Annotated in this window: 54 protein-coding genes and 1 riboswitch (2 of these 55 only partly in view); of the genes, 11 read left to right on the top strand and 43 right to left on the bottom strand. The window is 72.6% G+C overall.

Translation table 11 applies throughout. The annotated features are described in order from the left end of the window. A protein-coding gene (locus AB0B58_RS06070) for an amino acid permease (RefSeq protein ID WP_360218269.1) crosses the window boundary here: on the top strand, positions 1 to 1,165 show its 3' portion. It extends 125 nt beyond the left edge of the window; 1,165 of the gene's 1,290 nt are visible here — the last part of the coding sequence; its start codon lies off the left edge, out of view; the stop codon is at positions 1,163 to 1,165. Here the strand turns inward: AB0B58_RS06070 and AB0B58_RS06065 are convergent. From AB0B58_RS06065 to AB0B58_RS06055, 3 genes are read right to left on the bottom strand one after another with little or no spacing between them, the layout of a single operon-like run. After that, the gene (locus tag AB0B58_RS06065; RefSeq protein ID WP_360218266.1) at positions 1,060 to 2,454 is read right to left on the bottom strand and encodes a PLP-dependent aminotransferase family protein; all 1,395 of its coding nucleotides are present in this window, start codon (positions 2,452 to 2,454) and stop codon (positions 1,060 to 1,062) included. The two genes, AB0B58_RS06070 and AB0B58_RS06065, sit on opposite strands and share 106 nt — an antisense overlap. A 4-nt stretch (positions 2,455 to 2,458) precedes the next feature. Next, complete coding sequence (locus AB0B58_RS06060) at positions 2,459 to 3,454, bottom strand: aldo/keto reductase (protein WP_360218263.1); 996 nt, start codon at positions 3,452 to 3,454, stop codon at positions 2,459 to 2,461. 10 nt (positions 3,455 to 3,464) lie between these two features. Next, entirely contained in the window at positions 3,465 to 3,911 is a 447-nt protein-coding gene (locus AB0B58_RS06055; RefSeq protein WP_360218260.1) for a MerR family transcriptional regulator, read from the bottom strand. 102 nt (positions 3,912 to 4,013) lie between these two features. Between AB0B58_RS06055 and AB0B58_RS06050 the strand changes: the two genes are divergently transcribed. Next, on the top strand, positions 4,014 to 4,766 hold the full coding sequence (locus AB0B58_RS06050; protein WP_360218257.1) for a class I SAM-dependent methyltransferase: 753 nt from the start codon (positions 4,014 to 4,016) through the stop codon (positions 4,764 to 4,766). Positions 4,767 to 4,797: 31 nt separating this feature from the next. Here the strand turns inward: AB0B58_RS06050 and AB0B58_RS06045 are convergent, their stop codons facing one another. Beyond that, a complete protein-coding gene (locus AB0B58_RS06045; RefSeq protein WP_360218254.1) occupies positions 4,798 to 6,009 on the bottom strand; it encodes a S8 family peptidase in 1,212 nt (403 codons plus the stop codon). A gap of 661 nt (positions 6,010 to 6,670) precedes the next feature. Here AB0B58_RS06045 and AB0B58_RS06040 point away from each other — a divergent pair. Then, positions 6,671 to 8,494: a long-chain fatty acid--CoA ligase gene (locus AB0B58_RS06040; protein ID WP_360218251.1), complete on the top strand. Its 1,824-nt coding sequence runs from the start codon at positions 6,671 to 6,673 to the stop codon at positions 8,492 to 8,494. Positions 8,495 to 8,604: 110 nt separating this feature from the next. Here AB0B58_RS06040 and AB0B58_RS06035 read toward each other — a convergent pair whose 3' ends face one another. Beyond that, entirely contained in the window at positions 8,605 to 10,059 is a 1,455-nt protein-coding gene (locus AB0B58_RS06035) for a PLP-dependent aminotransferase family protein (protein WP_360218248.1), read from the bottom strand. A 60-nt stretch (positions 10,060 to 10,119) separates the two neighbouring features. Here AB0B58_RS06035 and AB0B58_RS06030 point away from each other — a divergent pair, with 60 nt between their 5' ends. Both AB0B58_RS06030 and AB0B58_RS06025 read left to right on the top strand, forming a co-directional pair. Then, on the top strand, positions 10,120 to 10,800 hold the full coding sequence (locus AB0B58_RS06030) for a hypothetical protein (protein ID WP_360218245.1): 681 nt from the start codon (positions 10,120 to 10,122) through the stop codon (positions 10,798 to 10,800). A gap of 328 nt (positions 10,801 to 11,128) precedes the next feature. After that, entirely contained in the window at positions 11,129 to 11,557 is a 429-nt protein-coding gene (locus AB0B58_RS06025) for a hypothetical protein (protein ID WP_360218242.1), read from the top strand. A gap of 74 nt (positions 11,558 to 11,631) precedes the next feature. Here AB0B58_RS06025 and hisF read toward each other — a convergent pair whose 3' ends face one another. Further along, a complete protein-coding gene (hisF, locus tag AB0B58_RS06020; protein ID WP_360218239.1) occupies positions 11,632 to 12,408 on the bottom strand; it encodes an imidazole glycerol phosphate synthase subunit HisF in 777 nt (258 codons plus the stop codon). 316 nt (positions 12,409 to 12,724) lie between these two features. Further along, positions 12,725 to 13,000, bottom strand: coding sequence for a hypothetical protein (locus tag AB0B58_RS06015; protein ID WP_360218236.1), 276 nt, complete (start codon positions 12,998 to 13,000; stop codon positions 12,725 to 12,727). Positions 13,001 to 13,011: 11 nt separating this feature from the next. Here AB0B58_RS06015 and AB0B58_RS06010 point away from each other — a divergent pair, with 11 nt between their 5' ends. Next, a complete protein-coding gene (locus AB0B58_RS06010) occupies positions 13,012 to 13,446 on the top strand; it encodes a LysR substrate-binding domain-containing protein (RefSeq protein WP_360218233.1) in 435 nt (144 codons plus the stop codon). Between the two features lie 34 nt (positions 13,447 to 13,480). Next, entirely contained in the window at positions 13,481 to 13,639 is a 159-nt protein-coding gene (locus tag AB0B58_RS06005) for a hypothetical protein (RefSeq protein WP_360218230.1), read from the top strand. 12 nt (positions 13,640 to 13,651) lie between these two features. On the opposite strand, the gene AB0B58_RS06000 is transcribed toward AB0B58_RS06005, so the two are convergent. The 8 genes from AB0B58_RS06000 to hisD are packed head-to-tail and all read right to left on the bottom strand — an operon-like array spanning position 13,652 to position 18,941. Continuing rightward, positions 13,652 to 14,062 (bottom strand): Rid family hydrolase, encoded by a 411-nt coding sequence (locus AB0B58_RS06000; protein ID WP_360218227.1) that lies wholly within the window; start codon positions 14,060 to 14,062, stop codon positions 13,652 to 13,654. Continuing rightward, the gene (priA, locus tag AB0B58_RS05995) at positions 14,059 to 14,784 is read right to left on the bottom strand and encodes a bifunctional 1-(5-phosphoribosyl)-5-((5-phosphoribosylamino)methylideneamino)imidazole-4-carboxamide isomerase/phosphoribosylanthranilate isomerase PriA (protein WP_360218224.1); all 726 of its coding nucleotides are present in this window, start codon (positions 14,782 to 14,784) and stop codon (positions 14,059 to 14,061) included. The genes AB0B58_RS06000 and priA overlap by 4 nt, the downstream gene beginning before the upstream one ends. A gap of 58 nt (positions 14,785 to 14,842) precedes the next feature. Beyond that, on the bottom strand, positions 14,843 to 15,163 hold the full coding sequence (locus AB0B58_RS05990) for a hypothetical protein (RefSeq protein WP_360218221.1): 321 nt from the start codon (positions 15,161 to 15,163) through the stop codon (positions 14,843 to 14,845). Beyond that, positions 15,160 to 15,798 carry an imidazole glycerol phosphate synthase subunit HisH gene (gene hisH / locus AB0B58_RS05985; RefSeq protein ID WP_360218219.1) on the bottom strand — a complete coding sequence of 213 codons (639 nt, stop codon included), beginning with the start codon at positions 15,796 to 15,798 and terminating at the stop codon, positions 15,160 to 15,162. The genes AB0B58_RS05990 and hisH overlap by 4 nt, the downstream gene beginning before the upstream one ends. Further along, positions 15,798 to 15,965 (bottom strand): hypothetical protein, encoded by a 168-nt coding sequence (locus tag AB0B58_RS05980; protein WP_360218216.1) that lies wholly within the window; start codon positions 15,963 to 15,965, stop codon positions 15,798 to 15,800. The genes hisH and AB0B58_RS05980 overlap by 1 nt, the downstream gene beginning before the upstream one ends. After that, positions 15,962 to 16,573: an imidazoleglycerol-phosphate dehydratase HisB gene (gene hisB / locus AB0B58_RS05975; protein WP_184996498.1), complete on the bottom strand. Its 612-nt coding sequence runs from the start codon at positions 16,571 to 16,573 to the stop codon at positions 15,962 to 15,964. Before hisB ends, AB0B58_RS05980 begins: the two co-directional genes overlap by 4 nt. Then, positions 16,570 to 17,634, bottom strand: a complete 1,065-nt coding sequence (locus AB0B58_RS05970) for a histidinol-phosphate transaminase (protein ID WP_360218213.1) — start codon at positions 17,632 to 17,634, stop codon at positions 16,570 to 16,572. Before AB0B58_RS05970 ends, hisB begins: the two co-directional genes overlap by 4 nt. Further along, positions 17,631 to 18,941 carry a histidinol dehydrogenase gene (hisD, locus tag AB0B58_RS05965; protein ID WP_360218210.1) on the bottom strand — a complete coding sequence of 437 codons (1,311 nt, stop codon included), beginning with the start codon at positions 18,939 to 18,941 and terminating at the stop codon, positions 17,631 to 17,633. Before hisD ends, AB0B58_RS05970 begins: the two co-directional genes overlap by 4 nt. Before the next feature lie 148 nt (positions 18,942 to 19,089). On the opposite strand from hisD, the gene AB0B58_RS05960 reads away from it, so the two are divergent. Then, on the top strand, positions 19,090 to 19,800 hold the full coding sequence (locus AB0B58_RS05960) for an LON peptidase substrate-binding domain-containing protein (protein ID WP_360218207.1): 711 nt from the start codon (positions 19,090 to 19,092) through the stop codon (positions 19,798 to 19,800). Here the strand turns inward: AB0B58_RS05960 and AB0B58_RS05955 are convergent. The 27 genes from AB0B58_RS05955 to AB0B58_RS05825 all read right to left on the bottom strand — a co-directional run bounded on the left by AB0B58_RS05955 (position 19,715) and on the right by AB0B58_RS05825 (position 51,906). After that, positions 19,715 to 20,464 (bottom strand): DUF2567 domain-containing protein, encoded by a 750-nt coding sequence (locus AB0B58_RS05955; RefSeq protein WP_360218204.1) that lies wholly within the window; start codon positions 20,462 to 20,464, stop codon positions 19,715 to 19,717. The two genes, AB0B58_RS05960 and AB0B58_RS05955, sit on opposite strands and share 86 nt — an antisense overlap. Before the next feature lie 43 nt (positions 20,465 to 20,507). Further along, positions 20,508 to 24,044, bottom strand: coding sequence for a DNA polymerase III subunit alpha (dnaE, locus tag AB0B58_RS05950; protein ID WP_360218201.1), 3,537 nt, complete (start codon positions 24,042 to 24,044; stop codon positions 20,508 to 20,510). Positions 24,045 to 24,129: 85 nt separating this feature from the next. Continuing rightward, positions 24,130 to 25,617, bottom strand: coding sequence for an AAA family ATPase (locus tag AB0B58_RS05945; protein WP_360218198.1), 1,488 nt, complete (start codon positions 25,615 to 25,617; stop codon positions 24,130 to 24,132). 202 nt (positions 25,618 to 25,819) lie between these two features. Then, positions 25,820 to 26,848, bottom strand: coding sequence for a hypothetical protein (locus AB0B58_RS05940; RefSeq protein ID WP_360218195.1), 1,029 nt, complete (start codon positions 26,846 to 26,848; stop codon positions 25,820 to 25,822). Between the two features lie 27 nt (positions 26,849 to 26,875). Further along, on the bottom strand, positions 26,876 to 27,802 hold the full coding sequence (locus AB0B58_RS05935) for an RluA family pseudouridine synthase (protein WP_360218192.1): 927 nt from the start codon (positions 27,800 to 27,802) through the stop codon (positions 26,876 to 26,878). Next, on the bottom strand, positions 27,799 to 28,410 hold the full coding sequence (gene lspA / locus AB0B58_RS05930; RefSeq protein ID WP_360218726.1) for a signal peptidase II: 612 nt from the start codon (positions 28,408 to 28,410) through the stop codon (positions 27,799 to 27,801). Before lspA ends, AB0B58_RS05935 begins: the two co-directional genes overlap by 4 nt. After that, a complete protein-coding gene (locus AB0B58_RS05925) occupies positions 28,407 to 28,829 on the bottom strand; it encodes a TraR/DksA family transcriptional regulator (protein ID WP_360218189.1) in 423 nt (140 codons plus the stop codon). Before AB0B58_RS05925 ends, lspA begins: the two co-directional genes overlap by 4 nt. 286 nt (positions 28,830 to 29,115) lie before the next feature. Continuing rightward, on the bottom strand, positions 29,116 to 30,627 hold the full coding sequence (locus tag AB0B58_RS05920; protein WP_360218186.1) for a potassium/proton antiporter: 1,512 nt from the start codon (positions 30,625 to 30,627) through the stop codon (positions 29,116 to 29,118). A gap of 210 nt (positions 30,628 to 30,837) precedes the next feature. Next, on the bottom strand, positions 30,838 to 31,116 hold the full coding sequence (locus AB0B58_RS05915) for a DUF167 domain-containing protein (protein ID WP_360218723.1): 279 nt from the start codon (positions 31,114 to 31,116) through the stop codon (positions 30,838 to 30,840). A gap of 457 nt (positions 31,117 to 31,573) precedes the next feature. Further along, the gene (locus AB0B58_RS05910; protein ID WP_360218755.1) at positions 31,574 to 32,560 is read right to left on the bottom strand and encodes a hypothetical protein; all 987 of its coding nucleotides are present in this window, start codon (positions 32,558 to 32,560) and stop codon (positions 31,574 to 31,576) included. A gap of 44 nt (positions 32,561 to 32,604) precedes the next feature. After that, positions 32,605 to 33,426, bottom strand: coding sequence for a DivIVA domain-containing protein (locus tag AB0B58_RS05905; protein WP_184996509.1), 822 nt, complete (start codon positions 33,424 to 33,426; stop codon positions 32,605 to 32,607). Positions 33,427 to 33,484: 58 nt separating this feature from the next. Beyond that, complete coding sequence (locus AB0B58_RS05900; RefSeq protein ID WP_203762600.1) at positions 33,485 to 33,790, bottom strand: YggT family protein; 306 nt, start codon at positions 33,788 to 33,790, stop codon at positions 33,485 to 33,487. A gap of 23 nt (positions 33,791 to 33,813) precedes the next feature. After that, positions 33,814 to 34,509 (bottom strand): cell division protein SepF, encoded by a 696-nt coding sequence (locus AB0B58_RS05895; protein WP_360218181.1) that lies wholly within the window; start codon positions 34,507 to 34,509, stop codon positions 33,814 to 33,816. Between the two features lie 297 nt (positions 34,510 to 34,806). Further along, on the bottom strand, positions 34,807 to 35,535 hold the full coding sequence (locus tag AB0B58_RS05890; protein WP_360218178.1) for a YggS family pyridoxal phosphate-dependent enzyme: 729 nt from the start codon (positions 35,533 to 35,535) through the stop codon (positions 34,807 to 34,809). Positions 35,536 to 35,539: 4 nt separating this feature from the next. Further along, positions 35,540 to 36,670 carry a cell division protein FtsZ gene (ftsZ, locus tag AB0B58_RS05885; protein WP_360218175.1) on the bottom strand — a complete coding sequence of 377 codons (1,131 nt, stop codon included), beginning with the start codon at positions 36,668 to 36,670 and terminating at the stop codon, positions 35,540 to 35,542. Positions 36,671 to 36,952: 282 nt separating this feature from the next. Further along, entirely contained in the window at positions 36,953 to 37,720 is a 768-nt protein-coding gene (locus tag AB0B58_RS05880; RefSeq protein WP_360218172.1) for an FtsQ-type POTRA domain-containing protein, read from the bottom strand. A gap of 16 nt (positions 37,721 to 37,736) precedes the next feature. Beyond that, on the bottom strand, positions 37,737 to 39,155 hold the full coding sequence (murC, locus tag AB0B58_RS05875) for a UDP-N-acetylmuramate--L-alanine ligase (RefSeq protein WP_360218169.1): 1,419 nt from the start codon (positions 39,153 to 39,155) through the stop codon (positions 37,737 to 37,739). 31 nt (positions 39,156 to 39,186) lie between these two features. After that, entirely contained in the window at positions 39,187 to 40,296 is a 1,110-nt protein-coding gene (gene murG / locus AB0B58_RS05870) for an undecaprenyldiphospho-muramoylpentapeptide beta-N-acetylglucosaminyltransferase (RefSeq protein WP_360218720.1), read from the bottom strand. Between the two features lie 49 nt (positions 40,297 to 40,345). Continuing rightward, positions 40,346 to 41,791, bottom strand: a complete 1,446-nt coding sequence (locus AB0B58_RS05865) for a putative peptidoglycan glycosyltransferase FtsW (RefSeq protein ID WP_360218166.1) — start codon at positions 41,789 to 41,791, stop codon at positions 40,346 to 40,348. 64 nt (positions 41,792 to 41,855) lie between these two features. Beyond that, a complete protein-coding gene (gene mraY, locus AB0B58_RS05860; protein WP_360218163.1) occupies positions 41,856 to 42,959 on the bottom strand; it encodes a phospho-N-acetylmuramoyl-pentapeptide-transferase in 1,104 nt (367 codons plus the stop codon). Beyond that, positions 42,956 to 44,353 (bottom strand): UDP-N-acetylmuramoyl-tripeptide--D-alanyl-D-alanine ligase, encoded by a 1,398-nt coding sequence (gene murF, locus AB0B58_RS05855; RefSeq protein WP_360218160.1) that lies wholly within the window; start codon positions 44,351 to 44,353, stop codon positions 42,956 to 42,958. The genes mraY and murF overlap by 4 nt, the downstream gene beginning before the upstream one ends. After that, complete coding sequence (locus tag AB0B58_RS05850) at positions 44,350 to 45,864, bottom strand: UDP-N-acetylmuramoyl-L-alanyl-D-glutamate--2,6-diaminopimelate ligase (protein WP_360218157.1); 1,515 nt, start codon at positions 45,862 to 45,864, stop codon at positions 44,350 to 44,352. Before AB0B58_RS05850 ends, murF begins: the two co-directional genes overlap by 4 nt. A gap of 54 nt (positions 45,865 to 45,918) precedes the next feature. Further along, entirely contained in the window at positions 45,919 to 48,330 is a 2,412-nt protein-coding gene (locus tag AB0B58_RS05845; RefSeq protein WP_360218154.1) for a penicillin-binding protein 2, read from the bottom strand. 3 nt (positions 48,331 to 48,333) lie between these two features. Continuing rightward, complete coding sequence (locus tag AB0B58_RS05840; protein ID WP_360218151.1) at positions 48,334 to 48,927, bottom strand: hypothetical protein; 594 nt, start codon at positions 48,925 to 48,927, stop codon at positions 48,334 to 48,336. Next, positions 48,924 to 49,991, bottom strand: a complete 1,068-nt coding sequence (gene rsmH / locus AB0B58_RS05835) for a 16S rRNA (cytosine(1402)-N(4))-methyltransferase RsmH (RefSeq protein WP_360218148.1) — start codon at positions 49,989 to 49,991, stop codon at positions 48,924 to 48,926. Before rsmH ends, AB0B58_RS05840 begins: the two co-directional genes overlap by 4 nt. A 256-nt stretch (positions 49,992 to 50,247) precedes the next feature. Further along, positions 50,248 to 50,679 (bottom strand): division/cell wall cluster transcriptional repressor MraZ, encoded by a 432-nt coding sequence (gene mraZ, locus AB0B58_RS05830; protein ID WP_360218145.1) that lies wholly within the window; start codon positions 50,677 to 50,679, stop codon positions 50,248 to 50,250. 453 nt (positions 50,680 to 51,132) lie between these two features. Then, positions 51,133 to 51,906 carry an NlpC/P60 family protein gene (locus tag AB0B58_RS05825; protein WP_360218142.1) on the bottom strand — a complete coding sequence of 258 codons (774 nt, stop codon included), beginning with the start codon at positions 51,904 to 51,906 and terminating at the stop codon, positions 51,133 to 51,135. Positions 51,907 to 51,945: 39 nt separating this feature from the next. After that, positions 51,946 to 52,133, bottom strand: a riboswitch (cyclic di-AMP (ydaO/yuaA leader). A 451-nt stretch (positions 52,134 to 52,584) separates the two neighbouring features. Here AB0B58_RS05825 and AB0B58_RS05820 point away from each other — a divergent pair. The 3 genes from AB0B58_RS05820 (at position 52,585) to AB0B58_RS05810 (ending at position 55,609) form a co-directional block, all read left to right on the top strand. Further along, positions 52,585 to 53,805, top strand: a complete 1,221-nt coding sequence (locus AB0B58_RS05820; RefSeq protein ID WP_360218717.1) for a MurT ligase domain-containing protein — start codon at positions 52,585 to 52,587, stop codon at positions 53,803 to 53,805. Between the two features lie 264 nt (positions 53,806 to 54,069). Further along, positions 54,070 to 54,783, top strand: coding sequence for a glutamine amidotransferase (locus tag AB0B58_RS05815; RefSeq protein ID WP_360218139.1), 714 nt, complete (start codon positions 54,070 to 54,072; stop codon positions 54,781 to 54,783). Positions 54,784 to 54,850: 67 nt separating this feature from the next. Then, positions 54,851 to 55,609 carry a VTT domain-containing protein gene (locus AB0B58_RS05810; RefSeq protein WP_360218136.1) on the top strand — a complete coding sequence of 253 codons (759 nt, stop codon included), beginning with the start codon at positions 54,851 to 54,853 and terminating at the stop codon, positions 55,607 to 55,609. A gap of 94 nt (positions 55,610 to 55,703) precedes the next feature. Here AB0B58_RS05810 and leuS read toward each other — a convergent pair whose 3' ends face one another. Then, on the bottom strand, positions 55,704 to 56,685 hold the 3' portion of the coding sequence (gene leuS / locus AB0B58_RS05805; RefSeq protein WP_360218133.1) for a leucine--tRNA ligase. Its footprint extends 1,832 nt past the window's final position; only the last 982 of its 2,814 coding nucleotides appear in the window; its start codon lies beyond the right edge, outside the window; it ends in the stop codon at positions 55,704 to 55,706.

Below are 56,685 nucleotides of genomic sequence, written 5' to 3'. Positions count from 1 at the left end.
GGCCTGGCTCGCCCTCATCCTGCTCTCCGCGCCCCTGGCCTGGACCTTCGCCGCGCTCGGCGGGCGCTACCCGGACGGCGGCGGGGTGTCCACCTACGTGCGGCTGGCCTTCGGCGCGCGGGCCGCCGCGGCCGTCGGCTGGTGCTTCTACTTCGCCGTGCCGCTGGGCGCGCCGGCCGCCGCCGCGTTCGCGGGCGGCTACGTCGCCGACGTCATCGGCGGCGGCCGGGCCACCGTGATCGGCACGTTCGTCTTCGTCATGGCCGTCGTCTTCACCATGAACTGGTTCGGCCTGCGCGTCTCCGGCCGGGTCCAGCTCCACCTCACCGCGGCGCTGGCCGGCCTGCTGGTGGTCGCGGTGGTGGCCGCGCTGCCGCACGCCAGCCTGGCCAACCTGACCCCGTTCGCGCCGCACGGCTGGGCCGGCATCGGCGCCGCGGCCGCGATCCTGGTCTGGGGCTTCGCCGGCTGGGAGGCGGTGTCGTCGCTTTCCGGCGAGTACCGCGACCCGCGCCGCGACGTGCCCCGGGCCACCGCGGCGGCCGTGCTGATCGTCGGCGTGCTCTACCTCGCCGTCGCCGCGACCAGCGTGCTGGTGCTCGGCCCGGCGGCCGGCGCCAGCCCGGCGCCCCTGGCCGATCTGCTGGCCGTCGGGGTCGGCGGCCCGGTCCGCCCGCTCACCGCGGTCGTCGCCGTGCTCCTCACCATCGGCGCCGTGAACGCCTACCTGGCCGGGGCGTCGCGGCTCGGCGTGGCCCTGACCCGCGACGGCGCGCTGCCGGCCCGGATGGTCGGCACCCCGCGCCGGTCCCTCGCCTTCGTCACCCTCGCCGGGTGCGGTTCGGTGCTGCTACCGCTCGACCTGCGCACCGCGATGCTGCTGGTCACCGGCTGCTTCACCCTGGTGTACGTGCTCGGGACCGCGGCCGCGCTGAGGCTGCTGCCGCCCGGGTGGTCGCGGCGCGGCGCCGGCGTCGCGTTCGCCGCGGTGCTCGCCCTGCTGGTGCTCAACGGGCCACCCGCGCTGCTCAGCCTGGCGGTGGCGGCGGGCGCGGTGCTCTACGTGTCACGCAGGACGGCACCGAAGATCGCCAGTCCCTCGTCGAGCAGCGCCGGGTCGATCGCGCCGAACCCGAACACGAATCCGGTCAGGTCGCTGTTGTAGGCGCCGAGATCCTCGAGCGCCACGCCCCGGCGGGCCGCGGCGGCCACGACCTCGGCGGACCGGGCTCCCAGCGCCGTCACGTGCAGGCCGGCGGAGGACGGTACGACCTCGAGCCGATCGTGGGCGCCGAGCGCGGCGACGATGCGGGCGTGGCGCTCGGCGTACGCCTTGCCGGCCCGGCGCAGGTGGCGTGCCAGTTGACCCTCGTCGATGAAGCGCGCCAGCGCCGCCTGGATCGCCACCTGGCCGTACCCGTCGCCGAGCTGCCGGGCCGCGACCAGCGCCTCCCGCAGCGCGGCCGGGGCCAGCACGAAGCCGGTCCGCACGGACGGGAGCATGGTCTTGGAGAAGGTGCCGACGTACAGCACCCGACCGGCGGTGTCGAGGCTGTAGAGCGGCTCGAGCGGGCGCGCCGAGAAGCGGAACTCGCTGTCGTAGTCGTCCTCGACGACCGCCGCCTGCCGCCGCCGCGCCCAGTCCAGCAGGGCGTGCCGCCGGGCCAGGCTCATCGAGGCGCCGAGCGGAAACTGGTGCGACGGCGTCGCGTAGACCACCCGCGCGGCGCCGGGCAGGGCGTCGACCACCAGGCCGTTGCCGTCGACGGGTACGCCGACCACGCGCGCGCCCAGCGACTCGAACAGCCGCCGGGCCGGCGGGTATCCCGGCTCCTCGACGGCGACGACGTCGCCGGGGCGCAGCAGCACCCGGCCGATCAGGTCGAGCGCGTGCTGGCTGCCGTTGGTGACGAGCACGTCCGACTCCGCGGCCCGCACCGACCGGGAGTACCCGACGTAGCGGGCGATCGCCGCGCGCAGCGCCGGATGGCCGGACGGCTCGGCGTACCCGCCGGGGTCGTTGGCCCGCAGCCGCAGCTCCGCGGCGACGAGCCGCCGCCACGAGTCGAACGGGAACAGCCGCGCGTCCGGTATGCCGGTCCGGAAGTCGTATCGCGGTCGCGGCACGTCGGAGCTGGTCGGCAGCGGGGTGAAGGTCCAGCCGGCGCGCGGGCGCAGCGGATCGGCCGGTGCACGCCGCGGCGCCGGCTCGTCGCGAACGGGTGCGACGTACGTACCCGCACCGACCCGCGACACCAGGTACCCCTCGGCGACGAGCCGCTCGTACGCGGTAGCGACGCTGTTGCGCGCCAACCCGAGGTCGGCGGCCAGCGCGCGGGTGGCGGGCAGCCGATGCCCGACGGGCAGCCGCCCGTCGACGATGGCCGCGCGCAGGGCGCAGTACACCCGCACCGTCTTCTCTCCGGTGCCGTCGAGGCTGATGACCAGGTCCACGCCCCTATTCTCGGGTGTCGGACACCCAGTTCGGGTCGCCGTGGTCGGAGCGGGGGCCGGTCACCAGCCCGGCCAGGTCGTCGAGCAGCTTGCGCCGCCCGGCGTCAAGGGCCACGCCGAGGCTCGCCACGTTCTCGTCGACCCTCGCGGCGCGCCGCGTTCCGGGTATCGGCACGACCGGCAGGCCCAGCTCCTCGCCGCGGATCCGCAGCCAGGCGAGCGCTACCTGGGCCGGGGTGGCGCCGATCTCGGCGGCGACGCCCCGCACGGCCTCCACCACCACCTGGTTGCGGTCGAACGCCGCGCCGGTGAAGCGGGACAGCCCGGAACGCCAGTCCCCCGCGATCGTGGCCCGGTCCAGGGTCCCGGTGAGAAAGCCCCGGCCCAGCGGCGAGTAGGGCACGAAACCCACGCCCAGCTCGGCGGCGGCGGGCACCACGGCGCGCTCGACGTCGCGGCTCCAGAGCGACCACTCGCTCTGCACGGCGGCGATCGGATGGACCGCGTACGCCCGGCGCAGCTCCGCCGCGGTCACCTCGGAGAGCCCCAGGTGCCGGACCTTGCCCTGCCGGACCAGCTCCGCCATCGCGCCGACGGTCTCCTCGATCGGCACCGCGACCTCGCGCCGGTGCAGGTAGTAGAGGTCGATGACGTCGGTGCCGAGCCGCCCGAGGCTGGCGTCGCAGGCCTGCCGCACGTAGGCGGCGTCACCGCGCGTGGTCATGGTGGTCAGGTCGCCGTCGACCGCGGTGATGCCGAACTTCGTGGCGATGGTGACCTCGTCGCGGCGGTCGGCGAGCAGCCGGGCGATCAACCGCTCGTTGCCGCCGGCGCCGTACAGGTCGGCGGTGTCGATGAAGGTCACCCCGGCATCGACGGCGTGGTGCAGGGTGGCGAGCGACTCGGCGTCCCGCGCCGGGCCGTACACCTCGGCAAGACCCATCGCCCCATAGCCGAGCGCGCTCACGGTCAGGTCGTCGCCCAGTTCGATGGTGTGCACGGTGGCTCCTTCAGCAACGGCGGCGCTGCAGCGCCGCGGTGGCCTCGTCGACGGGCTCGCCGCCGCAGTCGAGGCCGCGGTCGATCAGGTCCTGGTAGTGCGCGATCTTCTCCTCGACCGTCAGCAGGTCCTCGGCGAGCCGGGCCTGCTGCCGCCGGATCGCGGCACGCTGCCGCTCGAGCAGCGACATCCGGCGCCCGTGCGAGGCGGCGCCCTCGGCAGACATCCGGACGAACGCCCGCACCTCGGCGACGGGCATGCCGCCGCGCCGCAGCGCCTGGACGAGCCGCAGGAAACCGAGCGCGGCGTCGTCGTAGCGCCGCCGGCCGTCGGGGCCGCGTTCGACGCGCGGCAGCAGGCCTTCCCTCTCGTACCAGCGCAGGGTGTCGACGCTCAGGCCGGTCCGCTCGGCGACGGCGCGGATGCCGGCGCTGCCGTGCTCGGTGGTGCTCGTCATGACAGCGACGCTAACCGCTGGAGTGGACTCCAGCGCAAGCGCTCAGGAACCGCCCGGGAAAGCGGTTGCCGCCCGCCTGACCGCTCTGTTGTCCTGATAGGCATGTCGATGTCCAACGATCCCGGGCTCTTCGGCCGGCGGCGGGCGGCGAGGCGCGCCGCCGGCGCGGCGCCGGCCGTCGACTTCCTGGCCGGCCTGGCCGGCGGCGGCCCGGTGCTGGAGCTGGCGATCGGCACGGGCCGGGTGGCGCTGCCGCTGGCCGCGCGCGGCCTCGCCGTCGAGGGCGTCGAGGGCTCACCCGAGATGGTCGAGAAGCTGCGCGCCAGGCCCGGCGGCGCGGACATCCCGGTGGTCGTCGGCGACATGGCCGACGTGGCCGTACGCGGCCCGTTCAAGCTGGCCTACCTGATCTTCAACACGCTGTTCAACCTGGTCGACGCCGACCGGCAGGCGGACTGCTTCCGCAACGTCGCGCGGGTGCTCGCCCCCGGCGGCGCGTTCGTCGTCGAGGCGTTCGTGCCGAACCTCGCCGACTTCGAGCGCGAGGAGCGCCAGGCCCAGGTGCTCTCGGTGACCGAGGATTCCGCGGCGCTGCGGCTGCACCGCTACGACCGGGCCGCGCAGACGTTCGTCCGGCAGACCCAGACGTTCTCGGCGGGCGGCGTGCGGCCGCGGCCGTTCGGCATGCGCTACCTCTGGCCGGAGCAGATCGACCGGCTCGCGGAGCAGGCCGGCCTGCGGCTCGAGGCCCGGTACGCGGACTGGCACCGCGGGGCCTTCGAGGCCACCAGCACCGACCACGTCTCGGTCTACCGGAGCCGGTCCGGCGACGGGGACGACCCGGCGCGCCCGTAGCGCGCCGGGTCGTCCCGGTGTCTCGCGAGGATCAGGGGCCGACGTAGAGGAGCCGGTTCGGCGAACCGGTGCCGGGGCTGGTGACCACACCGGACGTGGCCTTGGTGACCAGGGCGTCGCGCACCTGCGCCGGGGTGGAGGACGGGCTGGTCGAGAGCACCAGCGCCGCCGCGCCCGCCACGTGCGGGGACGCCATCGACGTACCGCTGATCGTGTTGGTGGCCGACGCCGACGAGTACCAGGCCGAGGTGATGGACGAGCCCGGCGCGAAGATGTCGAGGCAGGTGCCGTAGTTCGAGTACGACGCCTTGGCGTCGGTGCTGGTGGTGGCGCCGACGGTGATGGCGGAGGCGACCCGCGCCGGCGAGGAGTTGCAGGCGTTCGCGGTCGAGTTCCCCGCCGCGAGGGCGTACGTGACACCCGAGCTGATCGAGTTCGCGACCGCATTGTCGAGTGTGGAGCTGGCGCCGCCGCCGAGGCTCATGTTCGCCACCGCCGGCCGGACGGCGTTCTGGGTGACCCAGTTGACGCCGGCGATGACACCCGCGGTGGTGCCGCTGCCGGAGCAGTTGAGGACCCGGACACCGACGAGCCGGACCTGCTTCGCGACGCCGTACACGGTGCCGCCGACCGTGCCGGCGACGTGGGTGCCGTGTCCGTTGCAGTCCACGCCGCCCGAGCCGACCGCGTCGTACCCGAAGCGCGCCCGGCCACCGAAGTCGTTGTGGGTGTACCTGATGCCGGTGTCGATGATGTACGCCGTCACATTGCCTGCCGTGGCCGTGTAGGTGTACGTGGTGCTCAGCGGGCGGGCCCGCTGATCGATGCGGTCGATGCCCCACGTCGCGCCCGTCTGCGTGGTGAGCAGCGAGACGCGCTGGTTCTGCTCCACATAGGCCACGTGCTTGTCCGCGGCGAGCCGCTTGGCGGCGGCCTCGCTCATGTTCGCCTCGAAGCCGTTGAGTGCGGCGCCGAACACCCGCCGGACCTGCGCGCCGTAGCCGCGGGCCAGTTCGGCCGACCTGTCGCCGACGGCCGCGACGCGGCTCGTCCTCGTGCTCACGGCACCGTCCTTCAGCACCACGATGTAGCTGCCCGCGACCGCGTCGGCGGTGCCGGCGAGCCTGATCTGCCCGGTGGCCGGAGCCGCCGCCGCCGGTACGACCGTCGCGGCGGTCGTCGTCGCCACGACAAGCAGGGTGACGGCCAGGAACCGGCCGCTTCGGGGGGGTCGAATCGCCATGCTCTTCCTCTCTCGCGCCTGCCGGACACCGGTGTGTCCCGGGGGCTCGTGGCCCGCAGGGAAAGGGACGACCATCGGTCCGCTGAGTAAAGAGATTAGTGCCAATATGTTGACGATCCTCTATATCGAAATGGCCATATCGACGACTGTTAACAAGCCTGGCCTCCGCGGGTAGGGGTTCGGAGGCGGCGCCGCCCGGCGTGCCGCCGCGCCCGGCGCGCACCGGCAGGTGGCACCGCCGGCCCGCCGCGACCAGCGTGGCGGCAGGCGTTCGTCGCGGCGCCGGGGCGGGCCGGCCGGGTGCGCGGGTCACGAAAAACGCCGACGGCCCCGGCCCGGGCAGATGACCGGGAGCATCGACGCCGTTACGCCGCGCAGTGCACAAACGGCCGTATCGTCCGGGCGCTCCGCGGACCGGGCGCCCGGCGCGCCAGCGGGCTCGCGGAACCGCGGAGCGGGAGGTGGAGCCGCCGATGACCTCGCGGTCCCGCATTCCGGAACGGAGGCATCGACGCGGGTAGGATTGTTGCGCAGGTCACTCCGCAGGCGTTCGGAATTTGACCGGCGAGGTGCTCTGGCCCTCGCGGCTTCCTAGCAATACTCTTCGGTAACTCAGCTGCAACATGAATACACCCCCATAGACGCAAAGAGGCGGCGCCCGATGGCTCTCGAGGTTCCCTACCGGTCGATTCCGGACATGTTCCTGCAACGTGTGCAGGCGACCCCGAATCACCAGGCGTTCGCCGTACCGACCGCGGACGACACCGCGATCACCTGGCTCACGTGGTCCGAGGTCGGCGAGCGCGCCTGCGCGATCGCCGCGGGTCTCGCCGGGCTCGGTGTTGGTCTCGAGGACCGGGTCGCCATCATCAGTGGCACCCGGCTCGAGTGGGTCCTCGCGGACCTCGGCATCAACTGCGCAGGCGCGGCGACGACGACGGTATACCCGACAACCGAACCCGAGGACGCGGCCTACATCGTGGCCGACTCGGGGTCGAAGATCCTGGTGGCGGAGAACCCCGCACAGGCGATGAAGCTCTCCGGAGCCGACAACGCGGTCACGCACACCATCCTGATCGACGGCCCGGCCGACGCCGGCGCTTCGCCGCCGCAGCTCACCCTCGCCGACCTGGAGGAGCGCGGCCGGGCCGCGCTCGCGCAGGACCCGGAGCTGGTGAACCGCATCGTCGAGAGCGTCGGGCCCGACCACCTGGCGACGCTGATCTACACCTCCGGCACGACCGGCCGGCCCAAGGGCGTTCAGCTGCTGCACCGCGGCTGGACCTGGGAGGGCGTCGCGCAGCTCGGCACCGGGCTGTTCGCGTCGACCGACCTGCAGTACCTGTGGCTGCCGCTGTCACACTCGTTCGGCAAGACGCTGGTCTGCGGCATCATCCACGTAGGCGTGCCGACCTACGTCGACGGCCGGGTCGAAAAGCTCGTCGAGATGCTGTCGGTGGTCAAGCCGACGCTGATGTGCGCGGCGCCCCGCATCTTCGAGAAGGTCTACAACAAGACCGTCACGACCGCGCTCGCCGCCGGCGGCGCCAAGGCGAAGATCTTCACCTGGGCCGTCGGCGTCGGCAAGGAGAAGGTCGCGCTCGAGCAGGCCGGCAAGCCGGTCGGCGCCGTCCTGAAGGCCAAGTACGCCGTCGCCGAGAAGCTCGTCTTCAGCAAGCTGCAGGAGCGCCTCGGCGGCCGACTGCGCGTGCTGGTCTCCGGCTCCGCGCCGCTGAGCCCCGACATCGCCGAGTTCTTCGCGGCGGCGAACCTGCCGATCCGGGAGGGCTACGGCCTCACCGAGTCGAGCGCGGCCAACTTCGTCAACAAGATGGGCGGGCTCAAGCTCGGCACGGTCGGCCAGGCCCTCGCCGACCTCGAGTGCCGAATCGACAGCGACGGCGAGATCCTGCTGCGCGGCGCCCCGGTCATGCGCGGCTACCACAACCTGCCCAAGGAGACCGAGGAGGCGTTCACCGAGGAGGGCTTCCTGCGCACCGGCGACATCGGCGAGCTCGACGCCGACGGCTTCCTGCGGATCACAGACCGGAAGAAGGACCTGGTCAAGACGTCGGGCGGCAAGTACATCGCCCCCTCGGCGATCGAGGGCCAGTTCAAGGCGATCTGCCCGTACACCTCGCAGGCGGTCGTCGTCGGCCAGGCCCGCAACTTCGTGACCATGCTGATCTCGCTCGACGAGGACGCGATCAAGGGCTGGGCGGCCGGCGGGCCGCTGGACGGCCGCAGCTACTCGGAGATCGTGACGGCGCAGGAGACGCAGACGCTGGTCGCGGGCTACATCGAGGAGCTCAACGGCAAGCTGAACCGGTGGGAGACGGTCAAGAAGTTCGCCATCCTGCCGCGCGACCTGACCATCGAGGACGGCGAGATCACCCCCTCGATGAAGATCAAGCGCCGCAGCGTGGAGGCCAACTTCTCCGGCCAGATCGAGCAGATGTACGCGGGCAGCCTCGTGCAGATGTAGGCCCTGGAGTCCTGCGGGACGAGCGTCGCGATCTCCGATCGCGGCGCTCGTCTCTCGTTCCGGCCGGTTCGCGTCGCGCGACACGCCTCCGGCCGCGACGGCGGGGCCGGTCAGGCGATGACGGCGGGGGTGCGCCAGGCCGGCCGGGTCGCCCGGTCCAGGTCGTGGCGCACGGACGCGATCCGGCGGATGGCCTCGGTGAGGTCGTCGGCGGCGAGCGTGAACGGCAGGCGCATGAAGCGTTCGAGGGTGCCGTCGAGGCCGAAGCGCGGTCCGGGCGCGAGCCGCACGCCGACGTCCTCGGCCGCGCGGGCCAGGGCGCTGGAGATCGGGCCGTCCAGCTCCGCCCAGAGCGTCACGCCGCCGGCCGGCACGGTGAACCGCCACTCGGGCAGATGCTCCGCGAGCGCGGCGACGAGCGCGTCCCGGCGGAACGACAGCTGCGCGCGGCGGGCCGCGACGATCGTCTCCGCGTCGCGGAGCAGGTGCACGGCCACGAGCTGCTCGAGGACCGGGCTCGCCATGTCGACGCCGACCCGCAGGGCGGCCAGGCGCTGCACCAGCGGCGCCGAGGCGCGGACCCAGCCGATCCGCAGGCCGCCCCAGTACGCCTTGCTCATGCCGCCGATGGACACGACCCGCGAGTGCCGGTCGAAGAGCGCGACCGGCGGCGGCATCGGCGTGCCGTCCAGCGGCAGGTCCACGAAGGACTCGTCGACGACCAGCTCGGTGCCGGCCGAGTGCGCCGTGGCGGCGAGCCGCTCGCGCAGCTCGGCGGGCATCAGGTGCCCGGTCGGGTTCTGGAACTCGGGGATCACGTAGGCCAGCCGCGGGCGGGTCTGGCGCAGGGCGCCAAGCAGCATCTCGCCGTCCCAGCCGTCGGCGGCGTCGAGGCCGTGCGTGCTGATCCGGGCCCGCCGTGCGGAGAGTGCGGCCAGCGCGTTGGGATAGGTCGGGGACTCCACCAGCACCGAGGCGCCGGCCGGGACGCTCAACCGCAGCACCAGGTCGAGGGCCTGCTGCGTACCGCTGGTGATGAGGATCTGCTCCGGGCTGGTCGGCACGCCGCGGGCGGTGTAACCCGCCGCGACCGTCTCGCGCAGCTCCATGAGGCCGATCGGGTGATAGCCCGCGCTGCCGAGAAAGCGCGGCAGATCGTCGGCGGCGGCACGGGCCGCGGGCACGAGCTCGACCGGCGCGGCCGAGGCCGCCACCCCCATGTCGATCATGTCCATGTCGTCGTCCGGGGTCCACAGGCCAGAGGAGGCGACCCGGTGCCCGTTCGGCAGGGTGGTCCAGCTGCCGGCGCCGCGCCGGCTGGTGAGATGGCCGGTCTCCCGCAGCGACCGGTACGCGGCGGTGACGGTCGTCCGGCTGACCCCGAGCGACTCGGCGAGCTCGCGTTCGGCGGGCAGGCGCACGCCGAGCGGCAGCCGGCCGTCGGAGAGCAGGCCCCGGATCGCGCCGGCGAGGGCGGCGTAGTCGGGGCTGCGATGCCGCCCCGGGAGCGAATGCCACTGGCCCAGGAGGCGGGCCAATTGGCCCCCTCGAACGGACGTCGTCATGGCCACCTCCCCCTAATTGGCACTTTCAGCGCCACCCAATTGGCCTTCAGAGTGGCACCCATGAGCCGCATGAGCAACCTCGTCCCGGCCGGCGCCCGCCTGCCCCGCCGCGTGAGCCAGCTCCTCGCCGGCCTGATCCTGTACGGGATGAGCATGGCTTTCATGGTGGAGAGCAACCTCGGCCTGACGTCCTGGGACGTTTTCCACCAGGGTGTGTCGAAGGCCACTGGGCTGAGCTTCGGCTGGGTGGTGATCCTGGCGGGCGTCCCGATTCTGATGCTGTGGATCCCGCTGCGGCAGAAGCCCGGATTCGGCACGATCGCGAACCTGGTGGTGATCGGTCTCGTGGTCGACGCCGCCCTGATCCTGCTGGCCCCGGGCGAATCGATGGCGATGCGCGTCACGTACCTGGTGGTGGGCATCGCACTGAACGGCGTGGCGACGGGCATGTACATCGGCGCCCGCTTCGGGCCGGGACCGCGCGACGGCCTGATGACCGGGCTGGTGAACCGCTTTCCGCGGCTGTCCATCCGCCTGGTCCGCACCAGCATCGAGGTCCTGGTCCTCGCGGTCGGCTTCCTCCTCGGCGGCACGGTCGGCCTCGGCACCGTCGCGTACGCGCTGGCGATCGGGCCCCTGGTGCAGTTGTTCATGCCGGTCTTCGCGATCGCGGCCGCGGAGCCGGTGCAGGGAGCACCGGCGGCGAACGCGGCGGGGCTGGTTCCGGTCCCGTCGGCCTGATCCGCTCCCGCCCGTGGGCGGCGGGGCTGGTTCCGGTCCCGTCGGCCTGATCCGCTCCCGCCCGTGCGCGGCGTGGACCTCCACGCCGGGCGAACCGGGCCCGGGCCGCCACGCCCAACGCCGCGCTCAACCGATCCATCCAACCCGATCCACCCGGCCGGTCCGCCCGGACGACCCACTCGGCCGATCCGTCCAGAGGGGAGTTCCCTGCGGCATTCTCCGCGCGGCCCGCCGGGTGCGGGCGAATTGTCCGGGATGGGGACACAGCTTGGTGATCATCCGGACACATTTGCTTTCCGGTTCGGCGGCCGCACGGCATCATGTCGACATGGGGGCTGGCGATTGGCATTGGAACGATGCTTGGATCTTCGTGTCGACAGTCATCGCCGAGCGCCTCGAGCGTGACCGGGCGCTCCACGCGGCGCTGCCGGTCACCGGTGCGAGCCTGGCGGACGTGCTCGCGGCCGCCGACTTCCTGCACCACAGCGTGCCCACCCGGGCCGAGCTGGAGGACTCCGTCCGCCGGCTCTCCGGCGCGGGACTACTCACCGTCGACGACGACATCGTCGAGGTGGCCCCCGCCGGCGAGCAGCTCTGGCGCACCCGGCCGTTCAGCGGCCTGTCCTCGGCCGTGGTGACCCTGCAGGCCCAGCTGAACCGCGCGGCGACCCCGGGCGAGTCGGACTGGCGGCTCGACGAGCGGACCTACAACGCGGCGGTCCGCGAGTATTCGCTGCGCCTCGCCGACGGGCGCTGACCCGGCGGATCGGCTCCGCACGCGGGATCACCGAAGCCCGCCGCGCCGGGCACGGCCGCACCGGGCGCGTGCCGTCAGCGAACCGGGTTGCCCGCCCCGCGCAGGCTCTCCTTGACCTCGCCGATGGTCAGCTCTCCGAAGTGGAAAACGCTAGCGGCCAGCACGGCGTCTGCGCCGGCCGCGACCGCCGGCGGGAAGTGCTCCACCGCGCCGGCACCACCGCTCGCGATCACCGGGATGTCGACCACCGCGCGCACGGCGGCGATCAGCTCCAGGTCGAAGCCGGCCTTGGTGCCGTCGGCGTCCATCGAGTTGAGCAGGATCTCGCCGGCACCGAGCTCGGCCACCCGCCGCGCCCACTCGACGGCGTCCAGGCCGGCGCTGCGGCGGCCGCCGTGGGTGGTGACCTCCCAGCCGCTCGGGTGCTCCGGCGACGGCCCGGACGCGACCCGCCGGACATCGAGCGAGAGCACCAGCACCTGGTTGCCGAACCGGTCGGCGATCTCCGCGATCAGCTCGGGCCGGTGGATGGCCGCGGTGTTGACCCCGACCTTGTCGGCGCCCGCGCGCAGCAGCGTGTCGACGTTCTCCACCGAGCGCACCCCGCCGCCGACGGTCAGCGGGATGAACACCGTCTCGGCGGTGCGCCGGACCACGTCGAGCATGGTGCCGCGGTCATCCGAGGAGGCGGTGACGTCGAGGAAGGTCAGCTCGTCGGCGCCGGCGGCGTCGTAGGCGGCGGCCAGCTCGACCGGATCTCCCGCGTCGCGCAGATCGACGAAATTGACACCCTTGACCACCCGCCCCGCGTCAACGTCGAGACAGGGAATCACCCGCACCGCCACCGTCATGTCCCAACCCTAGCGAGCCGCACGCCGGCGGGTGCGCGCGTATCCACAGGCCGGAACCCGACCCCGCCGGCCGCTCCCCGGCCACGCCTCCCACGACCACCGACGCGCGCTGGCCGCCGCCCTGACCGGTCGCCTCCAACCGCGGGTCCCGCGCGCCCCAGCCAGGTCAAGCCACGCCCCCGCACCCGCTCAGCCACGACCGACCCGCCGAGCACGACCACCGACGTGCCTGCGCCGCTGCCGCCATGACCGGTCGCCCCCAACCGCGGGTCCCGCGCGCCCCCAGCCTGGTCTGGCCACGACCCCCTGCACCCGCTCAGCCACGACCGGACCCGCCGACCACGACCACCGATACGCCTGCGCCGCTGCCGCCCCGACCGGCCACCGCGGCGTGAGCCTCCCCTGGCGCGGGAGCCGGGTTCGCGTCGTCGGCGTGCGCCGTGGCCCGCCGGACCTCCGGCGTGCGGCCGGATCCGCCCGCTCCCAGCAGCACCCCGCCCACCACGAGCACTCCCCCGGCCAGGTCGGTGCCGTGCACCGCCTCGCCGAGGAAGGCCGCCGCCGACGCGATGCCGAACACCGGCACCAGCATCGAGAACGGGGGTGGCGCTGCGTTACCCGCCGGGCATCAGGCACGAGCAGATCGGCCTGGACGTGGCGGACCTGATCGTGCCGGCCGGCCACCGCTTCGCCGCCGCGAAGGAGGTGCGGCTGCCGCGGGCGCGCGACGAGCGCTGGATCGCGGCGAAGGCCGGTGACATCTGCCACGAGTGGCTGCTGCGGGTGTTGCCGGGGGTGCGGCCGGACTTTCACGTCGGCGAGTTCGAGACGCAGCTGACGCTGATCGCGGCGGGGCTCGGCATCGCGATGATCCCCCGGCTGGCGCGGCCACCGCTGCCGAAGGGCGTGTGCGTGGTGCCGGTGCGGCCGGCGCCGACCCGGCGGGTGGTGCTGGCGTGGCGCGAGGCCTCGACGGCCCGGCCGGCGGTGACCGCGGCGGTCGCGGCGTTGCGCGAGGCCTGGCAGCGCAACACCTAGCGAGTCGCCTCCCGGCACGGTCGTCCTCACCGAGGTGACGGATCCGGCGCAGCGCGCGGCGGTCCTGCGGGCGTTCCCGCGCGAGGTGCCCAACGGCGTGCCGTTCTTCGTCACGCTGGGCCTGGTGACCAGGGCCGACCCCGACGAGTTCGCCGCGGCGGCGGACCGCGTCGCGGTGTTCCGCATCGACTGAGGCCGCCCGGCGTCAGGCCGGGACGGTCCGGGGCCGCCCGCCGACGTACGCCTCGACCTCGACCTCCACCAGGTGCTCGGGATCGAGCAGCCCGGCCACCACGACCAGCGTCGTCACGGGCCGCACGTCGCCGAAGACCGAGCCGTGCGCACCCGCCACCGCGTCCGCGTGCGCCGCGTCAGTGATGTACATCCGGGTCCGGATGACGTCCGCGAGGCCCGCACCCGCGCCCGCGAGGGCGTCGAGCGCGATCCCGAACGCCGTCAGCGCCTGCGCGCGCGGGTCGCCGATCCCGGTCACGGCGCCGTCCATGGTCGCCGTGCAACCGGCCGTGAGCAACAGATCCCCGGCCCGGACGACGCGGGAGTAGCCGTACCGGTCCTCCCAGGGACCGCCGGAGGAGAAGCGCTCGACTCCGCTCATGCCTTCGCCAGCGCCGCGAGGGCCTCGGCCACCGTGAACGCGCCCGCGTAGAGCGCCTTGCCCGCGATCACGCCCTCCACGCCGAGGTGTTCCAGCGTCGCGAGGGCGCGCAGGTCGTCCAGCTTGGACACCCCGCCGCTGGCGATCACCGGCTTGTCCGTGCGGGCGCAGACCTCGCGCAGCAGGTCCAGGTTCGGGCCGCGCATCGTGCCGTCCTTGGTGATGTCCGTGACCACGTAGCGCGCGGCGCCGGCCTTGTCGAGGCGCTCCAGCACCTCGAACAGGTCGCCACCGTCGCGGGTCCAGCCGCGGGCCGCCAGGGTACGGCCGCGGACGTCGAGGCCGATCGCCACCCGGTCGCCGTACTCGCCGCAGATCCGGTCGCACCACTGCGGGTCCTCGAGGGCCGCCGTGCCGATGTTGATCCGGGCGGCGCCCGTGGCGAGCGCCGCGCGCAGCGACTCGTCGTCGCGGATCCCGCCGGAGAGTTCGACCTTCACGTCGAGGCGGCTCACCACCTCGGCGAGCAGCGCGGCGTTCGAACCCCGGCCGAACGCGGCGTCGAGGTCGACGAGGTGCACCCACTCCGCGCCGTCGTTCTGCCAGGCGAGGGCGGCCTCGAGCGGGTCGCCGTAGCCGGTCTCCGAGCCCGCGGCGCCCTGTACGAGGCGGACCGCCTGGCCGTCGGCGACATCAACCGCGGGCAGCAGCGTCAGGGTCACGAGAAACTCCGATCAGAAATCCAACGAGCGGAACAAACGGGCGGAATGAGCGAGGTGGTCAGGAGCGGCGGCCGAGGATGACGACGACCAGCGCGGGCAGGACGAGAACGATCATGGCGATCAGCACGAGGCGAAGCGCGAGCTCGGGCACGAGGAACCACACCGCCGCCGCCGCGAGCAGCGGCACGACGACGATGCCGGTGCGCTGGGCGCGGCTGCGCCGGTAGAGCCGGCCCGAACTCGGGCGCCGCCGGAGCTTCAACGAGCGGACCAGGGCGCGGCGCCGCTGCCGCCGGGCCGAGCGCCGGGCCCGCGCGGCCTTCTCCTTTTCGAGAACGACGAGCCGCTCGGCCCGCCGTTTCGCGCGTTCCTTGCTCACCGGGCGGCGTGCGAGGGCAGGCCCGCCACCCAGTTGTTCAGCAACGCGTAACCGGCGTCGGAGGACTTCTCCGGGTGGAACTGGGCCGCGGACAGCGGACCGTGTTCCACCACGGCGGCGAACGGCAGGTCGTGCGCGGCCGTCGTGACCCGGGCGCCGACGGCGTGCAGCGCGCCGATGTCGGAGGCCGCGTACGAGTGGACGAAGTAGAACCGCGCGTCCGCCGCCAGGCCGTCGAGCAGCACCGACCCGGCGGGCGCGGACACCGTGTTCCATCCCATGTGCGGGATGCGCCGCGCGGTCAGCCGCGTCACGGCCCCGGGCAGCAGGCCGAGCCCCCGGGTCTCGACGCCGTGCTCGACGCCGGACTCGAAGAGGATCTGCATGCCGACGCAGATGCCGAGCACCGGCCGGCCCGCCGCGACCCGCCCGGCGATGACGGGGCCGGCGCCAAGCTTGTCGATGCCGGCCATGCACGCCGCATAGGCACCCACGCCGGGCACGACCAGGCCGTCCGCGGCCGCCGCGGCCGCCAGGTCGTCGGTCACCGTCACGGCGGCCCCGGTGCGCGCGACCGCGCGCTCGGCCGACCGCAGGTTTCCGGAGCCGTAGTCCAGGATCACCACCTCGGGCATCAGCCGTCCCCCGGCATCATCCAGGCGATGCCGCCGGCAAGCGCCAGCAGGGCGAGCGCGGCGACCAGGCCGATGCTGAACTTCGAGGCGCCCTGCCGGGTCAGCGAGATCACGCCGCCGACCAGGATGCCGCACAGTCCGAGCAGCAGGATCGGCACGAGGCTCACAGCACGCCCTTCGTCGACGGGAGCGCGCCCGCGTTGCGCGGGTCGATCTCGACGGCCGCGCGCAGCGCCCGGGAGAACGCCTTGAACTGCGTCTCCACGACGTGGTGCGCGTCCGGCCGGCCGCCGTCGCGGGCCGCGCGCAGCACGCTGACGTGCAGCGTCACCTTGGCCGCGTGGCCGAACGACTCGAAGATGTGCCGGGTCATGCTGGTCGGGTACACGGGGCCGATGTACGGCGCCAGCTCGGGCTCGTCGTGCACCACGTAGGGCCGGCCGGACAGGTCGACGGCGGCCCGCACGAGCACCTCGTCCATGGGGATCGTCGCGGAGCCGTAACGCCGGATGCCGGCCTTGTCGCCGAGGGCCCGCGCGAACGCCTCGCCCAGCGCGATGGCCGTGTCCTCCATGGTGTGGTGCGCGTCGATCTCGAGGTCGCCCTCGGTGCGCACGGTCAGGTCGAAGCCGCCGTGCTTGGCGAGCTGGTTGAGCATGTGGTCGTAGAACCCCACGCCCGTCGACAGTTCGGCCTTGCCGGTGCCGTCGAGGTCGATCTCGACGAGCACCTTTGTCTCATTGGTGACGCGCTCGATGCGCGCGGTGCGAGTCACTGCAGGGCTCCCAGGAAGGCGTCGGTTTCGGATTCTGTTCCAGCGGTCACCCGCAGCCAGCCGGGCAGGCCGACGTCGCGGACGAGCACACCGCGGTCGAGCAGGCGCTGCCACGCGACGTGCTGGTCGCCGCCGACCTCGAAGAGCACGAAGTTGGCGTCGCTGTCGGCCACCCGCACGCCGCGGGAGCGCAGGGTGGTGACGATGCGGTCGCGCTGTTCCTTGATCGCGTCGACGGTCGAGAGCAGCGCCTCACGCTGGGCGAGCGCGGCCCGGGCCGCGGCCTGCGTCAGCGCCGACAGGTGGTAGGGCAGGCGGACGAGCTGCACGGCGTCGACCACGGCGGGGTCGGCGGCGAGATAGCCGAGCCGGCCGCCGGCGAAGCCGAACGCCTTGCTCATGGTGCGGGTGACGACGAGCCTCGGGTGCTGCGGCAGAGCCGCGAGCGCGCTCGGCGTGCCGGCCCGGGCGAACTCGGCGTAGGCCTCGTCGACCACGACCATGCCCGGCGCCGCCCGCAGCACCGCGTCGACCACCGCCGGGTCGAGCGCGGTGCCGGTCGGGTTGTTGGGCGAGCAGAGGAACACTAGGTCCGGCGCGTGCCGGGAGATCTGCTCCACCGCCGAGAAGGGCGTGAGGCCGAAGTCGGCGTCGCGCAGCGCACCGATCCAGCGCGTGCCGGTGCCGGCGGCGAGCAGCGGATGCATCGAATAGGACGGGCCGAAGCCCAGCGCGGAGCGCCCCGGGCCCCCGAACGCCTGCAGCAGCTGCTGCTGCACCTCGTTGGAGCCGTTGGCCGCCCACACGTTCGCCGCGGTCAGGCCGTGGCCCAGGTAGTCGGCGAGGTCGGTGCGCAGCGCCACCGCGTCCCGGTCGGGGTAGCGGTTGAGGTCGCGCAGCTCGGCCTGCACGGCCTTGCCGATCGCGTCGACCACGGCGTCGGGCACCGGGTACGAGTTCTCGTTGGTGTTCAGCCGCACGGCCACGTCGAGCTGGGGCGCGCCGTACGGCGACCGGCCGCGCAGGTCGGCGCGGACGGGCAGGTCGTCGATCGTGGTCACGAACCGAACCTCGCCGTCACGGCCTGGCCGTGCGCCGGCAGGTCCTCGGCGTTGGCCAGCGCCACCACGTGCGGCGCGACGTCGCGCAGCGCCGCCTCGTCGTACTCGATGACGTGGATGCCGCGCAGGAACGACTGCACCGACAGGCCGGACGAGTGCCGAGCGCAGCCGCCGGTCGGCAGCACGTGGTTGGAGCCGGCGGCGTAGTCGCCGAGCGAGACCGGCGAGTAGGCGCCGACGAAGATCGCGCCGGCGTTGCGCACCCGCATGGCCACGGCACGGGCGTCGCGGGTCTGGATCTCGAGGTGCTCGGCCGCGTATGCGTCGACGACCCGCAGGCCCTGCTCGAGGTCGTCGACCAGAACGACGCCGGACTGTGCGCCGCCGAGGGCCTCGCGCACCCGCGTCTCGTGCTTGGTGGCCGGCACCTGGACGGCCAACTCGGCGTCGACCGCGTCCGCCAGCGCCACCGAGTCGGTGACCAGCACGCTCGCCGCCAGCGGGTCGTGCTCGGCCTGGCTGATCAGGTCGGCCGCGACGTGCGCCGGGGAGGCGGAGTCGTCGGCGAGGACGGCGATCTCGGTGGGGCCGGCCTCGGCGTCGATGCCGACCGTGCCCTGCAGCAGGCGCTTGGCGGCCGTCACCCAGATGTTGCCGGGGCCGGTGATGACGTCGACCGGTTCGCAGCGGTCGGCCTCGTCCGCGCCGTCGGAGCCGTAGCCGAGCATGGCGATGGCCTGTGCGCCGCCGACCGCGTAGACCTCGTCGACGCCGAGCAGCGCGCAGGCGGCGAGCACCCGGGCGTCGGGCAGGCCGCCGTTCTCCTGCTGCGGCGGGCTGGCCACCACCAGCGACTCGACGCCGGCCACCTGGGCCGGCACCACGTTCATCACCACGGTGGACGGATAGACGGCGAGGCCGCCGGGGACGTAGAGGCCGACGCGGGCGACCGGCACGTGCCGCTCGGTGACGCTGCCGCCGGGCACCACCTGGGTGGTGACGTCGGTGCGCCGCTGGTCGCCGTGCACCTTGCGGGCCCGCTCGATGACGACGAGCAGGGCGGCCCGCACGTCCGGGTCGAGCTCGGCGGCGGCCGCGGCGATGGCCTCCGCCGGCACCCGCAGGCGCTCGACCGCGACACCGTCGAATCTCCGGGTCGCCTCCTGGATCGCCGAGAATCCATGCTCCCGGACCGCCGCCACGACGGGACGGATCTTCTCGACGGCCACGGAGACGTCGAGCTGGGCACGGGGCAGCAGGCCGCGGGGGTCCCGGCGGGAGCCGCGCAGGTCAATCCGGTTCAGCACGGGCCAAGTCTAGGCGGCACCGCCGACAGCCCCCCGATGCCGTTCCAGGCAATGGGAACGGAGGTTTCGCCGCTTTTGCGCGTACCGGATCCGAAGATCGCCGGGGCGGGAGGCGCGCGGACAGCGATCAGGCCGATACGCTCGCACCGTGGGCGCGATTATCCCGGTCTTCCCGCTGGGCACGGTGCTCTTCCCCGGCCTGGTGCTGCCCCTGCACATCTTCGAGGAGCGATATCGCACGCTGGTGCGCGACCTGGTCGCCAGCACCGACGACGAACCGCACGAGTTCGGCGTCGTGACGCTGCGGTACGGCTGGGAGGTCGCGGCGCCGGACGGCGACGCCGAACGGCCGGCGGACGAGACGCCGGTCACGGTCGACCAGCTCTACGACGTCGGCTGCACGGCCGAGCTGCGGCAGGTCACCGAGCTGCCCGACGGCCGCTTCGACATCGTCACGGTCGGCCGGCGGCGCTTCCGGGTGGTCGCGATCGCGGCGGAGACCCAGCCCTACGTGACCGCCGAGGTCGAGTGGCTGCCCGACGAGGAGGGCACCGGCCCGGCCGCGACGCTGCTCGCGCCGCGGGTGCTGGCCGCGTTCCGCACCTACCTGGATCTGCTGCGCCCCGACTCCGAGGTGCTCGACCAGGTTCCGGACGACCCGACCGTGCTGTCCCACCTGATCGCGGCGACCGCGCAGCTCACCACCGACGAACGGCACGAGCTGCTGGCGGCGCCCGACACCGCCGCCCGGCTGCGGGCCGAGCTGCGGCTACTCAACCGCGAGGCGGGTCTGCTGGCCAAGGTGCGGGCGGTGCCGGTACCGCTGTCGGATCTGGCTCGGCCGGTGAGTCCGAACTAGCGTCCGTCAGGTCGTGGCCGTAGCCCGGCTTCGCGCCGGGCAGGTCCAGGTCCGGATCGTTGGACCAGCCGGCCAGCAGGGTGGTGACGATCACCGCGGCGAACGCGACCACCAGCAGCGCGCCGTGCGCGTGCAGATCCGGAGGCCGGGCGTAGGTGTCGCCGGCGGCCGAGGTGTCCTGCCATTCGTTCCAGGCGCTCAGCCCGACCAGGCGGCCGACCTGCCAGGCGACGAGGGCGCAGGCGAGGCCGCCGAAGGTCACCCCGAGCACCAGGGCGGGACCGCGGTCACGGCGCAGCAGCAGCCAGATCAGCACGGCGGCGATCAGGCCGAAGCCGAAGCCGAGCAGGGTGAACCACGCGTCCGCCGCGATGTACTCCTCCGGCGAGGGGTCGTTGACCACGATGCCGTTCTGCCCCGCGTTGATCACCGGCACCGACGGCGCGATCCACGACCACAGCAGGCCCAGCGGCGCGCCGGCCACCGCCAGCCCCGCCGTCACCAGGGCCACCACGGACACCGTGCGTCGCAACGTCCGGCGCCGCCGGCTCGGCTGCTCCCAGTCCATCGCCTCCGGGGGCGGACCGAACGGGTAGGTCGGCTGCGCGTCGTACTGCGGCACCTGCCCGTAGTGCTGTGGGGCCGGCTCCTGACTGGGGTTCACGCCCCGATCCTGCCAGGTCCGCCCGCGTCGCCCGTACGGAGCATCAGAGCACCGCCGAAGGGCCGAGAATCGTCTTCAGGTCGGCGCGCAGCGCGGGCGTCGGCGCGACCCGCACGGCACCCAGCCGGAAGATCGTGGTGCGGCTGCCGTTCTGCAGGTGTACGTGCACCTCGGCGTCGCCGGGGTGGCTGACCAGGATCTCCTTGAGCTCGTCGACCAGCGGCGGCGTGCACCGGGTGATCGGCATGGTCAGGGTGATCGGCTTGCTGTCCGGGTTGTGGGTCACGTCGGGCATCGACATGTCCATCGCCATGATCCGCGGGGTGTCGTCGCGGCGGTCCACCCGGCCCTTGACGACGACGATGGCGTCCTCGGCGATGTACTGCCCGATCACCTCGTAGGTGTTCGGGAAGAAGAGCGCCTCGACGCCGCCGGCCAGGTCCTCGAGGGTGGCCGAGGCCCAGGCCCGGCCCTGCTTGGTGATGCGCCGCTGCACGCCGGTGAGGATGCCGGCGAGCGTGACGACCTGCCCGTCCGGCACCGAGCCGTCCTCGTTCAGCGCCGCGATCGTCGTGTCGGCCGCGTTGTGCAGCAGCTGCTCGAGGCCCGCGAGCGGGTGGTCGGAGACGTAGAGGCCGAGCATCTCCCGCTCGAACGCGAGCTTGTCGCGCTTGTCCCACTCGCTGTCGCCGATGGTCGGCATCGCGACCGTCGCCGCGCTGCCCGCGCCGGAGTCGTCGCCGAACGACGCGAACAGGTCGAACTGGCCGGCCGCCTCGTTCTTCTTCACGTCCGCGTACGCGTCGATCGCCTCGGCGTGCACGGCGAGCAGGCCCTTGCGGGTGTGCCCCATCGAGTCGAAGGCACCGGCCTTGATCAGGGATTCCACGGTCTTCTTGTTGCAGGCGACGGCATCGACCTTGGACAGGAAGTCGTAGAAGTCCTGATAGTCGCCCTTCTCCTTGCGGCACCGGGCGATCGCCTCGACGACGTTGTGCCCGACGTTGCGGACCGCGGCCAGGCCGAAGCGGATGTCCTTGCCGACCGGCGTGAACGGGCCGGCGGACTGGTTGACGTCCGGCGGCAGAACCTGGATGCCCATGCGCCGGCACTCGGCCAGGTACATCGCCATCTTGTCCTTGTCGTCGCCGACGCTGGTCAGCAGGCCCGCCATGTACTCGGCCGGGTAGTTCGCCTTGAGGTAGCCGGTCCAGTACGACACCAGGCCGTAGCCCGCCGTGTGCGCCTTGTTGAAGGCGTAGTCGGCGAACGGCACCAGGATGTCCCAGATGGCCTTGATCGCCTCGGGCGAGTAGCCGTTGGCCTTCATGCCGTCGCTGAACGGCACGAACTCCTTGTCCAGGACCTCTTTCTTCTTCTTACCCATGGCCCGGCGCAGCAGGTCGGCCTGGCCCAGCGAGTAGCCGGCCAGCTTCTGCGCGGCGCGCTGCACCTGCTCCTGGTAGACGATCAGGCCGTAGGTCGGGCCGAGGATCTCCTCCAGGGGCTTCTCCAGCTCCGGGTGGATGGGGATGATCTCCTGCTGCTTGTTCTTGCGCAGCGCGTAGTTGGTGTGCGAGTTCGCGCCCATCGGGCCGGGCCGGTACAGCGCCAGCACCGCGGAGATGTCCTCGAAGTTGTCGGGCTTCATCAGCCGCAGCAGCGAGCGCATCGGCCCGCCGTCGAGCTGGAACACGCCCAGGGTGTCGCCACGGGCGAGCAGGTCGTAGGTCGGCTTGTCGTCCAGCGCCAGCGCCAGCAGGTCGAGCTTGCGGCCGTGGTTGAGCTCGATGTTCTTGACCGCGTCGTCGATGATCGTCAGGTTCCGCAGGCCGAGGAAGTCCATCTTGAGCAGGCCGAGCGTCTCGCAGGTCGGGTAGTCGAACTGCGTGATGATCGCCCCGTCGGCGTCGCGGCGCATCAGCGGGATGTGGTCGATGATCGGCTCGGCGGACATGATGACGCCGGCCGCGTGCACGCCGGTCTGCCGGATCAGGCCCTCGATGCCCCGGGCCGTGTCGATGACCTTCTTGACGTCGGGATCGGTGTCGTACAGCGTGCGCATCTCGCCGGCCTCGCCGTAGCGCTTGTGGTCGGGGTCGAAGATGCCGGCGAGCGGGATGTCCTTGCCCATCACGGCCGGCGGCATGGCCTTGGTGATCCGGTCGCCCACCGCGTACGGGTAACCGAGCACCCGCGCCGAGTCTTTGATCGCAGCCTTCGCCTTGATCGTGCCGAAAGTCGCGATCTGCGCAACTTTGTCCTCGCCCCACCGCTCGGTGACGTAGCGGATGACCTCGCCGCGCCGGCGCTCGTCGAAGTCGATGTCGACGTCGGGCATCGAGACGCGCTCGGGGTTGAGGAACCGCTCGAAGATCAGCCCGTGCGGCAGCGGGTCCAGGTCGGTGATGCCCATCGCGTACGCGACCAGCGAGCCCGCCGCCGAGCCTCGGCCCGGCCCCACCGCGATGCCCTGCCGCTTGGACCACTGGATGAAGTCCGCGACCACGAGGAAGTAGGACGGGAAGCCCATCTGGTTGATGATCCCGAGCTCGTACTCCGCCTGCTTGACGTGCGTGTCCGGTACGCCGTCCGGGAAGCGCCGCTTGAGGCCCTCGAACGCCTCCTTGCGGAACCAGGACTCCTCGGTCTCACCCTCGGGGACCGGGAACCGGGGCATCAGGTTCTTGAACGTGAACATGCCCTCGGTGTCGACCTTCTCCGCCACCAGCAGGGTGTTGCGGCAGCCCTCCTGCCAGGCGTCGGAGGAGTCGACGGCGCGCATCTGGTCGGCCGACTTGACGAAGTAGCCGCTGCCGCCGAACTTGAACCGGTTGGGGTCGGCGATGTTGCTGCCGGTCTGCACGCAGAGCAGCACGTCGTGCGCCTCGGCCTGCGCCTCGTGCGTGTAGTGCGAGTCGTTGGTGACCAGCGGCGGGATGTTGAGCTTCCGGCCGATCTCCAGCAGGCCGTCGCGGACCTTGCGCTCGATGTCGAGCCCGTGGTCCATGATCTCCAGGAAGTAGTGCTCCTTGCCGAGGATGTCCTGGTAGGCCGCGGCGGACTTGAGCGCCTCGTCGAACTGGCCGAGCCGCAGCCGGGTCTGCACGGCGCCGGAGGGGCAGCCGGTGGTGCCCATGATGCCCTCGCCGTGCTCGGCGATGATGTCCATGTCCATCCGGGGCCACTTGCCGAGCTGGCCCTCGATGGAGGCACGCGAGTTGAGCCGGAACAGGTTCTTGAGGCCGACCGCGTTGCGGGCCCACATGGTCATGTGGGTGTAGCCGCCGGAGCCGGAGACGTCGTCGCTCTTCTGCTCGGGGCGGCCCCACTTGATCCGCTGCTTGGTCAGCCGCGACTCGGGGGCGACGTAGGCCTCGACGCCGATGACGGGGGTGATGCCGGCGGCGGTCGCCTGCCGGTAGAAGTCGTAGGCGCCGTGCATGTTGCCGTGGTCGGTGATCGCCACCGCCGGCATGCCGAGGCGCTTGGCCTCGGCGAACAGATCCTTCAGCCGGGCGGCGCCGTCGAGCATCGAATACTCGGTGTGCACGTGTAGATGCACGAACGAGTCAGACACCCAGGGCCCCCTTTTCCCGCTGGCGAATCCAGCCTTCGAGAGCCTAGTCCCGACCCGGGGTCGGCGGCACCGGGGACACCCCGGCCTATTCGGCGAACGGCTCGATCATCGCGGCGGCGGCGCGCATCCAGGCCTGACGGGTCTCCGGCTGCAACACGCTGTACTCGATCGACGACCCGACCTCGAGTGCCGGGTCGTAGGGCACTACCGCGACCGCCCGGGTACGGGTGGCGAAGTGCTTGGCCAGATCGTCGAGCAGCGGCAGCTTGCCCGGCGACGGGCATGAGATCAACGTCACCGCGTTGGAGACGAGGTCCTCCATGCCGGTCTCGTTGAGCACGTCAAGCATCCAGTCGGCGGTGAACGCCGCGTCCTCGCGCGGGACCGTCGTGACGACCAGCTGATCGGCGCTGCGCATGACCGTCTGCCAGTTGACGCTCTCGACGTTGTTGCCGGTGTCCACACAGATCACGTCGTGGGTGCGGCGCAGCAGGTCCATCACCCGGCGCACCGTGCTCTGGTCGAGCCGCTGGGCGAAGCGCGGGTTCTCCTCGCCGGCGAGCACGTCGTAGGAGCCGTCGGAGGCGTGCCGCAGGAAGTCGTCGAGGTGCGACATCAGCCCCTCGCCGTGCAGGTTCTCGATCTCGAGAAGCTCGCCGACCAGATGCCTTATCGTCCGGGCGTGGCGGGCGCTGCCGGCGCGCAGCCCCAGCGTGCCGCGCAGCTCGTTGTCATCCCAGGCCAGCACGCCGCGGCCGCGGACGCTGCCGATGGTCGCGGCGGCCAGCACGGTGGCGGTGGTCTTGTGCACGCCGCCCTTGGGGTTCGCGAACGCCATCACGCGCGGCTTGCCGAGCTTGCGGCGCAGCGTCGCGACCGCGCGGTCCTCCTGCTCCGGCCGGGCCTGACGCCACTCGATCCGGGCCGGGGCGGGCGAGGTCGGCGCCGGCGCGGTCGTGGCCGGCAGCCGGGGCGCGAGGGCCGGCGGCGGCAACACCGAGGCCGAGACGACCGAGGCGGCACCCCGGCTGATCGGCGGCGCGGGATCGGGCGAGACCCGGCCGATCGACGGCGGCACGGCGTTCCTCGCCGGGTTGAAGAAGCTGTGCGGCTCCTCGCCGGCCGCGGGCCGGGGCTGGAAGCCCTCGCCGATGCGGGACTGCCGGCGCGACTCGGCCAGCGGGTTGAGCGGGCGGGAATCGGGCTGGCGCGGCTCGGGCTGCCGCGGCTCGGGCGGCGGGCCGAGCGGTTCGGACTGGCCCAGCCGCTCACCCAGGCTGGCCCGGCCGGGGCGGCGGTCGAGCGGGTTGACCGGGCGGCGCTCCGGCACCGGCGGCTGGCGCTGCTCGTGGCCGCCGCGGGCCTGCTCGCTCTGCCGTGGATCGAGGGGGTTGAAGGGACGCCCGGAGGGACGCGGCGATGGTGGCCCCTGGCGGCGGGCCTCGGCCTCCGTGCCCTCAGCGTCGGAATGCTCCTCGGCCGCCCGGGAACCATGCCGGGCACGGTCGAGCAGCGCCCGCCAACGCGGGGCTGGTTCCGCAGGCCGGCCCCAGCCGGTCTCGGTCCCATCCACGGCTCGTCCTCCCAGCGATTGCTCGATGTGCGTGCCCGACTCTCCCACGGACCCCGTCGCCCTAGACAGGCTACGGAGGCCAACCCTATTCAGGCCACACCCAATGCCCGCAAGTGTGCGGCAGTCTTGATTGCCAGTCGGCGCCAAGCCCGTGCACGTACGCCCCAGCCCGTACCCGCGGCGGCACGTGCCGCCGGAGAATTCAACGCCTGGAGGCGCCCCGAGATGCTCCTGAAGCAGTGATCGGCACATCGGGGCCCGGGCCCCCGGGCCGTGCGGAGGGAACGGCAGCGCTCTCCTGAACTGCCGCGGCTGAAGGGCCGGACCCCGTTGCGGGGCCATCGGGTGAGGCAGATGTCACAGCCACCCCGGTGGATGAGGGTAGTGGCGCGGGGGTTGCCGGGGCAACAGTCCCGGACCGCGATGGCACGCTCTCCAGGGCCGGGTCGTCGTCGGGGACCAGGACCGTCTGCTCGGGCAGCACCGGGCGGAACTCGGTGCGGTCGAGGCTGCGTACCTCCGGCGCGGGATCCACCGCCCGCACCTCCGGGCGGCCCGCGAGCCCTTCGAGCATGGGCGGGGCGGCGCGCACCACGGCCGCGAAGACACAGGCGCAGTGCGCCCGGTACGCGGCCGCCTCCGACGCCGCGGTGCGCGCCGCGGTGTCGTACGCCCGGCGCAGCCGGATCTCGTTGGGGCCCTCGCCCTGCAACTCGGCGCCGAGCTTGCGGTAGTCGGCCTGCTCCTGGTCACGGGCCAAAGCGGCGTTGAGCATGCCGGCGACCACGTCCTGCGGCATCCGGTACACCGGGACCTTCACGACCTGGGTGCGCATCCCCTCGAGCGGGGCACGCGCATATACCTGGGCGACCGGTATGCCCTCGAGCACCGCCTGCAGCCGGTCCGGCGCGAGGTAGTCCCGCAGGCTCACCAGGGCCCAGGTCTCCCCCGCCGCCGGGGAACCGGACGAGGGCAGCAACGCGGCCAGCTCACCGCGGCTGGACCGCAGGTAGCCGGCGACCGACTGTCCCTCGACGACACCGACCCGGACGACGTCGCCGGTGGGGTCCGGCATCTCGGGCCCGCGGTCGGCCACCCACACCACGGTGACGAGCAGCGCGGCCGCCGCCCCCAGCGCCAGGCCGGTCATCACCCGCAGCCGCGCCGGTGACATGCCGATGCGCGGCAGGCCACGATTCAGCGGCGGCAGCATCCGGTCCCCGGGCCTCATGAGGTGATCCCCCTCGCAAGGTCGATGTCAGCTGGCGTCGCGGAGCACGTCCAGTGCGTACCCCAGGTCCTCAGGGTAGTCGCTGACAAAACGGACCTCGTCCTGCGTACGGGGATGCAGGAAGGCGAGTTCGCGCGCGTGCAGCCACTGGCGGTGCAGCCCGAGCCGGGCGGCCAGCGTCGGGTCGGCGCCGTAGGTGATGTCGCCGACGCACGGGTGCCGCATCGCGGAGAAGTGCACCCGGATCTGGTGGGTGCGGCCGGTCTCCAGCTTGACGTCGATGAGGCTCGCCGAGCGGAACGCCTCGAGCGTGTCGTAGTGGGTGACGCTCGGCTTGCCGTCGGACATCACCGCGAACCGGTAGTCGGCGGTGGGGTGCCGGTCGATCGGCGCGTCGATGGTGCCGCGCAGCGGGTCGAGGTGGCCCTGCACGATCGCGTGGTAGCGCTTGTCGACCTCGCGCTCCTTGAAGGCCCGCTTCAGCGCGCTGTATGCCAGCTCGCTCTTGGCGACCGCCATCAGCCCGGTGGTGCCGACGTCGAGACGGTGCACGACGCCCTGGCGCTCGGCGGCGCCGCTGGTCGCGACGTTCTGCCCCATCGCGGCGAGCCCGCCGATCACGGTCGGGCCGCTCCAGCCCGGGCTCGGGTGCGCGGCCACGCCGACCGGCTTGTCCACCACCACGATGTCGTCGTCGCTGTAGATGATCTTCATGCCGTGCACCGGCGCCGCCACCAGCGTCGGCGCGGTCACCGGCGCCGGCAGGGTGACCTCCAGCCACGCGCCGGCACTGACCTTGTCGGACTTCGGGCGTGGGATGCCGTCGACGAGCGCGTCGCCGGCCTCGACCAGGGTCGCGGCCGCCGTGCGGGACAGGCCGAAGAGCCGCGACACGGCCTGATCGAGACGCATCCCGTCGAGGCCGTCGGGTACGGGCAGGGAGCGCGCGGTCATGCGGTCTTCTCGGTTTTCTCGCTCTTGCCGGCCTTGGCGGTTCGCGCCACCCGCGAGCCGTCGCGCTGGCGGCCGGTCAGCTCCAGCAGCACGGCGAGGACCACGCCGACGGAGAGGCAGGCGTCCGCGACGTTGAACACCGCGAAGTACTCGGCGTAGGGACCGAACAGGCTGAACATGTCGACCACGTGCCCCTGGAACGGGCCCGGGGCCCGGAACAGCCGGTCGCCGAGGTTGCCGAGCGCGCCGCCGAGGACCAGGCCGAGGGCGACCGCCCACGGCACCGAGCGCAGCCTGACGGCCATCCAGGTGATCCAGCCGATCACGGCGAGCGTGACCAGCGGGAACACCCAGGTGTAGCCGCTGCCGAGGCTGAACGCCGCCCCGCTGTTGCGCAGCAGCGAGAGGTAGACCAGCCCGCCCAGGACCCGGACGGGCTCGCCCTCGGTCAGGCCGTTGGTGCTGAGCTCTTTCACGATCTGGTCGAGCCCGACGGCAACCAGGGCGGTGATGGCGAGCACGACCACGGCCCGGCCCGAGAAACCGGGGCGCGGCCCCGGCCCGGGCTCCGTGGCCGTGTCGCCGCCCGCGGCCTTGTCGGCGTTCAGCGTCGTTCCTCCAACTGCTTACAGGAAACACAGAGAGTCGCGACCGGGAACGCCGCCAGCCGCTCGACGGGGATGGCGTTGCCGCATCGCTCGCACCAACCGTAGTGGCCCTCGCCGAGGCGGTCGATGGCGCGCTCCACCTGTGTGACCCGCTCGAGCAGGTTGTTCGCGAGAGTGATCTCCTGCTCCCGCTCGAACGTCTTCGTCCCGGTATCGGCCTGATCGTCCCCGGCGGAGTCGGCGAGACGCTCGCGCTGGAGCTCGGTGATCTCGGTGAGCGACTGGTCGTACTCCGCCTGCAGTTCCTGGCGGCGCTCCTCGAGCGCGACACGGATCTTCTCGGTCTCCGCCGCGCTGCGCGCCTTACGCGGCGCAGCCTTCGCGGCCGACGCGGACCGGGTCTCGGTTGCCTTGGCCATCGTCGCTCCCCTGAGCCGCGCAGAACGCGGCGAATCGGCTGTCTTCCAGCGGTCATGAAGAGGCGGCCGCCCACCCGCCCCTGTCGATGCTCCGGTCGCGCCCCCACGCGACCTGTGCACCGCCCCACGTGCACAAACGGCGCGGCCAGCCATCGCCGCGCACTCCAGAGGGTGGCAAGGATACGGAACGTGAAGGGCAGCGACAACACGGCGCACCGGCCCGGGTGACCATTAACCGGGACGAACCCATCCGAACGCCTGCGTCGGATACCCGACCCTGGAGCGATCAGCGCTGCTCGTGGCCGTGCTCGCCGTGCCAGCGGGCCAGTCGGCCGCGCCGGCTCACCGCCCGCAGGCGCCGCTCGGCGACGTCCCGGGCGGCGGCCGTGGTGACGATCAGGAGATCGTCCCCGGTCCGCAGCCGGGTGTCCGGCCCCGGCACGAAGCCCGCGCCGTCCCGCACCACAAGCGTCACCACCGCGCCGACGGGCAGCCGCAGCTCGTCGATGTGCACCCCGGCCAGCCGCGACCCCGGCTCAATCTCGATCTGCAGCACGTCGGCGTGCATCCGTTCCAGCGGTGCGGCCTCCACGTGGATCTCCACCGCCTCGGCCGGCGCGATGATCCCGAGCCGGCGCGCCACCGGCGCGAGCGTGCCGGCCTGCAGCAGGGTAAAGATGATCACGAGCACGAAGACCGCGTCGAACAGGCCCTCGGCGCCGGGCGAGTCGAGGGAGAGCGGGATCGTCGCGAGCACGATCGGCACGGCACCGCGCAGCCCGGCCCAGGACAGAAAGGCCTGGCTGCGCCAGGCGAGCCGGCGGCCGCCGCGGGTGACAAGCGCCGAGATCCAGACGGAGAGCGGCCGGGCGAGCAACACCAGCGCGAAGCCTACGACCAGGGCCGGCACCAGCGCGCGGCCCAGCCGGTCGGGCGCGACGAGCAGCCCGAGCAGCACGAAGAGCCCGATCTGCGCGACCCACGCCAACCCGTCGGCGAAGCCGAGGATCGCCCGGCGGTGCGGCAGGCGGCTGTTGCCGAGCACGACGCCGGCCACGTAGACGGCGAGGAAACCGGACGCGTGCGCGGCCGCCCCGGCGGCGTACGCGAGGAAGGTGAGCGCGACCGCGGCGATCGGATAGAGCCCCGCGGCGGGCAGGGCGGCATGCCGCAGCAGCCAGCGCCCGACCACGCCGACGGTGAGCCCGATCGCGGTACCGGCGGCGAGCTCGTAGCCGACCAGCAACAGCTCGTACCACCACGGGTGGCTCGGGCCCCCGGCGACCGAGAGCAGCAGGACCAGCAGCACCACCGGGGCGTCGTTCATGCCGGACTCGGCCTCGAGCGTGGCGACCAGCCGCGGCGGCAGCCGCAGCACCCGCAGGGTCGCGAAGACCGCGGCGGCGTCGGTGGAGGAGAGCACGGCGCCGTAGAGCAGCGAGAGCCGCCAGTCGAGGCCGAGGACGAAGTGCACGACGACGCCGACGACGGCGACGCTCACGGCCACCCCGACGGTGGCCAGCACCGCGGAGAGCCCGAGCACCGGCCGCAGGGTGCTCCAGCGGGCGGTCAGCCCACCCTCGGCGATGATCATGATCAGGGCGCAGAAGCCGAGGGTACGGGTGAGGTCGGCGTCATCGAAGTGGATGCCGAACCCGGCCTCGCCGATGACCATGCCGATGAACAGGTAGACGAGCAGACTCGGCAGGCCGAGCCGCGTGGAGAGCCGCACGGCGGCCACCGCGACGAGCAGCACCGCGGCCCCGACGAGCAGGGCGAGATCGAGCCCGCCCGTCATGCGCCGGCCCCGGCCACGCGCCTGCCCCTCGCCATCCCCCGGCCCACAGCCATGCCCTGGCTCGCAGCCATCCCCCGGCCCGCAGCCATGCCCTGGCCCGCAGCCGCGCCCTGGCTCGCAGCCATCCCCCGGCCCACAGCCATGCCCTGGCTCGCCGTCATGCCCTGGTCCGCCGTCATGCCCTGGTCCGCGGTCATGTCCTGGTCCCGGTCATGCGATGCCGTCACGCAGCGCCGCCAGCCGTTCGCCGACATCGCCGGCGACGGTGAAGACCTTGTCCCGGCTGGTGGCGCCGAGTTTCAGCTCGACGTCCCCGGGCCGCAGCCCGAGCGCCGCGGCCAGGGCACGCCGCACCGCCTCGGTGGCCTTGCCGTCGACGGCGGGTGCACCGACCGCGATGATCAGCGCCGGCCCGTGCGGCCCCTCGTAGCGTCCGCCGACCCGGGTCCGCCCGGCACCGGGCCGGACCCGCACAGCGACGGAACTCACTCCCCCGGACGGGTCGTGGCCGGACCGTTGTTCGTCACCGGACCGGCCGCCGCCCGCCCGGGAGGCCCTTTCGGGGGTCACCGCGGGCTCGGCGTGGCCGGATTGTGCCGCGTTGGGCAGGATGGCCGGGTCGATTGAGGGGGCGCGCCGCTTGGCCATGCCCCATTGTGCCGATCTTCGATCCCACGCCTCACCGGGGTCGCCCCGCGACGCCCGGTGATCATAGGCGAACACGGACAGCTACCGCGTCGGTCGATCTGCGTGCGGTCCGAAGGGCTGCACCTTCGGGCAACGGCCCGCGGCGGCCACCCGGTCGCCTCGCGGCCCGAGCCCGCCGGAGCACGCATCGCCGCCCGGCCCGGCCGAAACATTGGTAAGGATCCGGACCGGAGCAGACCCGCGGTGCCGACCCGACCCGACCGCGAGCCCGGCCGCGAACGGCCGGCGGACCGAGCCGTCAGTACTGGGCGGCGGCCGCGACCAGGCGGTCCACGGGGCGGCACAGTCCGCACGGGCTGAAGCCCAGCTCGACCGCCTCCGCGACCGGCAGCCCCTCGGTCATGCGCCCGATCAGGTGCGGGCAGTCCGGCAGGTGATATCGCGGCCGGCCGTCCACCACCAGCACCTCGGCGTTCAGCCGGGCCACCTTGACCGCGTCCGCCGGGCGGACGGCCTGCGGCAGCGGTTCGTCGTCGGGGTCGTCCGGGTCCGGCTCGTCGAACTCCTCCGCCTGGTCGGAGTACCCCGGTCCGAAGTCGTCCGGCCCGGCGTTCGACGGCCCGGCACTCGACGGCTCGGCGTCGAACGACAGGTCGTGATCGGGCTGGGCGCCGGCGAAGGCCGGATCCCCGCCGGCGGGTGGGGCAGCACCGGCGAAGGCCGGTCCGTCCCCCGCCGCGGCGTTGTCCGCGGGCGCCGGCTCGCGGTGCCACGCGTCGCCTTCAGGTGCGTCGGCGCGGGCTCCGCCGATGACCGTGGCCGCCCGGTCGTAGTCGGGATCCTCCGCGCGCGAGGCCGCGCCGGCGGCCTGACCCGAGGAAGTCCGGCCGGCGGCGGCATCGTCGTCGTAGAGGTCCACCTCCGGGTGCACCTGCTGGGTCACGTCCGGGGCCGCGAGGTTCTCGTCCACGTCGCGGCGTCCGGTGGCGTAGGCGGTCTCGTCGTCCTGGAGGTCGCCGGAGTCCGGGAACGGCTCGTCGGCCGGCAGGTCCGCACGGCGGGCCGGGGCCGAGTGCGCGCGGGCCAGGTCGTCGGCCAGGTCATCGCCCAGGGCCGGCGCCGCGCGCCGCGCGGCCGAGGCCTGGCGGGCGCCGATCACCAGGGCCACCGCGGCCAGCAGGCTGGCCACGATGGAACTGATCAGCAGAGAGCTCGATCCACCGGCAAGGCCGAGGACGAGAAGCGTCACGGCGACGAGGATGAGCAGCAGACTAGCAACGATCATGGCTCATCCCCGCCGCAGTGGGAACCGTTCCGCAAAGCCGAGGCTCAGCGGCCGGTCTCGATGGAACCGGCGCGGCTGCCGCCGTACGAGCCGGCGAGGCCCGCGGCGGCGAGGCCGCCCGAGCCGCCGACCGACCGGTTGGCGTCGGCGCGTGACATCTCCGCCTCCAGCCCCTGCCCGCGGCCGTCGAGGTCGCGCAGCTGGCTCTCGAGGTACGCCTTAAGCCGGGTGCGGTACTCGCGCTCGAACTGCTTGAGCTCCTCGATGTGCTTCTGCAGCGCGGAGCGCTTGGCGTCCAGGCCGCCCATGGCCTCCTGGTGCCGCTGGCGCGCGTCGCGCTCGAGGGCGTCCGCCTTGGCGCGGGCCTCGCGGGTGACCTCCTCCGCCTTGGAACGGGCGTCGGAGAGAAGCTTGTCGGCCTCCCGGCGGGCGTCGGACACGTGGTCGTCGGCCGTGCGCTGGGCCATCATGAGGACGCGCAGTGCCTGCTGCTCGCCGTCGGCGCCGCCGGCGGCGCCCGCTCCAGCACCGACCGGGCCCTGTGCCCGGACCTGCTCGAGCTCGGCCTGCATCTGGCGGGCGGCCTGCTCAGCGGCAGACTTGTCGCGCTGCACCCGGTCGAGCTGGGCCTTCATGTCGTTGAGCTCCGCAGCCAGACGCGGGTCGGCGCTCGGACCGGCTGGTGCGCCACCCCGACCGCCGCGCTCCACCTGGGCGCGCAGCTCGTTGTTCTCCTCGATCAGACGGGCGAGTTCGCGCTCGACCTCGTCCAGGAAGGCGTCGACCTCCTCCTCGTCATACCCCCGCTTGCCGATAGGGGGTTTCTTGAAGGCGACGTTGTGCACGTCGGCCGGGGTCAGCGGCATCGAAACTCCTCGGGTCAGTTGCGGCCGCGTGGGGCGCAGTCGATCAGGGCGGACGCTGTCACGCGAACGCGATGATCAGACGCGCTAACACGAAGTTCAAAAGCACGAACAGGATAACCAGCAGGACCAGGGACGCCAGGTCCAAACTCACGGTACCAATTCGAAGCGGTGGGATCACACGCCTCAACGCCTTGAGGGGTGGATCAGTGACGCTCCACACCGATTCGAGTGCCGCCGACGCCCCCCGCCCTGGCTGCCACCGACGCCCGTACTGCAGCACCGCACCCAGGACGAACCGGGCCAACAAGGTCAGGAAGAACACGTAGAGAAGCAGATAGATGATCTGAAACACGATCGACAGCACGTCAGGCGGATCCCTCGTTAGGGTCAACTCTGGTTGAAGAAACCGCCCTCAGCGATCTTGGCCTTGTCCTCCGCTGTGACCTGGACGTTGGCCGGCGAGAGCAGGAATACCCGGTTGGTCACGCGCTCGATCGTACCGCGCAGGCCGAAGGCCAGCCCGGCCGCGAAGTCCACCAGTCTGCGGGCATCGCTCTCATCCATCTCGGTGAGATTGATGATCACCGGTACGCCGTCACGGAAGTGCTCGCCGATCGTGCGCGCCTCGCGGTACGTCGTCGGGTGCAGCGTGGTGATCTGGTAGCGCTGATCCTCCTCGACGATCCGCTGGTGCGCCTGCGTCTGCGCCTGCGGTGCGAGTGCGAGGTTGTCGCGGGTGGCGTAGCCGAGCGACCCGGACGTCTCGGCGACGGGCGCCGACGGCCGGGTGATCGAGCGGACGCTGGCCCGCTCCTGGCGCTCGGGACGCTCGTGGTCGTCACGCTCGAGGTCGAGGCGGGCGGCGGCACGCTCGAGGCGACCGCTTCGCTCCTGGCGGGCGCGCGGCAGCGCCGGCGCCTCATCGACGTCGTCCTCGTCGTCGGCGAACTCGTCGGCGTAGCGGTAGCCGGAGTCACGGTCGCGGTCACGCTCGCGGTAGCCGCCCTCGCGGTAGCGGTCGTCGTACTGGTCGTCCTCCTCAACGAGGCCGAGCCAAACCCCCGCCTTACGCAGCGCGCTCATGCCATCACCTCCGCTGACGCTCCGGCGATGACATGAGGCGGACGCTGAGCCGATGATTCGCTCGCAAGCTCGCTCATGTCACCACCAGACCCTGCTCGGCGCCGAACCGCTCGTCCATGCCCCCACCTCCGTCCGCTGTGCGGCCCGCGCCCCCTCGGCGTGCCGCGTCCCCCCTTGCACGGACCCCCGATCGTCGAACATCGACCGCGGCCCGCTGCGACGCTGCGTCGTCGGGCGCGTCGGCCGAGGCACGTCGCGCGTAAACAACACGTATGTAGTTTGCTGCCCGCCGCAAGGCTACCGCAGCGTGTTTCGCATCCCGAGTAAAGAAGTGCCGATCCGTACGTGTGTCGCGCCGTGCCGCACGGCCTGCTCCAGGTCGCCGCTCATGCCCGCCGAGACGACCGTCGCGTCCGGATACTCCGAGCGCAACCGCGCCGTCAGAACGGCCAGCTCGGTGAAGGCCCGCTCCGGCTCCCAGCCCAGCGGCGCCACCGCCATCACGCCGCCGAGCCGCAGGCCCCCCGCGTCGTTTACCGCGGCCGCCACCCGCCACAGATCGCGGTCGGCCTCCGCGGCTCCGGCGATCGCCCCGCCCCGGGCCGGATCCCCGTCGATGCTCACCTGCACGAGCACGTCGAGCGGGCGCTCCCGCAGCCGTACCGCGGCGGTGGACAGCGCCCCCGCCAGGCGCATCGAGTCAACCGACTCGACGACGTCGGCGTACGTGACGACCGACTTGGCCTTGTTGCGCTGCAACTGGCCGACGAAATGCCAGCGCAGCGCGACGTCCTCGGCCTGGACGGCCGCCGACTTCGCGGCCGCTTCCTGGTCCTTGTTCTCCCCGACGTCGGTGACGCCGAGCCCGGCGAGCAGCACCACGTCGCTCGCCGGGTAGGTCTTGGTCACCGCGACCAGGGCCACCGAGCCCGGGTCGCGGCCGGCCGCCGTGCAGGCACGCCCGATCCGCTGACGCACCTCGTCCAGCGAGGCCGCCAGTAGGTCGCGGCGTGCCTCCGGCGTCAAACCCTCAGGAGCCGTTCTTCAGGAAGTCCGGCACATCCACGTCGTCGAAGAGCACTCGGCGCGGCGGCGGGGCGCTCGCCGCGGGCGGCACCGGCGGGGAGACCGGCACCGGCGAGGTCGGCGCGACCGCGGGCGGGGACGCGGGCTGCGGCACCTTGCGCGCGGGCTCGACCGGCTTGTACGAGGGCGTGCCCCCGTCGAAGCCGGCGGCGATGACCGTGACCCGGACCTCGTCGCCCAGGGCGTCGTCGATGACGGCGCCGAAGATGATGTTGGCGTCGGGGTGGGCCGCGTCGGTGACCAGCTGCGCGGCGTCGTTGATCTCGAACAGGCCGAGGTCGGAACCGCCGGCGATGGAGAGCAGCACGCCGCGCGCGCCGTCCATGCTCTGCTCCAGCAGCGGGCTGGAGATGGCCTTCTCGGCGGCCTCGACGGCGCGGTTGTCGCCGCGCGCGCTGCCGATGCCCATGAGGGCGCTGCCCGCGCCGCTCATCACGCTCTTGACGTCGGCGAAGTCCAGATTGATCAGACCCGGCGTGGTGATCAGGTCGGTGATGCCCTGCACGCCGGAGAGCAGCACCTGGTCGGCCTGGCGGAACGCGTCCATCATGCTGATGCCGCGGTCGCCGAGCGCCAGCAGCCGGTCGTTCGGGATGACGATGAGCGTGTCGCACTGGTTGCGCAGCTCGTCGATGCCCGATTCGGCCTGCACCTGGCGGCGCTTGCCCTCGAACGAGAACGGCCGGGTGACCACGCCGATGGTCAGGGCGCCCAGCTTGCGGGCGATGTTCGCGACGACGGGCGCGCCACCGGTGCCGGTGCCACCGCCCTCGCCGCAGGTCACGAAGACCATGTCGGCGCCCTTGAGCACCTCTTCGATCTCGTCGCGGTGATCCTCGGCGGCGTTCTTGCCGACGTCCGGCTGCGCGCCGGCGCCGAGGCCCCGGGTCAGCTCGCGGCCGACGTCGAGCTTGACGTCGGCGTCGCTCATCAGCAGCGCCTGGGCATCGGTGTTGATCGCGATGAATTCGACTCCCTTGAGCCCAACCTCGATCATGCGGTTCACGGCGTTGACGCCGCCGCCACCGATGCCGACGACCTTGATGACCGCAAGGTAGTTGTGCGGAGGTGTCATCGGGCTCAGCCTTCCCTTCCAGGGTTTTCGGTGTCGAGGGCCCCAGCGGCCCGGCCAAGAACCGCCATCGACATCCGCTCCGTACAAGGGAGGGCGAGGAAACCCTCACCCTCTACTAGAGGCTTAGTGTTATGTCAACTACTCAACCTCTCGTGGGCAACGTAAGCGGACCTCAGGCGACAACCAAGGACCGACGCGGCGTGTCGGCGTCCGCTTACGAGGCGAGTATCCGACTGAGCCGTAACCTGTGACGGAATGCGCCGTTCGGTCCTTTTCGTCCGGTTAACGGATCGTGACCACGTCCGGGGCGCTGACATCGATCGTGTCGCCCTTGCGTTCGAGCAGCGCGGTGGCCACCCGGGCCTTGTTGTCGCTCTGGGTGTCGTCGCCCCAGATCACCGTCCGGCCCCTGCGGAGCCCGAGGCTGACCTGCGCCGGCTTCGGCACCGAGATGGAGACCAGCTGGTCGCGCAGCTCCGCGGTCAGCGCCGAGAGCACCGTCAGGGCAGAGCGGGTGTTGATGTCCTCCGGGCCCGGCGCGGTGAGCCGGGCCACCGGCAGCCCGGCCGGCCGGCTCGACACCGTCCGGTAGGCGACGCCCTCGGCGTCGATCAGCGTGAAACCCCCACGGGCGGGGACGGCCGCGACCGGCGTGCGCTCGACGACCTCGACCACGACCGTCGACGGCCAGCTCCGGGAGACGATCGCGCGGTCCACCGCGGGCAGGGCCTCGACCCGGCCGCGGATCCGGTCCAGGTCGACCCCGGCGAGCGGCTGGTTCATCCGTACGGCCGCGGCCTGCTCGACCTCCAGCGGCGCGAGCGAGTCCGTGCCGACGACGTCGATGGAGCGGACGCCGAGCACCGACGTCCCGTACACGGTCCAGGCGAGTGCGCCCACCACCAGCGCGACGCCCGCGCCGACCGCCCACGGCAGCGCCGCGCGGAGCCGGCGCCGGCGGGCCCGGGCCATGAACCGCCGCACGGAGGCCGGCACGGCGTCCGTGTCCGCCCGCACCAGCCGCCAGCTACGCCCGCCGCCTTCGCTCACGCCATGGCCTCCGCGGTCAGGCCTCGGCCAGTGCGGCCAGCAGTTCGTCGCCCATCAGCGAGATCGGCGGCGCGCCCATGGTGACCACGACGTCGCCGGGCCGGCTGCGCCGCACGACCTCGGCGGGCACGTCCTCCCACGACGGCACGAAGATCTTCTGCTCGGCGGGCAGGTCGACGGCCGCGGTCAGCGCCACGCCGCCCTCGCCGGGGCCGCGCTGCTCGCCGGGGCCGAAGACCTCCATGACGATCACCTCGTCGGCGATGGCCAGGCCCTCGGCGAGCTCCGCCTGCAGGTCCCGGGTCCGGTAGACCCGGTACGGCTGGAACACCACGACGAGCCGGCCGTCGCCGGCCACCTCGCGCAGCGTGCGCAGCGCCGCCTTCACCGAGGTCGGGTGGTACGCGTACTCGTCGTAGACCCGGATCCCCGCGACCGTGCCCTTGCGCTCGAAGCGGCGCCGGACGCCGGGGAACGACGCGAGCGCCTCGGTGATCTTCCGCAGCGGGAGCCCGAGGCGCAGCGCGGCCAGCACGGCCGCCGCGCTGTTGAGCCCCATGTGCCGCCCGGGCAGCGCCAGCGTGATCTCGCCGAGCGGCTTGCCGTCGAGCGTTGCCTGGTAGCGCACGCCCTGCACGGACGAGACGACGTCGGTGATCCGCAGGTCGGCGCCCTCGGACTCGCCGTAGGTGTACACGGTGCGGCCCGCGGCGCGCAGCCCCGCGATCAGCTCCTGAACGCCCTCGTCGTCGGCGCAGGTCACCACGAAGCCGTCCTCGTCGGTGAGCTCGGCGAACTCGAGGAAGCCCGCCTTGAGCCCGGTGAGGTCACCCCAGTTGTTGAGGTGGTCACCCTCGATGTTGGTGATGATCGCGACGTGCGGGCGGTAGATGAGGAACGACTTGTCGCTCTCGTCCGCCTCGGCCACGAAGTAGGTGCCGGAGCCGTGGTGGCCGTTCGAGCCGGCCGCGGAGATCTCGCCGCCGATCACGAACGACGGGTCCTCGCCCGCGTGCTGCAGGATCACCGTCATGATCGACGTCGTGGTCGTCTTGCCGTGCGTGCCGGCGACCGCGATCGTGCGGCGCCCGGTCATCGCGGCGGCGAGGGCCTCGGAGCGGTGCAGCACCCGCAGGCCGCGGCGGCGCGCCTCGACGATCTCGACGTGGTCCTGCGGGATGGCGGTCGAGTAGACGACGGTGTCGACGCCGTCCAGGTTCGACGCCTCGTGCGCCATGTGCACGGTGCCGCCCAGCGCGCGCAGCGCGGCCAGCGCCGGCCACTCCCGCAGCTCGCTGCCGGTGACCGGCACGCCACGGGTGAGCAGCAGCCGGGCCAGGCCGCCCATGCCCACCCCACCGATGCCGATGAGGTGGACGGTGCCCAGATCCTCGGCGGTCAACTCACCGGCCGGCGTCAGCTCAGCGGTGTTCACAGCGGCACTCCAGCGGTCGAGGGTGAAAGGGTCATCGGCCGGCCACCGCTTCGCACACGAAGTCGAGCAGCGCCTCGTCGCCGTCGCGCCGGCCGTACGCGCCGGCCGCGGCACCCATTGTGACCAGCCGCTGCCGGTCACGGGCCAGCGGCACGACGGTACGCTCGATCCACTCGGGCGTGAGCTCGGCATTGTCCACCAGCAGGCCGCCGCCGGCCTCGACGACGGGCAGCGCGTTGCGCTTCTGCTCCTGGTTGCTGTGCGGGTACGGGACGTAGATCGCGGGCATGCCGATCGCCGTCGTCTCGGCCACCGTGATCGCGCCGCCGCGGCACAGCATCAGGTCGGCGGCCGCGTAGCCGAGCTGCATGTCGGACAGGTACGGCACGACCACGTACGGCACCGGCAGGTCGCTGGGCACGTCGAACGGGTCGTTGCGCCCGCCCTGCACGTGCAGCACCTGTACGCCGGCGTGCGCCAGCTTCTTGGCCGCGCCGGCGACCGCGAGGTTGATCGTGCGGGCGCCCGAGGAACCGCCGGAGACGAAGAGCACCGGCAGGTCGGGACGCAGCCCGAAGTGGGCAAGGGCCTGCGGGCGCAGCGCCTGGCGGTCCATCCGGGCGATGGCCGTGCGCAGCGGCACGCCGACGACCCGGGCGTCGCGCAGCGACTCGGCCTGCTGCGGCTGGGTCGGGAAACCGACCGCGATGTTCTTGGTGAACTTCATGCCCATCCGGTTGGCCACCCCCGGCGGCACGTTGACCTCGTGGATGACGATCGGCAGCTCGCGCCGCCAGGCCGCCAGGTACGCCGGCACCGAGACGTACCCGCCGAAGCCGACCACGACGTCCGCCTCGACCTCGTCGATGATCTTTCCCGCGGCGTGCGCGGACTTGTACATCCGGTCCGGGGTACGCAGCAGGTTCAGGTTGATCGCCCGCGGCAGCTGGAACGCCGGTATGACCCGCAGGTCGTAACCGGCCGGCGGGATCAGCTCGTTCTCCATGCCCTTCGGGCTGCCCAGGGTGGTGATCCGCACCTCGGGGAAGTGGCGGCGCAGGGCGTCGGCGAAGGCGAGCAGCGGGTAGATGTGACCGCCGGTGCCTCCTCCGGCGAGCACGACCGACCGCAGCAGACCCATCACCGTCTCCTCTCCCATCCAACCACCCCGCCCGCCACCCTAGACTGGACTAAAGGCGGTCCCTCACGGATGCCCGGCCGCCCTTTTTCTGGGCGATCGGGCGCGATTGCCCAGGCCGCCGCGGCGGGGGGAGCGGCGGCAGCGGGGCCCAGACTAGCCGTACCCACCGAGCGGGCGGACGGGCGTGCAGGGCACGGGCGGCGTCGGGCTCCGCGCGGGCGAAGGAGGCGAGCATGCCGATGGCGGCGAGCGTGACGACGAGCGCGCTGCCGCCGGCGGAGATGAACGGCAGCGGCAGCCCGGTGATCGGCAGCAGGCCGACCACGCCGCCGATGTTGATGACCGCCTGCGCCACCAGCCACGTGGTGATCGCGGTGGCGGCCAGCCGCCGGAACGGGTCCTGTACCCGGCGCGCGATCCGGAAGCCGGTGTACGCCAGCACCGCGAACAGCGCCAGGATGACCACGCAGCCGACGACGCCCAGTTCCTCGGCGACGACGGCGTAGATGAAGTCGTTGTCCGCGGCGGGCAGCCAGTTCCACTTCAGGGCGCCCTTGCCGAGCCCGACGCCGAACCAGCCGCCCTCGTAGATCGCCGAGCGGCCCTGCAGCAGCTGGTAGCAGGGGCCGAGGGAGCACTTCTCCGGCGGCTTCAGGAAGGTCGTCAGGCGCAGCAGCCGGTAGTTCGCCTCGCCGTCGGAGCCGGATCCGGCGCCGCGGGACGCGGCGGCGATGAGCAGCCCGATGCCGGAGAAGCCGAGCACGCCCAGCGCCGCGAAGACCCGAAGCCGCACCCCGGCCGCCCAGAGCAGCCCGATGATCAGGGCGAGCAGCACCAGCATGGTGCCGAGGTCGTTGTAGCCGACCAGCACGAAGAGCAGGCCGACGATCGGGAACAGCGGCATGGCCAGCTCGCGCCAGTAGCCGAGGGCCGCGCCCTTGCGGGCGATGATGTCGGCGCCCCAGAGCACCACGCCGAGCTTCGCGAACTCCGACGGCTGCACGCCGACCGGGCCGACGTAGAGCCAGAGCAGGTCGGCGTGCACCGGGCCGAGCCGCGGCTTGTCGACCAGGTCGACCGCCTTGAGCGCCATCAGCAGGTCGAGGACGGCGAGCAGCACGACCGCCAGGCCGAGCACGTACTTGCCGAGGAAACGCAGGGTGCCGGACGGCAGGCGCTGGCAGACCCAGAAGCCGAACAGCCCGAGGACGGCGAAGAGCAGCTGGTTGCGGATCGCCGAGAAGGCGTTGCCGTCCTCCGCGTACGCCTTGACGCTGGTCGCCGAGAAGACCATGGTCAGGCCGATCAGGAGCAGCAGGCCGGAGCTCGCGATCAGCAGGTAGTACGACGACAGCGGCCGGGCCAGCAGCCCGTGCACCGCCGGCAGCAGCTGCTGGCTGAGCGATCTCGGCCGGGCCGCGGGCGGGGTCGGCTGCGCGGTCGCGGCCGGCGACACGGTGACCGTGGGCCGGGCGTCAGGCTTCTCCTCCCCCATGTGCACCATCATGGTGGCGTGACACGCCCACCCCGGGATGCGGGGCTGGCGTGTCGCGAGAGATCTATCCCATCACCGCGAGGAAGTCGCTGTAGAACAGGCCGAGGCCGATGGCGGTGCAGATGCCGGCGACGATCCAGAACCGGACCACGATGTTGACCTCGCTCCAGCCCGCCAGCTCGAAGTGGTGCTGCAGCGGCGACATCCGGAAGACCCGCTTGCCGGTGGTCTTGAACGAGATGATCTGGATGACCACGGACATCGTGATGATGACGAACAGGCCGCCGATGATGATCGACAGCAGCGTCGTGCGGGTCGCCATGGCGAGGCCGCCGATCAGGCCGCCGAGGCCCAGCGCGCCGGTGTCACCCATGAAGATCCGGGCCGGCGAGGTGTTCCACCAGAGGAAGCCGACGCAGGCGCCGGCCGCCGCGGCCGCGATCAGCGCGACCTCCAGCGGATCCCGCACCTCGTAGCAGTAGTTGGCGGTGCGGGCGTAGGTGTCGTCACCGCACCAGTGCCGGTACTGCCAGAACCCGATCAGCGAGTACGCGCCGAGCACCAGGATCGACGCCCCGGTCGCCAGCCCGTCGAGGCCGTCGGTCAGGTTCACGCCGTTCGACATCGACATGATGACGAAGACGAAGACCAGCACCGAGCCGACCTTGCCGACGTCGAGGAAGCTGATGTCGCGGATGAACGAGATGTGCTCGCTCGCCACGGTCTGCCCGTTGGTGCTCGGCACGTACAGGGCCGCGATGCCCAGGCCGCCGCCGACCAGCAGCTGGCCGAGCAGCTTGCCCTTCGCGCTCAGACCGCTGGAGTTGCGCTTGCGTACCTTGAGGAAGTCGTCGAGGAAGCCGACCGCGCCGCAGAAGACGAAGAGCCCGAGCAGCACCAGCGCCGTCATCGTGGGCTGGACCTGGGCGATCTGCTCCGTCGGCAGCGTGGTCAGGGCGATGTGCCCGGCCACGTACGCCAGGACGGTCGCGACGATGAACGCCACACCGCCCATCGTGGGCGTGCCCTTCTTGCCCTGGTGGGTGGCCGGCCCGACCGCCCGGATCGGCTGCCCGGCCTTCAGCGCGGTGAACACGCGGATGGCGACCGGGGTGCCGAACAGCGAGATGATGAACGCGACCGCGGCCGCGACGATGACTGCCCTCACGGGCCTACCTCCTCGGCGGCCGCATCCGCGCGGAGCGCGTCGGCCACCTCCCACGTCCGGTACCGCGAACCCTTGACCAGCACCACGTCGCCCGGCTGCAGGTCGCCGCGCAGCACCGCGACGGCCTCGGCCTGATCGGCCGCGAGAACAGCCTCGCCCTTCCAGGCGGGCACCGTTGCCGCGCCGTCGAGGATCGGGGCGGCGTTGCCGGCGACCGCGATCAGCCGGTCGACGCCGAGAACGGCGGCGAGCCGGCCCACCTCCTGGTGGCCGGAGGTGTCGTGCTCGCCGAGCTCGGCCATGTAGCCGAGCACGGCGGTGGTGCGCCGCCCCTGCCCCAGCGCCGCGAGCGCGTGCAGCGCCGCGGCGGTCGAGGACGGATTGGCGTTGTAGGAGTCGTCGATGACCGTCACCCCGTCGGTCCGGTCGAAGACGTCCATCCGGCGGCCGGAGACGATGCCGACCTCGCCGAGCGCGGCGGCGACGGCGGCGGGCGCCATCCCGGCCTCGAGCGCGACGGCCGCGGCGGCGAGGGTGTTGCCGACCTGGTGGCGTCCGGTCACCGCCAGCCGGACCGGCCCCGACCCGGCGGGCGTCACCAGCGTGTACGCCGCCCGTCCGCGGGCGTCCAGCGTCACGTCGACGGCCCGCACGGTGGCCTCGGCCGCCTCGCCGACCCGCACCACCCGGGCGGTCGTGCGCGTGGCCATCGCGGCGACCAGCGGGTCGTCGGCGTTGAGCACCGCCACGCCGTCCTCGCCGAGCGCCTCGACCAGCTCGCCCTTGGCCCGCGCGGTGCCCTCGACCGAACCGAACTCGCCGATGTGCGCCGCGCCGACGTTGAGCACCACGCCGATCCGCGGCCCGGCCATGTCGGTGAGGTAGCGGATGTGCCCGATACCGCGGGCGCCCATCTCGAGCACCAGGAACCGGGTCGCCGTGTTCGCCTTCAGCACCGTGTACGGGAAGCCGAGCTCGTTGTTGAGCGATCCGGCCGGCGCCACGGTCTCGCCGAGGCGGCCGAGCAACTGCCCGATGTAGTCCTTGGTCGTGGTCTTGCCGGACGAGCCGGTGAGCCCGACGATGGTCAGCCCCGGCAGCCGGGACACGACGACGCTCGCCAGCGCGGCCAGCGCCCGCAGCGGGTCGTCGACGACGATGCCGGGCAGGCCGGTGTCCCGGGTGCCGAGCACCCCGACGGCGCCGGCCTCGACCGCGGCGCCGGCGAAGTCGTGCCCGTCCACCTTCTCGCCCGCGAACGCCACGAAGAGCCCGCCGGGCAGCAGCGCCCGGGTGTCGTACTCGACCGGTCCGGTGACGGTCGCGGCCGGGTCGGCGTTGACGAGACGCCCACCCGTGATCGCGGCGATCTCGTCCAGCGTCATGCGGATCAAGCGGCACCGCCCGGGCGCGCGGCCAGCGCGGCGGTCAGCTCGATCCGGTCGTCGAACGGCAGCACCTGGCCGTCCACCTCCTGGCCACGCTCGTGTCCCTTGCCCAGCACGGCGACGACGTCGCCGGGGCCGGCCAGCCGGACCGCCTCGTCGATGGCGGCACGGCGGCCCGCCACCTCGATGATCTTCGCCGGTGCTCCGGCCGTCTCGGCGCCCTGCCGGACGGCCGCTCGGATCTCGGCCGGGTCCTCGGTGCGCGGGTTGTCGTCGGTGACGACGACCAGGTCGCAGCCGCGGGCGGCGGCCGCGCCCATCAGCGGTCGCTTGCCGCGATCGCGGTCACCGCCCGCGCCGATGACGCAGACCAGGTGACCGCCGCGGGCGGTGGCCAGCTCGCGCAGGGCGGCGAGGGCGGCGACGATCGCGTCCGGCTTGTGCGCGTAGTCGACGACGCCGAACACCTCGCCCGGCGAGTCGACCCGCTCGAGCCGGCCGGGCACGCCCTTGCAGGCGGCGATGCCGTCGGCCGCGACCTGCGGGTCGATGCCGGCCGCGACAAGCGAGGCCAGGGCGAGCAGCGCGTTGGCGACGTTGTGCCGGCCGGGCAGCGCCACGCCCGCCCGCACGGCGCCCGCGGGTCCGTGCGCGGTGAAGCGCTGTCCGAAGGCGTCGCCGGCGACGTCGCCCGCGGACCAGGTCGCCGTCCGGTCGCCGGCGGCGGAGTAGGTGACGGTGGCGGGCTTGCGCAGCGGCTCGAGCGCCGGCTCGTCGGCGTTGAGCACCTCGAAGCGGCAGCGGCCGTCGAACAGCTTCGCCTTCGCCGCGAAGTAGTCGTCGGCGTCGGCGTGGAAGTCGAGGTGGTCCAGGCCGAAGTTGGTGTAGCCGCCGACGGCGAAGCGGACCCCGCCGACGCGGCCCATGGCCAGCGCGTGGCTGGAAACCTCCATCACGACCGCGGTGACGCCGCGCTCGAGCGCGGCGGCCAGGATCGCGTGCAGGTCGGTGGCCTCGGGCGTGGTCCGCACGCTCTGCACGACCAGGTCGCCGAGGCGGGTCTCGACCGTGCCGATCAGGCCGGTGGTCAGCCCGGCCGCCCGCAGCCCCGACTCGACCAGGTAGGCCGTCGAGGTCTTGCCCGCCGTGCCGGTGAGACCGATGACGGTGAGCCGCTCCGTGGGGTCGCCGTAGATCCGCGACGCGGCCACGCCGAGCACCTCGCGGGGATCATCGACGACGATCGCCGGCAGCCCGGCCGCGGCCGCGGCGTCGCGTCCGGCGGGGTCGGTCAGCACGGCGACCGCGCCCGCCTCGGCGGCGCCCGCGACGAACTCGGCGCCGTGGCGCCGGGCGCCCGGCAGCGCGGCGTAGAGATCGCCGGGGCGTACCTCGTTGCTCGCGTGGGTCACGCCGGTGACCTCGACGTCCGCGCCGGTCAGCCGACCGCCGATCAGGGCGGCGAGGTCGGCCAGCCCGCGGGGGCGGACGGTCTGGGGACGGGGAATGCCGGGCACGGCGTCAGACCCTACCCGGTGCCCCGGATCCGCCTGCGAACGCCATGGGCGCCGCTACTCCGCCTTCAGCTTGAAGGTCGGCGGCTCCGTGCCCGACGGCGGCACCCGCAGGTGCCGCAGCGCGGAGGCCATCATCTCGCTGAACGCCGGTGCGGCGACGTCGCCGCCGGTGCCGTCGGCCACGTCGGCGAAGACACCGATCACGAAGCGCGGATTGTCGGCCGGCGCCATGCCGATGAACGAGCCCGCGTTGTGCTTGGTGTACTGCCCCTCGACCAGCATCTTTCCGGTTCCGGTCTTGCCGGAGACCCGGTAGCCCGCGACCGCGGCCCGGCCGCCGGTGCCGCCCTTGGAATCGACGACGGACTCCATCATCGTGCGCAGCTGGCTCGCGACCTCGGGGCTGAGCACCTCGCGGGTCACGGGCGCCGGCGCAGGGGTGACCGAGCCGTCCTTGCCCGAGATGGTGGCCTTGATGAGCCGCGGCTGGATGTAGGTGCCGTCGTTCGCGATCGCCGCGTAGCCGGCCGCCATCTGGACCAGCGTGGCGTCGACGCTCATGCCGATCGGCACCGAGCCCCACGCCGAGCCGCTCCACTCGTCCGGGGTGAGCAGCCGGCCGCTCGCCTCGCCCGGCATACCCTCGTTCGTGGTCTCGCCGAGGCCGAACCGGCGCTGGTAGTCGTACAGCCTCTCCTTGCCGAGCTTCTGGGCGATGCGGATCGTGCCGATGTTCGACGAGTACGCGAGAACGCCGGGGATGGTCAGCTTGGTGCCGGCCGCGAACCTGTGCGTGTCCGTGAACGGCTTGCCGCCCAGCACGAGCCCCGGGCCGACCGTGACGGTGGAGTCGGGCGTGATGACGCCCTCCTGGAGGGCCGCGCCGATGGTGAAGGCCTTGTGCGTCGAACCCGGGTCGGCGATGACGCTGCTGGCGACGTCCTCGCGCTCGGTCGGCTTGAAGTCGAACGGCTTCGCCGCGTTGTACGCCGGGTAGCTGGCCTGCGCCAGCACCTCGCCGGTCCGCACGTCTATGACGACGGCGGCGCCGATGGTGGCGCTCACCCGCTCCATCTGCCGGCTCAGGATGCGCTGCACTTCGAACTGCAGGTCGCGCTCGATGGTCAGCTGGATCGACGAGCCCGGCGCGGCCGGCCGGTACGAGCTGTAGCCGCCCGGGATCTCCTTGGCCAGCATTCCCTTCTTGACGTCCGGGTTGCCGCGCTCGAAGACCCGCTTGCCGTCGGTGCCGCGCAGCAGGTCGTCGTAGCGGGCCTCGATGCCCTCCAGACCGAAGTGGTCCTCGCCGGTGAAGCCGATCAGGTTCGCGGCCAGGTCGGCACCGGGCACGTCGCGGCGCTCGTCGCGGTCGGAGCCGATGCCCGGAAGCTTCATCAGGGCGATCCGGTCCGCCACCGCGATGTCGACACCGCGGGCGAGGTACTCGAAGCGGGACGCGCCGCCGCCGGGGCGCTTCTTCTTCGCCATCAGCTCGACCAGCCGCGACGACGGGACGCCGAGCAGCGGTGACAGCTTCGCCGCCGCCCCGGGCGCGTCCTTGACCAGTTCGGGGTCGGCGTAGATGTAGCGCGCCTCGACGCTGTGCGCGAGCACCGCGCCCGAACGGTCCAGGATGCTGCCGCGCGGCGCGGGCAGCGTCACGTCGGTGAGCCGGCTCTGCCGCTGCTCCAGCAGGCTCTGCGCGGACGCGGGGGTGTCGACGACCTGGAGCACGACCAGCCGTACCCCGATCGTCGCGAACAGGGCGAGCGCCAACACGGTGCCCAGCCGCAGCCGCCGGGTGCTGTTGGCCAGCTTCGGCGGCTCGGCCGGTACCGCGGGCACGGGCCGACGCGAGCGGGGCCGGGTCGGCGGCGCGGCCTTGGCGGGCCGACCGGCGGTGCCGCGTCGCGGTCCCGGCGGCGCGGCGACCTTACGCTCGCGGCCGGTCCGGGCCCCCGATTCGGTACGGGTGGCGGCCGCGCCCTTGCGCGGGTTCGCCGTCGAGCGGGCGCGGGTGGCACCGGCCGTGGTCCGGCGGGGCCGGCGCGGGGTGTCGTCGTCCCACTCGTCGTCCTCGGGCGGGGCCGCGCGGGTCGTTCCGCGGGCGGCGCGGCCCTTGGGCTCGCGCTCGCGGTCCCGCTCCTCCCGGCCGCGGCGCTGCGGTGGCGGCGGCGGCTCCTCGGGCTCGCGGCGGCGGGCGCGGGCCGGCCGCCCGCCGTCGAGCACCTGCAGCGCCGGGCGGAACGGGTCGGTGTCCCGGCCGGCACGCGGCGAACGGGTGCGCTGGTCGCCCTCGCGCACGGTCCGGCCGCGGGGCGTGTACGCCCGCGCGTCGCCGATGCCGCCGAAGCCGCGGGTCCGGTCGTCGTCGCGCCCGGACTCCTCGGCCGGCGGCAGGTCACGCGAAGCGCCGCGCCGGGGCTCCCGGCCCCGGCGCGGCGTCTCGTCGGCGCGCGGCGACATGCTCTACCTTCCGGTCGCCGAGGTGGCGGCGGAGTCCTGCGCGGTCACGGCCACATCGCCGGTCGCCGGCCGCGGCACGCCGACGATCACACCGTCCGGCAGCCGGATGTACGCCGGGTTCTCGGCCTTGACCAGGCCCAGCCGGCGGGCGGCCGCGTCCAGGCTGCCCGGGCTGTTGTTGGCGGCGATCTCGTTCTCCAGCTCCTGCTGCTGGGTGTCCAGCTTCTTCTGCTGCTGCTGCAGCGTGTCGATGCGGAAGGAGTTCTCCGCGGTCTTGGTGTTGATCAGCAGGATGCCGATCACCCCGGCCACGACGACCGCGACCACGAGCGCGATGAACGGCGCCCGGGGCGCGTTGATCGGCGCCGGCGGGGCGACCCGCAGCCGGGGCGCGGCGGCGTTGTCGGTCTGCTGCTCGGCCGTCAGTTTCAGGGCGGCACTTCCCTGGGTGGCACCGACGGCCGGGTGCTGACGCGCCCCCCGGCCGCCACCGCCCGTCGTGGTGCCGCTCGTCGCGGCGGCCGGCTTGCGCCGGTCCTTGCCAACCTGCTCCGCGGTCCGGCCCCCCGACCGCGGCGCAGTCCTGCGCTCGCTCAATGCCCCTCCCCCTCCTGGAGTGCCCCCGGGCGTGACCGCCCTTGTCCCCCGTGCGCAGACATCCGGGGCCGTTCGCGGGCGGCACCCGATGCCTGTTCGTGCTTATCGATCCGTTCTACCGCGCGCAGCTTCACCGAGGCCGCCCGCGGGTTCTCCGCCACTTCCGCCTCGCTCGGCGGTTCCGACCCGCGGGTCAGCAGCCGCACCGAAGGACCCGTGCCGGGCAGCTCGACCGGCAGTTCGATCGGCCCGGTACTGCGTGCCCTCGCGGCGAAGGCGCGCTTGACGATCCGGTCCTCCAAGGACTGATACGACATCACTACGAGGCGCCCCTTCGGCGCCAGCAGGTCGAGCGCAGCCGGCACGGCGGACTCGACCGCCGTGAGTTCCGCATTTACCTCGATCCGCAGCGCCTGAAACGTTCTCTTCGCCGGATTGCCACCCGTACGCCGGCCGGCGGCCGGGATGGCGTCCTTGACCAGCTCCGCCAGGTGCGCCGAGGAGACGATCCGCGCCTTCGCCCGCTCCCGGACGATCGCCGAGACGACGCGGGGCGCGAACTTCTCCTCGCCGTACACCCGCAGGATGCGGACGAGCTCGCCCGGCTCGTAGCCGTTGACGACCTCTTCCGCGGTGATGCCCCGCGACTGGTCCATCCGCATGTCCAGCGGCGCGTCCCGCGAATAGGCGAAGCCCCGGTCCGGCTCGTCGAGCTGCAGCGAGGAGACGCCGAGATCGAACAGCCCACTGTGGAACGCCGGGCGGCCGAGCCCCGCGAGCACGTCCGGCAGCTCGTCGTAGACCGCGTGCACGAAGTGCACCCGGTCGCCGAAACGGGCCAGCCGGTGCCGGGAGTGCGTGAGCGCCTCGGTGTCCCGGTCGAGTCCGATGAGGACCACGTCCGGGTGCCGCTCCAGCACGGCCTCGGCGTGCCCGCCCAGCCCCAGCGTGAAGTCGACGTGCACCGCGCCCGGCAGGGCCAGGGCGGGGGCGAGCAGCTCGAGGCAGCGCTCGAGCAGCACCGGCACGTGCGTGCCGCGAAGCTCCCCCATGACGACCCCCATAGCCCGCTCTTTCCGCGCTCACCCGGCCCTACCCCAGTGCCGGCCGCCCCCGACCGGGGCGTTCGGCGCCGATGTGCCCGGTCGTCCGTCCGTACCGCCAGATCCCCATCCGCTCGTGCCCGTTGCCTTCGGGCGCGCCCGACCGGACACACGCCTGGCGCCGGGGAAGAGGCGCCAGGAGCGGGAGCGGCTGGAGATCTCGCAGTACGGCGGCGGCGACGTCCGGACCGTGTCGGCGGCCCACAGGTGCCACGCCTCACAGTCCGCCGGGCAGCACCCCCTCCTCGATGTCGGCGAACTCGTCCTCGCTCGCCGAGAGGTACTGCTCCCAGGACTGCTTGTCCCAGATCTCCACCCGGGTGCTCGCGCCGATCACGACCAGCTCGCGGTCGAGCGCCGCATACCCCCGCAGGTGGGCCGGGATGGTGACCCGGCCCTGTTTGTCGGGGATCTCGTCGTGCGCGCTGGCGAAGAACACCCGGCTGTAGGCCCGCGCCGCCTTGTTGGTGACCGGCGCCTCGCGCAACTGGCCCGCGATGCGCTGGAACTCAGGCATCGGGAAGACGTAAAGGCAACGCTCCTGCCCCTTGGTGATCACGACACCTCCCGCCAGCTCGTCGCGGAACTTCGCCGGAAGGATCAGCCGTCCCTTGTCGTCGAGGCGCGGGGTGTGCGTGCCGAGAAACATCGGCCCAACCCCCCTGCCCCGGGCGGTTTCGCGGACCGCCTGTCGTCTGGGCCGGCAACCCCTTCGGAGTCAGCTCCTCAGGCCCTGCCACTGCGCTCCACTCTACTCCACTTCCCTCCACCCGCAACCAGAATGACGCGGCCTGCGAGTCAGATTCGCGGATGAATGCGCACGTCAGAGCCGGTGGAGCCGAAGTGGAGGGGTTCACGGTCCGCGCCATGGTCCACTTTCCGACATGCCGCCCACCCGGGCACGAAAGTCCCCCGAAATCGGGCGTTCGGGAGCGGGACGCCGCCCCCCGGCACCCGGGCGGGGAGCAAAGTGGAGGAGAAAGTGGAGCGCATACGACAGTGGGGCGCGACCCGAACCGGGTCGCGCCCCACTGAACTGTCGTACTGCTCTTACTAGTGCCGCACCGTACTTACTGGTGCCGCACCGCTACGGATGACTCCGTCAGGCGGCGGCGAGGCGCCGGACGACGTAGTTGTTGCTCCAGATCTTGTGCTTGCCCACCCGGGCGCCCGAGTGCGGCGAGTCCCACATGTAGCCGTTGCCCGCGTAGATGCCGGCGTGCGTGCCGTACGAGCCCGACCGGACCACGATGAGGTCGCCGATCCGCTTCTTGCTCTTGCTGATCTTCTTGCCGTGCTTCTGCTGCGAGTTCGCCTTGTGCGGGAGCTTCTTGCCCGTCGTCTTGCGGAAGACGTACTGGGTGTAGCCCGAGCAGTCAAAGCGCTTGGGGCCCGCCGCGGCGAACTTGTACAGCGCGCCCTTGTGCTTCCTGGCCTCGGCGAGGACCTTCGCGCCGCTGCTGCGCACGGTGACCTTGATGCCTGGACTGGTCACCGAGCTGTAGCCGGTGGCTCCGGTGTACTGCGTCCGGAAGTAGCCGGTGATGTGCGGCTCGGCGGCCAGGGTCACCGTCCCCTTGGCGGACAGCTTCCGGGTCACCCAGGTGCGCCACTTGCCGTCGCGCTTGGCCTGCAGGCGTACCGAGCCCTTGGTGACGACCTTGCCGGTCTTGGGGTCGATCACCTTGGCGGTCACCCTGACCGCCTTGCCCCACGCGATGGAGCGGGTCGCGGAGTTGGTGATCTTCGGCTTGATCGCCGATGCGGCGGCCGCCTCGACGACGGGAGCCGCGGCGGACGCTGCCGGGGTGGCGACCAGCTGGCCGGCACAGAGGCAGAGACCCAGGGACAGTGCGATGGTGCCGGTTCCGGCCATGCGGCGGTTCCGGCTCGAACTGCGTTCGTGCACGGTAGAGATATCCCTCCGGCACGCCTGCGAGGTTAGCTGTCGGGTTCGGGCGGGAAGGATGCCCGGTCGCCGCTGGCGACTTCACCCCAAGGTCCCGGCGGTACGCGCCGCCGAAGCGACGTGACCACCGGCGGACCGAATCTGGGTCCCCCGTCCCTGCCCCCGTATGCCTGTGTGGTTGTTGCTACCTCAGTGGTCGTGCCGCCCGGACCGGGGCAGGGCTCGGCGTGGTCCGATGCGATACGAGCGGCGAGCGGACGCTCACCGGCCCAACCTTGCTACCCGATTTCCGCGGGGACCGTGGGGCCCCGAATGGTCACCCAGAGTATTTGGCACACCTGACCCTGTCCGGTTTGTAACCCCGCTGTGACAAATGCCGATACGTGGCGTAGTTGACCACTTACGCTGCGCCGAAAGTAACGGGTGAAACACAACACACAAAAAGCCGCGGGCGGGTGGATCTTGGACCGGGCCAAGATCGGGAGAATGCCGGTCTAAACGCCCCCACCGGCCCAAACGTCGCACCGAGCGGCGGAGCGGAGATCATCCGTTCGGCCGATCCCGGCCCACCGCAGGCCGCGGGCCCCGGGGCCACTCGACGTAGTGTCCGTTTCCGGTACCCTCGTCGCCGTGACGGACGGGAAAATGCCCCTACGGGCCAAGGTCGCGACCTCCGTGTCGCGAACCGCTGCGGCGCTCTCGCGGGCCGCGGGACGCGGTGACGGCTCGGTGATCGGCGGCTGGATCGGTCTCAAGATCGATCCTGACCTGCTCAGGAACCTGGCCGCCGGCCGCGCGATCGCGCTGGTGTCGGGCACCAACGGCAAGACAACCACGACCCGGTTCGCCGCGGCCACGCTCGGCGTGCTCGGCCCGGTCGCCACCAACTCCTTCGGTGCCAACATGCCGACCGGGCACACCTCGGCCCTGGCCAAGGCCGGCGCCACCCCGTTCGCGGTGCTCGAGGTCGACGAGCACTACCTCGCCCGGGTGATCGACGAGACCACCCCGCGTGTGGTCGCCTTGCTCAACCTGTCCCGCGACCAGCTCGACCGGGCGAAGGAGGTGGCGATGATGGCGCAGATGTGGCGCACGGCCCTTGCGGCCCACCCCGACGTGCACGTGGTCGCCAACGCCGACGACCCGATGGTCGTCTGGGCGGCGATCGACACGCAGCACGTCGTGTGGTTCAGCGCCGGGCAGCGGTGGCACGACGACTCCTTCGTCTGTCCCGAGTGCGGCTCGCCCATCGAGCGCGCCGACGGCGACTGGTGGTGCAGCGGCTGCCCGCTGCGCCGCCCGCGGGCCCAGTGGACCGTGGAGGACGACGGCGTCGTCGACCCCAAGGGCGACTGGCACCTGGTCAAGCTGCAGCTGCCGGGACAGGTCAACCTCGGCAACGCGGCCACCGCGCTGGCCGTCGCCGCCGAGTTCGGCGTCCGGCCGATAGAGGCCGCGCCACGGCTCGCCGGCGTGGCCTCCGTGGCCGGCCGCTACGCACAGGTGGAGCGCGACGGGCGCAACATCCGGCTGCTGCTGGCGAAGAACCCGGCCAGCTGGCTGGAGGCCTTCGACATGGCCGAGGTGGCGCCGACACTGCTCTCCATCAACGCCCGCGACCCCGACGGCTTCGACACGTCGTGGCTCTACGACGTCGACTTCTCCCCGCTCCGCGGGCGGCAGGTCCTGATCACCGGCGACCGTGCCTACGACCTCGCCGTACGCCTGGAAGTGAACGATGTGGCCTTCCGGCACGTTCATACCTTCGACGAGGCGGTGCGGGCGAGCCCGCCGGGCCGACTCGAGGTGATCGCGAACTACACCGCGTTCCAGGACATCCGAGCGGAGTTGGACCGTGTCAACTGAGCCTGCCCGCGGCGGAGAACCGAGGAAGAACACATGAGCGAGCTTGCGAGCGAATCATCAACTCAGTACCAAACTCATGTCGTCGCCGGAGCGCCAGCGGAGGTGACGGCATGAGCGAGCTTGCGAGCGAATCATCAACTCAGTACCAAACTCATGTCGTCGCCGGAGCGCTAGCGGAGGTGACGGCATGAGCGAGCTTGCGAGCGAATCATCAACTCAGTACCAAACTCATGTCGTCGCCGGAGCGCCAGCGGAGGTGAAGGCATGAGTGAGAGCACGCTGCGGATCGTGTGGATCTACCCCGACCTGCTGTCGACGTACGGCGACCGGGGCAACATGCTGATCCTGCGCCGCCGGGCCGCCCTGCGCGGCATCCCGGTGGAGACCTACGAGGTCCGCTCCGACCAGGCGCTGCCCACCACCGCCGACATCTACCTGATCGGCGGCGGCGAGGACGGGCCGCAGGCGCTCGCGGCGCAGCGGCTGATAACCGACGGCGGCCTGCACCGGGCAGTGCACCAGGGCGCGGCCGTGCTGGCCGTCTGCGCGGGCTACCAGCTCTTCGGTGGCTCGTTCTACGCGAAGGGCGCCAAATGCGCCGGACTGGACCTGCTCGACCTCACCTCCGACCGCGGCGAGACCCGCGCGGTCGGTGAGGTTCGCGGCGACATCGATCCGCGGCTCGGGCTCCCCCCGCTGACCGGCTTCGAGAACCACGGCGGCCGGACCCGGCTGGGCCCCGGGGTCGCACCGCTCGCACGGGTGACGGCCGGCGTCGGCAACGACGGCCAGACCGAGGGCGCCTGGCACGGGAAGATCCTCGGCACCTACGCGCACGGGCCCGCACTCGCTCGCAACCCAGCTATAGCCGATCTGCTACTGCGTTGGGCGATCGGCGCCGATAGTCTTCAACCGCTCGACGACACCTGGGCCGACCGGCTTCGAGGCGAGCGGCTCGCCGCAGCGGGCGCCGTATGACCCGTGACTGACGCCTGACCAGCACGACCTGTCCTGGACCGACGAGAAGTTGGGGCGGTACGCCTGCATGACTGACACCCTGATCGCCCCGCGGGGCATCGAAACCCCCGCCACGGACCCTCAGGTCAGCACGCAGCACCCGGACACCCCCATCGGCTGGCGGCGGCGACTGGTCCGCTTCGGCGTACTCGGGACGGTGGTGGCCTCGCTCGGCGTCGCCGCCGCGGTCCTGCCCCTGCACGCCATCGCCGACTCGGTCGTCGCCCTCGGCCCCGCGGCCGCCGTGGCGATCGCCGTGGTCGGCGGCCTGCTGCTCTCGGTGCTCGTCCCCCGCACGGCGATCACCCTCGCCTGCGGCGCGCTGCTCGGCCCGGCGATCGGCGCGGCGACCGCGCTTGCCGCGGCCGTCATCGCCGCCGCGGCCACCTACTACGCGGGCCGCTGGGCCGGCCGGGGCGCGCTCGGCGCCCGGGCCGGCGGCAAGCTCGAGCGCCTCGACGGCTGGCTTAACCGCCGCGGCCTCGCCGCGGTCCTGCTGGTCCGCTTCCTGCCGCTCGCGCCCTACGGCCTGATCGGCTACGCGTACGGCACGACGTCCGTCTGCCGCGTGCGCTACCTGCTCGGCACCACCCTGGCGGCGGTGCCGTCCGCGGTCTCGTACGCGGTGATCGGCGCGGCCGTGACCTCGCCGGGCTCGATGAACCCGCTCACGCTCGCCCCGGCCGCGATCGGCATGGGCCTGACCACCGCGATCGTGCTGCGCTGGCGCCTGGCCGCCCGCCGCGACGCCGCCGCGGCGGCGGCCGTGGCCGCACCCGCCGCCTGACCCCACCTGACGCCCGGGCCGGTCTGCACACCCGGCTGACGCGGAACGGCCCGCCGCGAACGGATCGCGACGGGCCGCCCGGAGACGACTGCGGTCAGACCACGACGCTGACCAGCCGGCCCGGTACCACGATCACCTTCCGCGGCTCCCGGCCGGCCAGTGCCTCGGCGACCTCGGCCAGCGCCGCCGCGCGTACGGAATCCTCGGTCGTGTCGGGCGCGACCTCGACCCGGCCGCGGACCTTGCCGTTCACCTGCACCGGGTAGGTGATCGACTCCGCGACCAGCAGGGCGGGATCCGCCACCGGGAAGTCCACGTAGGCCAGGGTGCCGTCGTGCCCCAGCTTGCGCCACAGCTCCTCGGCCAGGTGCGGCGCGAACGGCGACATCATCAGCACCAGCGGCTCGATCGCCTCCCGCGACGCCGCCGGCAGCGGCGTCAGCGTGTTGGTCAGCTCGATCAGCTTCGCGATCGCCGTGTTGAAGCGCAGCTCGTCCATGTCGCCGCGGACGCCGTCGATGGTCCGGTGCAGGGCGCGCCGGGTCTTGACGTCCAGCGGGTCCTCGGTGACCCGGACGGCGCCGGTCGTCTCGTCCACGACCAGGCGCCAGACCCGCTGCAGGAAACGCTGCGAGCCGACGACCGCGCGGGTCTCCCACGGGCGCGAGACGTCCAGCGGGCCCATCGCCATCTCGTACACCCGGAACGTGTCGGCGCCGTACTGCTCGCTCATCTCGTCCGGGGTGACGACGTTCTTCAGCGACTTGCCCATCTTGCCGTACTCGCGGGACACCTCCTGATCGCCGTGGAACCACCTGCCGTCGCGCTCGACGACCTCCTCGGCGGCCACGATGACGCCGCGCGCGTCGCGGAACGCGTACGCCTGGATGTAGCCCTGGTTGAACAGCTTGCGGAACGGCTCGTACGACGAGACGTGGCCCAGGTCGAACAGCACCTTGTGCCAGAAGCGGGCGTACAGCAGGTGCAGCACGGCGTGCTCGACGCCGCCGACGTACAGGTCGACGCCGCCCGGGTCGCCGGCCCGCTGCGGTCCCATCCAGTACGCCTCGTTCTCC

The organism is Actinoplanes sp. NPDC049118, from assembly GCF_040648555.1.
Lineage (GTDB): Bacteria > Actinomycetota > Actinomycetes > Mycobacteriales > Micromonosporaceae > Actinoplanes.
Note: the sequence above shows the minus strand (reverse complement) of the source record. Positions and strands in the feature narration are given on the sequence as shown.

Bases quoted from the DNA above. Each gene is read 5' to 3' on its own strand.
- AB0B58_RS06035 (WP_360218248.1), bottom strand. From the start codon at position 10,059: ATGACGACGTCCGTTCGAGGGGGCCAATTGGCCCGCCTCCTGGGCCAG.
- AB0B58_RS06045 (WP_360218254.1), bottom strand. From the start codon at position 6,009: ATGGCGATTCGACCCCCCCGAAGCGGCCGGTTCCTGGCCGTCACCCTG.
- AB0B58_RS05940 (WP_360218195.1), bottom strand. From the start codon at position 26,848: ATGAGGCCCGGGGACCGGATGCTGCCGCCGCTGAATCGTGGCCTGCCG.
- murG (WP_360218720.1), bottom strand. From the start codon at position 40,296: ATGGGTCTGCTGCGGTCGGTCGTGCTCGCCGGAGGAGGCACCGGCGGT.
- mraZ (WP_360218145.1), bottom strand. From the start codon at position 50,679: ATGTTTCTCGGCACGCACACCCCGCGCCTCGACGACAAGGGACGGCTG.
- AB0B58_RS05810 (WP_360218136.1), top strand. From the start codon at position 54,851: ATGACTGACACCCTGATCGCCCCGCGGGGCATCGAAACCCCCGCCACG.
- AB0B58_RS05910 (WP_360218755.1), bottom strand. From the start codon at position 32,560: ATGATCGTTGCTAGTCTGCTGCTCATCCTCGTCGCCGTGACGCTTCTC.
- AB0B58_RS06055 (WP_360218260.1), bottom strand. From the start codon at position 3,911: ATGACGAGCACCACCGAGCACGGCAGCGCCGGCATCCGCGCCGTCGCC.
- AB0B58_RS05825 (WP_360218142.1), bottom strand. From the start codon at position 51,906: ATGGCCGGAACCGGCACCATCGCACTGTCCCTGGGTCTCTGCCTCTGT.
- AB0B58_RS06025 (WP_360218242.1), top strand. From the start codon at position 11,129: ATGGGGGCTGGCGATTGGCATTGGAACGATGCTTGGATCTTCGTGTCG.
- AB0B58_RS05920 (WP_360218186.1), bottom strand. From the start codon at position 30,627: ATGACGGGCGGGCTCGATCTCGCCCTGCTCGTCGGGGCCGCGGTGCTG.
- AB0B58_RS05820 (WP_360218717.1), top strand. From the start codon at position 52,585: ATGCCCCTACGGGCCAAGGTCGCGACCTCCGTGTCGCGAACCGCTGCG.
- AB0B58_RS06000 (WP_360218227.1), bottom strand. From the start codon at position 14,062: ATGAGCGGAGTCGAGCGCTTCTCCTCCGGCGGTCCCTGGGAGGACCGG.
- AB0B58_RS06030 (WP_360218245.1), top strand. From the start codon at position 10,120: ATGAGCCGCATGAGCAACCTCGTCCCGGCCGGCGCCCGCCTGCCCCGC.
- rsmH (WP_360218148.1), bottom strand. From the start codon at position 49,991: ATGGGGGTCGTCATGGGGGAGCTTCGCGGCACGCACGTGCCGGTGCTG.
- hisF (WP_360218239.1), bottom strand. From the start codon at position 12,408: ATGACGGTGGCGGTGCGGGTGATTCCCTGTCTCGACGTTGACGCGGGG.
- AB0B58_RS06040 (WP_360218251.1), top strand. From the start codon at position 6,671: ATGGCTCTCGAGGTTCCCTACCGGTCGATTCCGGACATGTTCCTGCAA.
- AB0B58_RS05925 (WP_360218189.1), bottom strand. From the start codon at position 28,829: ATGGCCAAGGCAACCGAGACCCGGTCCGCGTCGGCCGCGAAGGCTGCG.
- AB0B58_RS05845 (WP_360218154.1), bottom strand. From the start codon at position 48,330: ATGTCGCCGCGCGCCGACGAGACGCCGCGCCGGGGCCGGGAGCCCCGG.
- hisH (WP_360218219.1), bottom strand. From the start codon at position 15,798: ATGCCCGAGGTGGTGATCCTGGACTACGGCTCCGGAAACCTGCGGTCG.
- AB0B58_RS05815 (WP_360218139.1), top strand. From the start codon at position 54,070: ATGAGTGAGAGCACGCTGCGGATCGTGTGGATCTACCCCGACCTGCTG.
- AB0B58_RS06015 (WP_360218236.1), bottom strand. From the start codon at position 13,000: ATGCTGGTGCCGGTGTTCGGCATCGCGTCGGCGGCGGCCTTCCTCGGC.
- AB0B58_RS05935 (WP_360218192.1), bottom strand. From the start codon at position 27,802: ATGACCGCGCGCTCCCTGCCCGTACCCGACGGCCTCGACGGGATGCGT.
- ftsZ (WP_360218175.1), bottom strand. From the start codon at position 36,670: ATGACACCTCCGCACAACTACCTTGCGGTCATCAAGGTCGTCGGCATC.
- AB0B58_RS05865 (WP_360218166.1), bottom strand. From the start codon at position 41,791: ATGGGGGAGGAGAAGCCTGACGCCCGGCCCACGGTCACCGTGTCGCCG.
- AB0B58_RS06050 (WP_360218257.1), top strand. From the start codon at position 4,014: ATGTCGATGTCCAACGATCCCGGGCTCTTCGGCCGGCGGCGGGCGGCG.
- AB0B58_RS05895 (WP_360218181.1), bottom strand. From the start codon at position 34,509: ATGAGCGCGCTGCGTAAGGCGGGGGTTTGGCTCGGCCTCGTTGAGGAG.
- AB0B58_RS05905 (WP_184996509.1), bottom strand. From the start codon at position 33,426: ATGCCGCTGACCCCGGCCGACGTGCACAACGTCGCCTTCAAGAAACCC.